This window comes from Nocardia sp. NPDC051570 (assembly GCF_044454005.1).
In the GTDB taxonomy this organism is placed as follows: Bacteria; Actinomycetota; Actinomycetes; order Mycobacteriales; family Mycobacteriaceae; genus Nocardia.
Map to the genome: position 1 here is coordinate 327,880 of NZ_JBITDI010000009.1, position 56,596 is coordinate 384,475.

Genomic DNA, 56,596 nt, shown 5'->3' on the forward strand with positions numbered 1-56,596 from the left:
CGGCGGCATTCGGCCTGATCCGGGAGCGTTCGCTGCATCTGACCTACGGCGAATTCAGCTCGAAGTTCGCCTCGGTGGCCAAGAAGAATCCGTTCATCGGCGATCCCATCGTCGTATCCACCGATCCCGGCACCGCGCCCGAGCCGGTCGCCGATCCCGCCGCCGATGTGATCGCCTGGGCGCATAACGAGACCTCCACCGGCGTCGCGGTGGGCGTGCAGCGCCCGGCCGGTTCCGAGAATGCGCTGATCGCCATCGATGCCACCTCCGGCGCGGGCGGTCTGCCGGTCAACATCTCCGATGCCGATGTGTACTACTTCGCGCCGCAGAAGTCCTTCGCCGCCGACGGCGGCCTGTGGCTCGCGCTGATGAGCCCGAAGGCGCTGGAACGTGTTGCCGAGATCGCGGATTCGGGTCGCTACACCCCCGAATTCCTGTCGCTGCCGATCGCCGTCGACAACAGCACCAAGGATCAGACCTACAACACCCCGGCGCTGGCCACCCTGCTGCTGCTCGCCGATCAGATCGAATGGATGAACGGCAACGGCGGACTGGACTGGGCCGTCAAGCGCACGCTGGATTCGTCCTCGCGGCTGTACTCGTGGGCCGAGTCGAGCGAATTCGCCACGCCGTTCGTCGCCGATCCGGCGCATCGCTCGCAGGTCGTCGGCACCATCGACTTCACCGATTCGGTCGATGCCGCACAGGTGGCGAAGGTGCTGCGCGCCAACGGCATCGTGGACACCGAGCCCTACCGCAAGCTCGGGCGCAACCAGCTGCGCATCGGCATGTTCCCGGCCATCGATCCCGAGGATGTCTCGCAGCTGACCCGCTGCGTCGACTGGGTCGTCGGGGAAATCACCAAGTAGCCCTTAGGGTTCGGAACACAGCAGACTAACGCGCGCGAGAGTCCTCCGTTGGATTCTCGCGCGCGTGTCTTGCCCCACGAATCCCAGAAGTGCACTACTGTTCCATAACGTGGGCGGTGTCGCGAGCCTGGCTGTGATCGACGCAGCGATAAGGAGGTAACGGTGCGTGAACTTCGAGTGATCGGATTGACGCCCGATTCCGCACATATCGTGTGTGCCGATGCCGAGACCGGCCAGAAGTACCGGCTGCCCGCCGACGAGAAACTGCGTGCCGCAGCCCGCGGCGACCTTGCCCGATTCGGCCAGATAGAGATCGAAATGGAAGCAACGATGCGTCCTCGCGATATCCAGGCTCGTATCCGTGCTGGCGCCTCCGTGGAGCAGGTCACCGAGGAATCCGGCATGCCCGCCAGCAGGGTCGAGCGGTTCGCCTATCCGGTGCTGCTGGAGCGGGCGCGCGCGGCCGAGCTGGCGCAGAAGGCGCATCCGGTGCGCAAGGACGGCCCGGCCGTGGAGACCCTCATCGCCGTCGTCTCCGCCGCCTTCGCCGAGCGCGGACACAACATCGATATCGCCGAATGGGACGCCTGGAAGGACGAGAAGAACTACTGGGTGGCCCAATTGCAGTGGCAGGCGGGTCGTTCGGTGATCGCCGCGCATTGGCGCTATCAGCCCGACGCGCACGGCGGTTCGGTGGTGCCGCTCGACGATCCGGCCACCGATCTCATCGATCCCGATTTCGGGCGCGCGCTGCGCGGACTGGCCACCATTCTCCCCGAACCGGTCGCCGAGCCCGCCCCGGTCGACCCGGCCCCTGCCGCACCGGCTCCGCGTGAGGAGCCCGCCGCCCCCGCGCGCGGCGCCGCGCAGGAGAACGTCGTCAACGACTACTACGAGCAGCGCGCGGCCGTCGGCGGCACCGCGGTTCCGGTCGCGGCCAAGACCGCACCGCCGGTCCCCGCTCCCGCCCCCAAGACCACCACCCCGGCCCCGCCCGCGAACCCGCCTGCGCCCCCGGCCAATTCGACCCCGCCCCCGGCTCCCGCCCCGGCGACCGAACCAGCCCCGGCGACTCAGGCCACGAGCGAACCGGCGACCGATCCGGAGCCCTCGGCCAAGCCCGCGGCGCAGAAGGCCAACCGCGCCAAGCGCGGTAAGGCCCCGATGCCGTCCTGGGAGGACGTGCTTCTGGGCGTCCGAAGCTCCGGTCACTAGTCCGCGGACACGCCCGCCCGGTATGCGAAGCGCCACGTTTCGGCGCCTTTGGGGAGTAGGTTTTATATATGCCGTCCGTGCGATTCGGGCAGGCATCGGGCAGATCACGGAGCCGAGGTTAGCTAAGTAGTAACTGCGCTGACTTGCACTAGGACCGGGAGGTGTCGGGAGTGCCGTCAACAGCTTCGTCTCTCTGGTATATCGACGCCCCCGACCCCGCGGCGGTGCTCCGTGACTACCCCGATCCCGATCCCGAGGCCGCATTCGCACTTGCCAAGCAGCTCAACCCGGATCGCGATGTGGTGCCCGCCGCCTCGGGCACGCTGAAGGTCTGGGCGGGACCGGATCCCGGATCGGTGTACATCGGCTGCTATCCGGGGGTGACGGTCGTGTGCACGACCCCGGCGGCCCTCGGCCGTCCCACGCGCCTGCCGGAGTTGCTGGTGCGCCCGCTCGCCTCCGAGCACACCTATCTGGTCTCCTATGACGTCCCGCACGGCTGGGGCGCGTTCGCACATTGGGAGCGTGGCGAATTCCGGCGCGCGTTCAGCGCGACGCGGGTGAACATTCTCGAGGACGAGGGCCTGCCGCTGGTCTGGGAGCGGCCGTTCTGGGCGGGGGAGCATCCGGTCCAGCTCCAGCCCGGCGAGCTGCCCGATCCGCAGATCCTGCCCTTCGACCCGCCGAAGTTCGCCGACGAGGCGAACTTCGAATGGCTCGGCTTCCGCTATCGCGGCGAACTCTCCGAGGATGCGCTGCGGCCCACCGACATCGCGGTCTGCGGTTTCAGCCTGTATCCGAAGGGCGAGGCCCCGGCACCGGCGCTACCAGAGGAGTCGGACTCCCCGGCGCACAACGGAAAAGGCTGGTTCGGCTGGCTGCGCGGGCACGACCGGGTCTCCTGATCGCGTGGTGATCAGCTCGACACGGCGGCGATCAGCAGCACGAACCATCCCAGCAGCACACCGACGGCGACCCCCGCGATCACCCATCTGGTCACCGGCGTTCCCCGCCAGCGCCAGGCGGTCGGCGCCGCGCCGACCGCCGCGATCAGATTCAGCGCGACCGCGAGCGTCCAATGCACCTGGGCCAGTGCGGCTCCGAAGGAGTACACGCCGGCTGCGGTGAGCGCCGCGACGAAGGCCGCGACGGCCACGCCGGGCGCCCAGGGTGTGGGTTCGGGGGCGGGTCGGTAGGGGGAGCCGGTCACGACGTGCGCACCCTTTCGTAGAAGGCCATCGCGGCCGCGGTGGCCACGTTCAGCGAATCGGTGCCCGGCGACATCGGGATGCGGGCGCGAATATCGGTGGCGCACATCGCCTCCTCCGTCAGGCCCGGTCCCTCGGCGCCGAGCAGCAGCGCCACCCGCTCTCCGGTCATGGCGGTGGCCAGATTCGCCGCGGCCGGATTCGGGGTCAGGGCAATGATCCGAAATCCCCTGTCACGCAGCAACCCCAACCCGTCCGGCCAGGTCGGCAGGCGCGCGAACGGCACCCGCAGCACATGTCCCATCGACACCCGCACCGCGCGACGGTAGAGCGGATCCGCGCAACGATCGCCGAACAGCACCGCGTCCACGCCCAGCCCCGCGGCATTGCGGAAGATCGAGCCGATGTTCTCGTGATCGTTCACACCCTCGAGCACCGCGACGGTCCGCGCGGCGGCCAGCACCTCGTCCACGGTCTGCTCGGCCGGGCGCCGCGCGGCGGCCAGCACCCCGCGATTGAGATGGAAGCCGACCACCTCGGCCATCACCTCCGCCGAGGCCCGGTAGTACGGCACCCCGACACCGGCCAGATCGGCGGCCAGTTCCGCATGCCTGCGATCCACGCCGAGCAGCGCCGACGGGGTGTACCGCGAGGTCAGCATGCGCTGCACCACGACCACCCCCTCGGCGATCACCAGACCCTTGCGGCCCGGCAGGTCCGGACGGCGGTCGGCGGAGTTGAGATCCCGGAAGTCGGCGACCCTAGGGTCGGCGGGGTCGTCGATATCGATCACGTCGGCCACGGAATCATCCTGCCCGACCGTGACGGAGGCGAGAGGTGGGGCTCACTTGTGTTTGAACCCGGCCGATATGGTGAACACAACCTGTCGGTTTATCCATCGAACGGAAGAGGACGCATGACCAAGCCGGAAGTCGAGTTTCAGAACGGCCCCGCGCCCACCGAGCTGGTGATCCAGGACCTCACCGTGGGTGACGGCGCCGAAGCGGTGCCCGGCGGCACGGTGGAGGTGCACTACGTGGGCGTCGAATACGACACCGGCGAGCAATTCGACTCCTCCTGGGACCGCGGCGAGTCGATCGTCTTCCCGCTGCGCGGCCTGATCCAGGGCTGGCAGGACGGCATTCCGGGCATGAAGGTCGGCGGCCGCCGCCAGCTCACCATCCCGCCGCAGCTGGCCTACGGCACCGCGGGCTCGGGCCATCAGCTGTCGGGCAAGACGCTGGTCTTCATCATCGATCTGCTGAATGCGAACTAAGACGTTCGGACGATATCGACCGGATTACTGAGATTCGTGGCGATCACCGACTGCTGAGTGCTGCTGTGGACGGGCAGGGCGTTCAACGCCTTGCCCGTCTGCGTATTCAGATTCGCCACGATCTGCTGCAGTTGCGCAACGCCGCCGGTCAAGGCCCGCATGGCCGCGGTCAACTGGCTCGCGCCCTGATCGGCGATCTGCGGGACCTGCTTGGCCAGTTCGGCGCCCTGATTCAGCTGGGCGCCCGCGGCCGACAGCCGACCGGCCGCGTCGCGCAGCAGCGTGCCGACCGGCGTATTCGGATCGGTGCTACTGCCGGTGAGCTGGGCGAATCCTGCCAGCTGCGATCCGGCCTGGCTCGAGATGCCGTGCAGCGCATCGAGTTTGGCGATGACATCGGCCAGGCGCGGATCCGCGGCGAAGGGCAGCGATCGGAGCACCGGCAGCACTTGATCGAGTCCGGTGCTCAGCGCGTTCGAGGTGTCGTTGATCTGCCCGATGGTCACACCCGTGGCATCGAGTGTCCCCGCCAGACTGTTCGCCTGGGTGGTGGCCGCGGTGAGCGCATCGTTCAATTGGCCGATCCCCGAGGTCAATTGGCCCGCCCCGGCCTTGGCCGTATTCAGGAATCCGAGCATCTGATCGGCGCCGCCGCCGAACTGGCTCGACGCATCCGAGGCCATCTGCACCCCAGCGCCGAGCAGCTGTGTGGTGAACGCCGCCTGCTGTACCGAACCCCGAGCCGAGGTCACCGCCGCCAGGGTGTCGTCCACTCCGGCCGCGCTGATCCGCTGGGTGACCTGATTGACCGCGTCGTTGACCAGATTCGGATCGGCGTGGGCATTGGTGGCCACGGCGAGCTGCGCGCGATGCGGCTGTGCGGTGGCCAGCGAATCGACCGAACCGGACAGATCGGCAGGCAGCGTGATCACGGCCGCGTAGTCCGAGGTGCGGGCGTCACCGGGCTTGACGGCCTGCCAGTCGTGCGATCCGCCCGCCTGCAGCGCCTTGACGACCTTCGCGCCCGTCGGGCCGGTGTCGTTGTTCACCAGCGCGATTCCCGTCGGGGCGGCGGTGGGGCTCAGCCACCAGACCAGGCCTCCGGCGATCGCGCCGACGGCCACGACGGCACTCACGAGCAGGGTCCAGCGGGCGCGTTTTCCGATCACCCCACGACTGTAGGGCGCATACCTGCATTACGTGTGGCGCGCGTCTGAGGGTTCGGTAAGGGTGATCGGCCGATTCGGCAGCACCAGGACCAGCCGCACCCCGCCCAGCGTGCCGTCGTCGAAGTAGGCCCGCCCGCCGTGCAATTGGGCCTGCTGCGCGACCAGCGCCAGGCCGAGTCCGGAGCCGCCCCGACCGGCCTGACTGCCACGGAAGAACCGATCGAATACCGCGGTCCGCTCCTCGGGCGGTATGCCGCGGCCGTTGTCGTCGATCGCGATCACGATCGATCCGTCCGGCATCCGGTGTGCCGACACCACCGCCTCGGTGGCCCGCCCGTGCCGGGCGGAATTGGTCAGCGCGTTGTCCAGTGCCAGGCGCAGGCCGGTGGGCAGGCCGCGGATGATCAGCTCCGGATCGGAATCGATGCGCACGCTCAGCGTCGGATAGTGCCGCATGGCATCGTGCGCGGACTGATCGATCAGTTCGGCGATATCGGTCTCGACATGATCGCGTTCGCCGGTCAGCTCACCGGCGGCCAGGCGTTCGAGCGCGGACAGCGTGGCCTCGACCCGGCCCTGGCTGCGCTGCAGATCGGCGAGGATCTCGGTGCGCTGGGCCTCGTCCAGATGGAGGGTGCGCAACACCTCGAGGTCGGTGCGCATGGCGGTCAGCGGGGTGCGCAGCTCATGCGCGGATACGGCCGCGAAATCGCGTGCGGTCTCCAGCGCGGCCGCCGTCGCCGCCTGGGCCCGATGCACGCGGTACAGCAGCGAATTGACCGCCTCGGCAAGCTGTTCGGCCTCGCGCACACCGGCCACGTCCACCGGCGCCTCGGGTTCGCCGGTGCCGCTGCGCGCGCCGACCTGCCTGGTCAGATCCACGATCGGCCGCACCGCGCGCCCGCCGAACACCCAGCCCAGTCCCGCCGCCGCGGCCACCGCGAGCCCGGCCGCGAGCAGCACCCAGCGCCGCTGTTCGTCGGTGTTGCGATAGGCCTGGGTCAGCGGAATGCCCAGGGAGACGGTGCGTCCTGCCGGTTGGTTCTGCGTATTCGTGAGCACCCGCCACTGGGTGCCGTCGACGGTGAGGGTGTGCGAACCCGTGGTCAGCTCCGGAAGCCGCATACTCGTGGTCGCCAGCACCTTGCCGCTGTCGCGCACGGTGACCGCGATGTCCTTGTTGGGCCCGACGAACGACAGCAGGCCGACGGCGAGCACGGGTTGCAGCGAGACCAGTCGCGAGGCGAGGGTCAGCTCCTGATCGGCCTGGGCGAGATTGTTGCGTTCCAGCGCCCGCACCGACACCCAGCTCAGCACGGCCGCGATGATGAACGCACCGAGCGCGGCCGCCGTCGCCACCCGGGTGCGCAGCGAATGGGACCGGCGCCGCCGCAAGGCCCCGGCGCGCCGGATCATTTCGGTGCTCGAAGCACGAATCCCACACCCCGGATCGTGTGCAGCAGGCGCGGGGTGCCGTCGGTCTCCAGTTTGCGGCGTAGATAGCCGACGAAGACGTCGACGACATTGGTATCGGCGGCGAAGTCGTAGCCCCACACCAGTTCCAGCAGGCGTTCTCGGCTCAGCACCACCCCCGCGTTGCGGGCCAGTGTGGACAGCAGCTCGAATTCCCGCTTGGTCAGCTCGATCTCGTGGCCGTGCAGCAGCGCGCGGTAGCCCGCCTCGTCGATCTCCAAGGGGCCCACCGTGATCGCGCCCGGTGCGGTCGTGGTCGCGGTATCGGAGCGGCGGCGCAACAGCGCCTTGATGCGGGCCACCAGTTCCGCCAGCACGAACGGCTTCACCAGATAGTCGTCCGCACCGGATTCGAGCCCCGCGATCCGGTCGTCGACCGAGCTGCGCGCCGACAGCACACAGATCGGCACCTCGTTACCCATCGCCCGCAGCGCCGTCACCACGCCCGCCCCGTCGAGTACGGGCATGTTCATATCGAGCACGACCGCGTCGGGGGACTGCTCGCTCACGCAGCGCAGCGCGGCCGCGCCGTCCCGGGCGATCACCACCCGGAACCCGGACAGGCGCAGGCCGCGCTCGACGGAGGCCAGCAGGTCCTCGTCGTCGTCGACCAGCAGGACCGTCGGGGTGTCACGCTCGGTAGTCACGTGTTCATTCTGCTGGTCGCCGTGCGTTCGCTCAGTAGTTGGCGCAGGTGTCGGCCAGCTTCTGGACCAGCGCCTGGGCCTGGGCGGCGCGCGGATCGTTCTCGGCCTGCTGGACCTGGTCGGGATGCTGGGCGAGGTACTGCTGGGCCTGGGCGCGGCGCTGGTCGATGGGCTGATCGAACATCTGACGGATCTGGCCCTTCACGGCCTGGTTGTTGTCGAGCGCCGCGGCCAGCTGCGGATCCTGATCGTGCAGGGCGGCATCCACCTGGGCGAAGGAGCAGGTCGAATTCAGCAGGGGCGCCAGCTGATCGATGGGATCGGCCGAGGCGGTGCCGGGCAGCAGGACCGACAGCGCGGTGAGGGCGCCGGCGGCGAGGGTGGTAGCGGCGAATCGCGTACGCGAGAGCAATGGACAGCCTTTCGATCGGACGTGGTCCCGAGGCGGCGGGGTCTGCTGACCCCGCCGCATCACGGGCGATTCGACGTTAGGCTCCCCGTTTGATCGGGCTGTGAACCAATCGTGAGAAATGTGTGAGGCCGTCACCGATCGGGACGGCCGCCCGATATCAGTGCGTGCTGCAGTGATCGGCGATCGTCTGGAAGATCTCCTTGGCGGCCGCCACTACCTGCGGGTCGGTCTGTGGGACGTTCTGCTCGACCTCCGCGCGGCGCTCGTTCACCTTCGCCTGGCGCTGATCCGGGGCGACGCTCAGGATGTCGCGCATGTTGTTCCACTTCGTGCCGCCCTGCTGCTGATCGGCATCCAGTTGGTCGGCCAGCGGGGCGTATTCGGCGCGCATGGTGTTCTGGACCTGCTCGAAGGAGCAGTTGGTGTTCAGCAGCGGGTCGATGCTTTCGAGCATGTCCGCGTGCGCGGTGCCGGCGACCAGCAGTGTGGTGGCCGCCAGTCCGCCGAGGGTCACGGCCGTCCGAGTGAATCGAGCACGCAACGAGATCATCAATGGTCCCTTTCGTCCGAAACGTCTGCGGAACTACCTCTTTCGATGCGCCGGAACTCCGGCGGGACCAGACACTACGGCCGCGGATCGATTCGCGTGCGAACCGACACCCGCTAACGCATTGAGAAATCTATGAGGGTGCCGCTCCGGCGTGTTCCTCGCCGGGCGCGTCGGCCCGGGCGACCCGGAGCTGATCCTCGAGCGCGAGCAGCACCGCGGGATCCTCGATCGTGGCTGGCATCTCCCAGACCTCCCCGGAGGCGATCTGACGGATGGTGCGGCGCAGGATCTTTCCCGACCGGGTCTTGGGCAGGGCCTGCAGGACCACCACATCGTGCAGGGTCGCGATGGCGCCGATCTGATCGCGCACCCGGGCGATCAGCTCCTGGCGCAACAGTGCCGGATCCACCTCGACATCCGCCTTGAGCACCACATACGCGATCGGCCGCTGCCCCTTGAGCTCATCGGGGATGCCGATCACCGCGCATTCGGCCACCGCGGCGTGCCCCGCGACCGCGCCCTCGATCCCGCCCGCGGACAACCGGTGTCCGGCCATATTGATCACATCGTCGCTGCGGCCCAGGACGTACAGATATCCGTCCTCGTCGAAGTAGCCGGAGTCGCCGGTCAGATAGTGACCCGGATAGGTGGACAGATAGGAGCGGGCGAACCGCTCGTCGTCGCCCCACAGCCCGGTCAGGGCGCCGGGCGGCATCGGCAGGCCGATCACGATATTGCCCTCGGTGCCGGTCGGGACCGCATCGCCCTCGTAATCGAGCACTCGCAGCCGGAATCCGGGCACCGGCACCGATGCCGAACCCGGCTTGATCGGAAGTTCCTGCAGCCCCAGCGGATCCGCGCAGATGGGCCAGCCGGTCTCGGTCTGCCACCAGTGATCGACGACCGGACATTCCGGCCGATCGCCCAGCAGCGTCTCGCGGGCCCATTCGTAGGTGGCCGGATCCAGGCGCTCACCGGCGCAGAACAGCGCCCGCAGCGAGGACAGATCGTGGCGATGCGCGGCCGCGGCCTCCGGATCGGCCCGGCGAATCGCGCGCAGCGCGGTCGGTGCGGTGAACATCACATGCACGCCGTGCTGTTCGACCAGTCGCCAGTAGGCGCCCGCGTCCGGGGTGCCGACCGGCTTGCCCTCGTAGAGCACGGTCGTCGCGCCGACCAGCAGCGGCGCGTAGACGATATAGGAATGGCCGACCACCCAGCCGATATCGGAGGTGGTCAGCATGACCTGGCCCGGGCCGAGGTCGTAGATGTTGCGCATCGACCAGCTCAGCGCGACCGCATGACCGCCGTTGTCGCGGACCACGCCCTTCGGCTTACCCGTGGTGCCCGAGGTGTAGAGGATGTACAGCGGATCGGTGGCCGCGACCGGGACCGGATCGGCCGGCTCCGCATCGCGGATCATGTCCTCCCAGTCCAGCCATTGCGCCGCAACGGTTTGCGAGGAGCCCGGTAGATGGTCGGTGGGCAGGCTGAATCGGATGGTCGCGAAGCCGGTCCGCTGCTTGACCACCACATGCCGGGTCGTGGTGGTCTCGACCTGGTCCAGCGCGTTCAGCACGATCGGCGGGTATTCGATGCGCTTGCCCGGTTCCAGTCCGCCCGAGGCAGTGATGATCAACACAGGTTCGGCATCGTCGATGCGCGCGGCCAGTTCGTGCGCGGCGAATCCGCCGAACACCACCGAATGCACCGCGCCGATCCGAGCGCAGGCCAGCATGGCGATCACGGCCTCGGGGATCATCGGCATATAGATGACGACGCGATCGCCGGTGCGCACGCCCAGCCGCAGCATCGCACCCGCGAAAGTGGCGACCTCGTCGAGCAATTCGGCGTATGTGTAGACGAGTGTGGCGCCCGTCATAGCGGAGTCATATATTAGGGCGGGTTGGTCAGCGCGGCCGCCGATCGGACCGAGATCATCGCTCGACTCCTCCCCTGTCGAGCCCACTTCCGTTGTGAGATCGCGCACATGGCGATCGAGTGCGTTGTAGGAGGTATTCAGGCGAGCGTCGGGAAACCATCTGGCCGTCGGCCGGGCGGTGCTGTCGAGGATCGTTTCAGGCGGAATATCCCAGGTGATGGCCCGGGAAGCGGTACGCCAGAAGTCGGAGGGATCTACCAGGCTCGTCTGGTACGTAGGCCGGTACTCCTGCTTCGCGTTCAACCGTGTGACTCCCTGCTGCGCATCGATGCCCGCCTCGATAGATCAGCCTGATTGTGGCAGACTTCACGCGACGTCCGGGCGGACGCCGCGACCTTCGATTTTGTCCGAAACAGGCAGGTCACGGACCGGTGGTTGCCAAGAGGTCACACAAGAAGTTATTGATCCGTTAGAATCGCATGTCACATATTTCGGCCGTCATGGACGCAATTTCTCGGCCAGCCGCAGTTCCCGGCCTGCACTGCCTGCCGAGCCGCGCGTGCGATCGCGGAGGCTCGCGGTCGGAGCGCGGGCGGGGCCAGTTTGGAAAGTGAGTGGGAGATGCGTGACGCCGCTAGGTCCGGCAACAAGCGTTGGACGCTTAGCAACTGGGACCTGCGCTGGAAGGTCACGGCGGTGCTCGCCGTGCCCCTCCTCGTCGCGGTTGTCCTCGGTGCCTCCAGGATTGCGGGACAGTTCAGCGACTCGAGCGATCTCGCCGAGGCCGTCAAGCACGTTCAGGCGATTCCGGCCGTCACTCAGCTCAGTGGTGCGCAGGGTCTCGTCGCCACCGAGCAGATGATCATGCTCGGCCCCGATAAGTCTCTTGTCCAGGATCCGGATCTCACCGCGCTGGACAACGCGATCGAGGCCGCCGTGAAGGCCTCCTCCCGACTGGACAACGTGCCCGGCGGCCGGTCCGCGATCGATCAGATGATCGCGGGTGCGCGAGCGATCCGGCAGCAAGGGGCCAAGCCGGCGCCGTCCATCGATGCGGCGATCGTGCAGGAGGAGGCGATCCGTCAGAACAGCGTCCGCACCGCGGAGGCGATCACCTCGACGGTCTCCGACCCCGCCGTGGAGGCGGCCAAACTGCGCCTGGTCGACGCGCTGAACACCCGCGCGGTGCTGGTCCAGGAGAGCGCCGCGATGGCGAAGGCGCTGCGTGTGCCCGATCCCGCCAATCCGAGCAACCCCGCCAACGCGGCCAATGTGAAGGACGCGATTCGCGACTTCCTGATCGCTTCCAACACCGAGCAGCAGATGCTCAACATCATGGGTCATCGCTTCCCCGAGGGCGATCCGACCATCGCCGATCTGCAGCAACTGCTGAAGACGCGAATCCAGACGGTCAGCGACCCGCAGCTCGCGACTGGGCAGCTACCACTACAGGACCTACGTAATTCCGCGGTGGAGAGTCTGGACCGCTATCAGAAGATCGTCGACAAATCCAGCGCCGACACCATCTCCCGGGTGAACACCCTCGCCGACAACGCCCGGTTCGAGGCCATCCGCTACGCGGTGATCGTCGTTCTCACCATCCTCGCGGCACTCATCCTCGCGGTGATCATGGCCCGCTCGATGATCGTGCCGCTGCGCAAGCTGCGCCTGGCCGCGCTGCGCGTCGCCGAGCACGACCTCGGCCACGAGGTATCCCGGCTGCGCGACGGCGCCAGCCCCGAAGACGTTCCGCTGGAACCGATGCCGGTGCATACCGACGAGGAGATCGGCCAGCTGGCCCGCGCGGTCGACGATATCCACGGCCAGGCGCTGCGTCTGGCGGCCGACCAGGCCGCCATGCGTACCCAGGTCAACGATATGTTCGAAACCCTGGCGCGACGCTCCAAATCACTTGTCGACCATCAGCTCTCGCTCATCGAGGCGATGGAGTACGACGAGAAGGATCCGCGCCTGCTGGAAAACCTGTTCCGGCTGGACCATCTCGCGGCCCGCATGCGCCGCAACGGCGACAACCTGCTGATTCTGGCCGGTACCCGGCAGCGGCGCACCAAATCCGCGCCGGTCGAGATCGCCGACGTGTTGCGCGCGGCCATCTCCGAGGTCGAGGACTACGAGCGCGTGAAGCTGGGCGCCACCCCGCGCGGCGCCATCACCGAACCGGCCGCCTCCGATCTGGCGCATCTGTTCGCCGAGCTGCTCGACAACGCGCTGCGCGCCTCGCCGCCGGAGACCGACGTCAAGTTCACCTTCGCCCAGGCGCATGATCAGGGCCTGCTCATCGAGGTCGCCGACCGCGGCATCGGTATGCCGCCGACCGAAATGGCCGAGATCAACCGGCGTTTGGAGCACACCGCCGAGGTCGGCTCCGATACCGCGCGTCATATGGGCCTGTTCGTCGTCGGCCGATTGGCCGAGCGGCACGGACTGACCGTGCGACTGCGCCCGACCTTCGACACCGCACGCGATCCGGGTGTGACCGTGACCGTGCATGTGCCCAAGGCGCTCATCGTGACCCCGGCCGGTGGTTCGCTGACCGTGCCGCCGCAGCCGACCCAGCAGATGCCGAGCCCGCAGGGCCCGCAGTCGCCCAGCACGCCGTCCTCGATGCAGATGCGCGCCGTCACCCGCACGCCCAGCGGCAATGTGATGGTCACCGTCGATCCCGGTGTGAGCGGACCGATTCCGGCCGGTGAGCGCGATCGAGCGGCCGCCGCCAACGGTACGACCACCAACGGCGCCGCGGCCCCGCCGCCCAACGGGCTGCCGCAGCGTCAGGCCGGTACGGCGATTCCGGGTGGACTGCCGCAGCGTCAGCCGGGTGCGAACGGTCCGACCGTGCGGCACGGCCTCGCCGACGCTCGTCCGACCGAGTCCGAGAACGGCAACACCGGTCTGCCGCAACGGGAGCCGGGTGCACACGGCCCGCTGGCCCCCAAGGCCCAGCCGGGCGCCAATCTGCCGCAGCGGCCCAGTAGTTCGGCCCAGCCACAGCCGGGCCTGGCCGCCAACATGCTCAAGCGTCAGCCGGGTGCGGCTGGACAGCCGCCGCGGCCGTCGGCCCCCGGCGGCCTGCCGCAGCGCCAGCCCGGCAGTAACGGCCTTCCGCCGCGTGAACCGGGTGTCGGTGGCCTGCCGCAGCGGGGCGGCTCCGGCCTGCCGCCCGCGGGGGCCCCCAAGCCCGGTGGCCTGCCGGATCGTTCGACCGGTGGTCTGCCGCAGCGCGAGCCGGGCAGCAGCGGGCTGTCCCGCGAATCGTCGGCCAACGGCATGCCGCCGCGCGAGGCGGGTCCGGGCGGACTGCCGCAGCGTCAGCCCGGCGCCAACGGCCTGCCGTCCCGCGAGCCGGGCGCCGGTGGCCTGCCCAGGCGCGGCGTCAACGGCCTGCCGCAACGGGATTCGGAGGCGTCGCCCACGGGTCTGTCGCAGGATCCCGGCAGCACAGGACTGCCGTCACGTGACGCGGGTTCGATCAGCCTGCCACCCCGCGACCCGGGCGCCAACGGACTGCCCAAGCGCGACGCCGGGCCCACGGGCCTGCCGCAGCGTGGTTCGACAGATTCCGGCCTGCCGCCGCGCGATTCGGGTTCCACCGGACTCCCGCAGCGCGGTTCGACCGAATCGGGTCTGCCGCGCCGCGGTTCCAGCGATTCGGGTCTGCCGCAGCGTGGATCGACCGATTCGGGTCTGCCGCAGCGTGGGCCCAGTGAATCGGGTCTGCCGCAGCGCGGTTCGACCGACTCCGGCCTGCCGTCGCGGGATGCGGGCTCGATCGGACTCCCGCAGCGCGGTTCGACCGATTCGGGTCTGCCGCAGCGCGACTCCGGACTTCCCCAGCGTGGTTCGAACGATTCCGGACTTCCGCGGCGCCTGACCGATTCCGGGCTGCCGCAGCGCGGCTCGAGTGAGTCGGGTCTGCCACAGCGTGAATCGGGTGACACCGGACTTCCGCAGCACGGTTCGGCGGATTCCGGACTGTCGGCACGGGATTCGGGTGTGATCGGGCTGCCGCAGCGTGGTCCGACCGATTCGGGCTTGCCGCAGCGCGGTTCGACCGGTTCGGATCCGCTGTCGGCGGATCCGGGCGTGATCGGCCTGCCGCAGCGCGGTCCGAGGGACTCCGGTCTGCCGCGGCGTGGTTCGACCGACTCCGGCCTGCCGCCGCGCGATGCGGGTTCCATCGGACTCCCGCAGCGCGGTTCGAACGATTCCGGGCTGCCGTCGCGCGATGGGGGCGACACCGGACTCCCGCAGCGTGGTGCGAACGGCCTCCCGCAGCGCGGGGCGACCGGGCTGCCGCCGCGCGATCCCGGTGTGACCGGTCTGCCGCAGCGGGACCCCGGCCTGCCGCGCCGCGAGGCGGGTGGCAATGGCCTGCCGCAGCGAGGCAGCGGGAACAACGGCCTGCCGCAACGGGATTCCGGCTCGGCGCCGCGACACTCCGCCGTGGAGGGCCTGCCCCAGCGGCAGCCGGGCGCCGGTCTGCCGCCGCGACCGGCCCCGACGCCGGGCCTGAGCCTGCCGCAGCCGGACGCTCCGGCCGCCGAGAGGCCGTCGGTCGACGCGGGCGACGGTCGCGAGCGCGGCCGCCACAGCTTCCGCGCCAATCCGGAGAAAGCGGCCTCGTTCTTCCAGACCCGATTGCAGCCCACGGTCGACACCGGGGGCTCGATGGACAGCCCGATCTTCGCTGAGATGATGTCCGCGTGGTTATCCGATCCAAATCCGGACCGGTCCCAAGTGGCCGCTGCCTTCGAATCACCGGGTGATGAAGGTTGGCAAGCGGCACGACGGGCCGTAGAGGCACAGCCGGAGAAGCGCACCCCGGCCGGACTGCCGCAGCGCAACCCGGGCAACCGGCTCGTTCCCGGTGGTGTCACCGGAAATGCCGACAACGCACCGCGTCGTGACCCAGAATCCATCAGGTCAAGTCTGAGTCGTCACCAGCAGGGCGTCCGGGATGGCCGCGCAGTCAGAGCAATGAACCTAACCGGAGATAAAGGAGACCGATGAACCCCGATCTAGGTGGTACGAACCGTCAGCTGGATTGGCTGGTTTCGAACTTCGCCAACGAGGTTCCGGGCGTCGCTCATGCCGTGCTGGTTTCGGCGGACGGTCTGTTGATGGCCGCGAGCGCTCAGTTGCCCGTCGACCGTGCCGAGCAGCTGTCGGCTGTGACCGCAGGACTGGCCAGCCTCTCGGTTGGCGTATCGAACCTGTTCGAAGGCGGCACCGTGCTGCAGTCGGTAGTCGAGATGGAACACGGCTACCTACTGCTGATGGCGGTCGGCGACGGCTCCTATCTCGCGGTGCTGACGAATACTTCCTGCGATATCGGGCAGGTGGGATACGAGATGGCATTGTTGGTCGAGCGAGTGGGCCAGACCGTTCAGGCCACACCTCGCGTCACGATGGGTTCCTGATGGTGGGATGGAAATAGACAACCAGCGCGTGGGGAGCGAGCCAAGCCTCGTACGCCCGTATTCGCTCACCTCCGGTCGCACGCGGCCGAAGGTGGATCTGGCGTTGGAGGCGCTCGTCGCATCGCATCCGGTCGCCCTCGAGCGGCAGTTCGAACTCACCAACATCGAGACGTCAATCGTGGAGTTGTGCAGAGAATCGCCGTCTGTCGCGGAAGTGGCTGCCCGGCTGGGTATTCCGATCGGTGTGGCCCGAGTACTCGTGGCCGACCTCATCGAGGCCGGCCACGTACGAGTTTCGGCGACTTTGAAAGACGATTCGAGCGACGATGAACGTCGCGAGCTGATCGAAAGGGTTCTCAGTGGACTCCGGCGTATTTGATTCGACGGCCCAGGTCGATACGCGCACCAGCAAGCCCACCTCGGCGAAGATCGTGGTCGCGGGTGGCTTCGGTGTGGGTAAGACGACTCTGGTCGGTGCGGTTTCGGAGATCGTTCCGCTGCGCACCGAGGCATTGGTGACCAATGCCAGCGTCGGTGTCGACAGCCTGGCAGCGGTGCCGACGAAGGCCACCACCACGGTGGCCATGGACTTCGGCAGGATCAGCCTCGCCGATGATCTGGTGCTCTACCTGTTCGGCACGCCCGGACAGTATCGCTTCTGGTTCATGTGGGACGACCTGATCCGCGGCGCCATCGGCGCGGTGGTGCTGGTCGACACCCGTCGGCTGGAGGACAGCTTCGCCGCGGTCGATTACTTCGAGGCGCGGAGCCTACCCTTCCTGGTGGCCATCAACGAGTTCGACGATGCGCCCCGGTACCCGCTCGAGGACATCCGCCAGGCGCTGGCGGTCCCGGCGGACGTGCCGATCCTGTCGATGGACGCGCGCCGTCGCGAGCCGGTGAAGCAGGCGCTGGTCGCGGTCACCGAATACGCACTGCGCAAGGTCGTCCAGGGCTACTGACCAGGCCGACACCGCGGCGGATTCCAGGGCCGCGGTGTGGGCCGGGTTAGGCTTCGCCCGTGACGATCTCGGCGCGTGAGCTGCTGGACGGGCTGCTCGACCCCGGCTCGTTCGAGAGCTGGGATCGGCCCCCGCTCGCGATCTCGACCTCACCCGAATACGACACCGAACTGCGCGCGGCGCGGCGTCGAGCCGGTACCGACGAATCGGTACTGACCGGTGCGGGCCGACTGCGCGGACGACCGGTGGCCGTGATCGCCTGCGAATTCGGCTTTCTCGCCGGATCCATCGGGGTCGCGGCGGCCGAGCGAATCGTGGCGGCCGTGGAGCGGGCGACCGAATCAGGCCTCCCGCTACTGGCCTCACCGGCCTCGGGCGGCACCCGCATGCAAGAGGGCACGGTGGCCTTCGTGCAGATGGTCAAGGTCGCGGGCGCGGTGGCCGCGCACAAATCGGCCGGACATCCCTATCTGGTGTACCTCCGCCACCCCACGATGGGCGGTGTCTTCGCCTCCTGGGGATCGTTGGGACATATGACCTTCGCCGAACCAGGCGCACTGATCGGATTCCTCGGCCCCCGGGTCTATGCGGCACTGTACGGCCGGCAATTCCCCGACGGCATACAAACCGCCGAAAACCTTTACCGCAGCGGCGTTATCGACGGTGTGGTCCCGGTATCGGTATTCCGCCGAATCGTGCACAGGGTATTGAACACCGTCGACAGCGCAATCGCCCCCGCCGAACCGATTGCCGCCCAGGGAGATTCGGAACGGGTGGATTCCGTGCGGCGCTCGGCGGCGCTCGCGTCGTCCGGGCTCACTGGACCGAGTGCTGCCCAGGATGATTCGGAACGGGTGGATTCGGTGCGGCGCTCAGTCCCTGCGTTGTCCGAACTCGCCGAACCAAGTGCTGCCCGCGGAGATTCGACGTCGGCGTATTCGGCCTGGCAGTCGGTGCTCGCTTCGCGCCGCCCCGATCGCCCCGGCATCCGGGCCCTGCTGCGCCGCGCGACGGATCGAGTCCCGTTGAGCGGCACCGGACAAGGCGAATCCGATCGCACCGTGGTGCACGCCATGGCCCGCTTCCGCGGTCAGCCCTGCGTGATCTTCGGACACGACCGCGCCGGCCAAACCGGCGAAAACACCATGAGCCCAGCCGCATTACGCGAGGCCCGACGCAGCATGCACCTGGCCGCGGAGCTACGCCTACCCCTGGTGCTGGTGATCGACACCGCGGGCGCGGCCCTGTCCCGCGAGGCCGAGGAGCGCGGCCTCGCCCCCGAAATCGCCCGCTGCCTGGCCGATCTCGTCACCCTGGACACGCCGACGATCTCGGTCCTACTCGGCCAGGGCAGCGGCGGCGGCGCACTGGCCCTACTCCCGGCCGACCGAGTCCTAGCCGCCACCCACGCCTGGCTGGCACCACTCCCACCGGAGGGCGCCAGCGCCATCATCCACCGCGACACCCACCACGCCCCGGAACTAGCAGCAGCCCAACGCATCTCCGCCTCAGACCTCCTGGCCGACGGCATAGTGGACCGCATCGTCCCCGAACACCCCGACGCCGCCGACGAACCAACCGAATTCACCCACCGCATGATCACAACCATCGCCGCCGAACTATCCGCCTTACGCCACCACCCCACCTCCGCCCTCCGCACCACCCGCCAATCCCGCTACCGCCGCCTCGGCACCCACCGCTAACCCCAACGTCGCACCCTTTCCCGCACTCCGCACCCTTTGCGGGCGCCTGGAACGGGTGCGAAGCATCAGAAAGGGTGCGAAGGTTTCGTCACCGGCAGGTCCCGGCGGCACCGCAAAGCCGCACCCTTTCTGATGCTTCGCACCCCCTGTGGGCGGTTATAGCGGGTGCGAACCGCGAGAAATGGTGCGACGTGCGAGTGACCCCAACCCCGCAGCCCTCCCAGGCCTCCGGCCTTATGCCGATCGAGCGGACCGATGCTCGCGGATGTCATGGCCCTCCCTTCTCTACTTGCTCCGCCGATCGCGGCCGGGCATAGACCTCGGCCGACGACGGGGTGAATTCGGCGCGGGAGAAAACCGCCTCGATCGGCAGCTCGAACACCGCGCAGATCCGCATGGCCAGATCCAGACTCGGATAGTGATCGCCGCGCTCGAGCGCGCCGATCGTCTGCGGATTGACGTTCACCGCCTCCGCCAGCGCCGCCCGGGTCATGCGATGTTCGGCACGTAGGACGGCGATGCGGTTGTAGATCGGTAGGGTTTCACCTCTTCTTACCGGACTCACACAACAGAGCGTTGTAAAAACACAACAATATGTCAAGCGCGGGCTAACACACAGTCCGCGTTGTTTGACCGCTCGGCGTGGCGCTTCTACGGTCGGATTGTGACCTTCAAAAGCGAGAGCAGTGCAGCCCCGTCGGCCGTCCTGAACGATGGACACGTGATTCCGAAGCTCGGCTTCGGTGTTTTCCAGGTCTCGACAGATGATGCGGTCGCGGCCGTGACCACGGCATTGGAAGCCGGTTATCGCAGCATCGATACGGCCACGATCTACGGTAACGAGGCCGAAGTCGGCCGTGCCATCGCCGAATTCGGGCTGCCGCGCGACGAGGTCTACGTCACCACCAAGCTGTGGAATTCCGACCAGGGCTACGACAGCACGCTGCGCGCCTTCGACTCGAGCATGACCAAACTCGGCCTGGACTATCTGGATCTGTACCTGATCCACTGGCCCACACCCCGCAACAACCGCTACGTCGACACCTTCCGGGCCTTCCAGAAGCTGAAGTCACAGGGCCGGATCGGCTCGATCGGCGTATCCAACTTCAACATCGACCACCTCGACCGCCTGATCGCCGAGACCGGCGAGATCCCCGTGGTCAATCAGATCGAGCTGCACCCCACCTTCGCCCAGGCCGAGCTGCGGGCCTATCACGCCGAACGCGGCATCGCGACCGAGGCGTGGAGCCCGCTGGGGCAGGGTGCGGAGCTGAAGGATCCGACGATCGCCGGGATCGCGCAGCAGATCGGCCGCACCCCGGCGCAGGTGATCCTGCGCTGGCATCTGCAGCTGGGCAATATCGTGATCCCGAAGTCCGTGACGCCCGCGCGGATCAAGGAGAACTTCGACGTATTCTCCTTCGACCTCAGTCCCGAACAGGTGCAACGCATTTCGGCCCTGGACTCCGGCAATCGCATCGGCCTCGACCCGGTGGAGTTCAACTAGAGCCCGAGGTATTCGGTCAGCTCCGCGGCCGCCGCGCGCCCGGCCCGGTTGGCGCCGATGGTGCTGGCCGACGGTCCGTAACCGATCAGATGGATGCGCGGATCGGCGGCGACCTGGGTGGCGAGCCGGCCGGTCATGGTGATCCCGCCGCCCGGCCCGCGCAGCCGCAGCGGCGCCAGATGATCCAGCGCGCTGCGAAATCCGGTGGCCCACAGGATGATCTGCGCGGGCTGGAGCGTGCCGTCGGCGAAGCGCACCCCGTCGGGTTCGATCCGCAGGAACATCGGATGCCACTGGAGAACGCCGCGGGCGCGGGCGGCGCGCACCCGCTCGTCGACCGGAAGTCCGGTCACCGACACCACCGACCGCGGCGGCAGCCCGCGGCGCACGCGCTCCTCCACCATCGCCACCGCTTGACGCCCCACCTCGGGCGTGAAAGGCCCGTCCCGCCAACGAGGTTCGGTGCGCGACACCCAGGTGGTGGTCGTCACCCGTGAGATCTCGTCGAGCAACTGGATCGCGGAGATACCCGCCCCCACCACGACCACATGCTTACCCGCGAACTCGGCCGCGTCGTGATAGTCGTGGGCATGCAATTGGCGTCCCGCGAAGGTTTCCGCACCGGGGTAATAAGGGATGAAGGGCTTATCCCAGGTGCCGGTGGCGTTGATGATTCCGCGCACGCGAATGCCCGCATCGATGTCGCCGGAATGCACTGGGGCATAAGGGGATTCGGGCTCACCCGGAGCACCGACCGCCCCGGGCGCGGTCTCGGCGTGCAGCAGACCGTCCACCTCCGCCTGCGGACAAGTGCCCGCCGTCGCCCGGTCGCACACCACCCGCACCGAGACCGGTCGGCGCACCCGCAGATCGAAGCGCTTCTCGTACAGCTCGAAGTACTGCGGCACGGCCGTGGCGGCGGGCGCGTTCTCCGAACCCTCCGGCAACGTCTCGGCGAACGTCATACCGGGCAGATCGTGCACCCCGTTGACCGTGCTCAGCGTCAGCGAGGGCCAGCGGAACTGCCAGGCGCCGCCCGCGCCCGGGGCATGATCGACGACGAGAAAGTCCCGCGCGGGCCGCAATCCGAGGCGTCGCAGGTGATAGGCGACCGATAATCCGGCCTGGCCGGCACCGATCACCAGGATCTCGAAATCGGGAACGGTCACCGACGTCACCCTACGCGGGGTGCGTCGGGTACGAGGAAGCAACCTTACGCCGCATAGAGTGAGGGCAACCGACGCCGCATGACTGGGGAGGCCAGATGCTGGGAGTGAGCTGGGATGGTGACGTGGTCACCATCGAACTGCAGCGCCCGGAGCGCCGCAACGCACTCAACGAGGAGCTGGTGGCACGGCTGCGCGAGGCCGTGAGCGAGGCCGCCGAGACGGCCCGCGTCATCGTGCTCACCGGTCAGGGGCCGATCTTCAGCGCGGGTGCGGATCTGAACGGGGTGTATTCGCAGGACTTCCTCGGCGGCCTGATGGACATGCTGGAGACCGTCGAATCCGTGCCGGTCCCGGTGATCGCCGCGATCAACGGCGGCGCGCTCGGCGCGGGTGTGCAGCTGACCCTGGCCGCGGATCTGCGCGTGATGAGCCCGGATTCGTTCCTCGCGATCCCCGCCGCGAAACTGGGCCTGTCCGTGGACGGTTGGACCGTCCGGCGGCTGGCGGCGCTCATCGGCGGCGGCCCGGCGCGCACCATCCTGCTGGGCGCCGAACAGGTATCCGCCTCCGACGCCTACGCTTTCGGCTACGCCAATCGAATCGGCACGCTCGAGGACGCGCAGGCCTGGGCCAAGTCGATCGCCGAACTGGCCCCGCTGTCGCTGCGACATCTGAAACTGGTCCTCAACGACGACGGCACCCGCGGCGACGCCACCCCGGAGCAGTCGGCCGCCCTGGCGGCCGCATGGTCCAGCGCCGACGCCCAGGAGGCGCGGGCGGCCCGGGAACAGAAGCGCGCGGCCAGGTTCGAGGGACGATGATGGGCGCCACCACCGTGCTCGGCCTCGCGCGCCGGGCGGCCGTCGGAGTTGCCGGGGCCATGGGTTTGACCTGGGTCGTGCGGGCGGCCTGGGGGATTCCCTCGGCCATGGGCGCTTCGGTCTCGGCGATCGCGCCCGTCGCGGTCGCCTCGGCCCGCTATCGCAACCGGCAGTTCCACAACACCGAGCCGAGCACCCAGGTTGCGCCGGGATCGGCTGTGTCGCTGCTACTTTCGGCCCTGACCCGGCAGGGCGTCGGGCGGCCGCTGGGCGCGATCCCGCTCGCCACACCGGAAGTTCCCGAGCGGGCCGGTGCGCTGGCGGTCACCTGGTATGGCCATGCCTCGGTGCTGGTGGAGGTCGACGGATACCGCATTCTCACCGATCCCGTATGGAGCGAACGGGTTTCGCCGTCCCCGGTCGTCGGTCCGGCCCGGCTGCATCCGGCGCCCGCGCCGCTGTCGGAGCTGCCGCCGGTGCACGCGATCGTCATCTCGCACGATCACTACGACCATCTCGACCGGGAAACCGTGCGGGAGTTGGTGCGTTCGCAGGATGCGCCGTTCGTGGTGCCGATCGGCATCGGCGCACATCTGCGCAAATGGCGGGTGCCCGAGCGGCGGATCGTCGAATTGGATTGGGGCGCTTCGTATTGCCTGACCGGCACCGGTCCCGGCGCGGACGATCTGGTCATCACCTGCACCGAGGCCCGGCACTTCTCCGGCCGCGGCCTGATCCGTAACACCACGCTGTGGGCGTCGTGGGTGATCGCCGGGCCGACGCGGCGGGTCTACTTCGGCGGCGATACCGGCTACACCACGGCCTTCGCTGCGATCGGCGCGACATCGGGCCCGTTCGATCTCACGCTGTTGCCGATCGGCGCCTACGACGTGCACTGGCCGGATGTGCATATGAATCCGGAGGAGGCGGTCCGGGCGCATGCCGATGTCTGCGGCGGCGAACCCGGCTACGGACTGCTGGTGCCGATCCACTGGGCGACCTTCAACCTGGCCTTCCACGGCTGGTCGGAGCCCGTGCAGCGGCTGGTGACCGCGGCGAAGGCAGCCGGAACCACGGTCGCGGTGCCGCTGCCGGGCCAGCGTATCGATGTCAATGCGCTATCGCCGCAGGTCCCGTGGTGGGAGGATGTCCGGAGGCAGTGACGAAGACCGATAAGTGAGGAGTTGGACTGATGAGTCTGATGGAAACTCTCAAGGGCTTGGTCGGGAAGGGTCGCGAGGCGGCCTCCGAAAACGCCGAGAAGATCCACGAAGCCGTGGACAAGGCCGGGGGGTTCATCGATGAGAAGACCGGGGGCAAGTACTCCGACCAGATCGGAAAGGGCGCGGACGCCCTCAAGAACGCGATCCCCGAACGGGACCAGCCGGAGACGCCGCCCGCCCCGGAACCGCCCGCACAATAAGGCTGATTCCCCGCCCTGACAGGCCGTTCGCCTCGCGAGCGGCCTGTCTTGTCGGTGCCGCCCTCTAAACTTCGAATATGGTGTCCCACCGGGATTTCGGGGGTGTCGAGGTTGAGCTGAACAACCTCGACAAGGTGCTGTATCCAGCGACAGGCACCACAAAGGGCGAGGTCATCGACTACTTCACCACCATCGCGCCCGCGCTGCTGCCGCATATCGCCGGTCGGGCGGTCACCCGCAAACGCTGGCCCAACGGGGTCGACGAGCCGTCGTTCTTCGAGAAGAATCTCGCCGCGCACGCGCCCAGCTGGATCCACCGGCAGCAGGTCGAACATTCCGATCGCCGGGTGGTCTATCCGCTCATCGACTCGGTGGCCGGGCTGGCCTGGCTGGGGCAGCAGGCCGCGCTGGAAATCCATGTGCCGCAATGGCGTTTCGCCGACGACGAGCGGGGCCCGGTCACCCGGCTGGTCTTCGATCTGGATCCGGGCCCCGAGACGGGCCTGGCCGAATGCGCGCAGGTGGCGCTGTGGATCCGCGAGACGGTCGCCGATATGGGCCTGCGGGCCTATCCGGTGACCAGCGGTAGCAAGGGCATCCATGTCTATGTGCCGCTGGACCGGGAGCTCAGCCCGGGCGGCGCGTCCACCGTCGCCAAACAACTCGCGACCGGACTCGAACGCCTGCATCCCGAGCTGGTCACCGCGACCATGGCCAAATCGGCCCGCCCCGGCAAGATCTTCCTGGACTGGAGCCAGAACAATCCGTCCAAGACCACCATCGCGCCGTATTCACTGCGCGGCCGCACTCATCCGACGGTCGCCGCGCCGCGCACCTGGGCCGAGATCGAGCGCCGTAAACGCCTGCGGCACTTGACCTTCGACGAGGTACTGGCCCGCTGGCACGAGCGCGGCGATCTGCTCGACGGACTGGATTCGCCACTGGGACAACAGGTGTCCGATCCGCTGCACACCTATCGCTCGATGCGTGATCCGGCCCGCACACCCGAGCCGGTCCCGTCCGAGCCGCCGGGCGAGAGCACGGGCAATCGGTTCGTCATCCAGGAACATCATGCGCGGCGGCTACATTGGGATCTGCGGCTGGAGCGCGGCGGAGTCCTGGTGTCCTGGGCCGTGCCCAAGGGCCCGCCCACCGCCAGCGACCAGAACCGGCTGGCCGTGCACACCGAGGACCATCCGCTCGAGTATCTGGACTTCCACGGCGCCATCCCCCGGGGCGAATACGGCGCGGGGGAGATGACGGTCTGGGACAGCGGCACCTACGACACCGAGAAGTGGCGCGAGGACGAGGTCATCGTCCGGCTGCACGGCACCCGCCTCGACGGCCGCTATGCCCTCATCCAGACCAACGGCAATCAGTGGCTCATGCATCTGATGAAGCCCGCGCCCACGGCGGACAACGGCGAGAATGCGGGCCGTAAGGCCGGGCCGGTCGAGCTGCCGCGCGGGCTGACCCCGATGCTGGCCACGCCCGGCGACGTATCGAATCTCGACGGCGACGAATGGGCGTTCGAGACCAAATGGGACGGCTTCCGGCTGATCGCCGAGATCGACGACGGCGCGGTCACGCTGCGCAGCCGCAAGGGCCTGATCGTCACCGGCCGCTATCCCCGCCTGGCCGCGCTCGGCCGCGAATTGGCCGGGCACAGCGTGGTTCTCGACGGTGAGGCCGTGGTGTTCGACGACCATGGCATCGCCAATCTCGGTCTGTTGCAGGCGGATGCGGCACAGGCCGGATTCGTCGCCTTCGACGTGCTGTACCTGGACGGGACATCGCTACTGCGCAAACGCTATTCGGATCGCCGAAGGGTGCTCGAGGCGCTGGCCGGACGCGCGCCGTCGCTGGTGGTGCCGCCGCGCCTGGACGGTCCGGGCGCGAATGCGCTGCGGTACAGCCAGGAACACGGTATGGAGGGCGTGATCGCCAAGCGCAGGGATTCGGTATACCTGCCGGGCAAACGCGGCCACTCCTGGGTCAAGACCCGCAACTGGCGCACCCAGCAGGTCGTGGTCGGCGGCTATCGACGCAGCGGCGCACGGCAATTCGCCTCACTGCTGGTCGGCGTCCCGCACGAGGGACGGCTCTACTACGTCGGCCGCGTCGGCACCGGATTCAGCGAGCAGGAGATGGCCGAACTGGCCACCCGGCTACACCGCCTGGAACGCAAGACCATCCCGTTCGACAACGACCTCACCCCCGACGAACGCAAGGACGCGGTCTGGGTAACCCCCACCCTCACAGGCACCGTCCGCTACATGAACTGGACCGAATCCGGCCGCCTGTGGCACCCGGCCTGGATCCCGGCCTCGGATTAGGGCCTCTCCAACAGCGGCACAATGTTTTCCACATCGGTACGCACCACATTCCCCTGGAAATCGAAGTCGTCCAACGCCCGGGCCATGGCCGCCTTGTCCTTACCGCCGCACGCATCCTCGACAACCACCGGAATGAACCCCAGATCGGTGGAGTGCGCGACGGTCGGCGCGATACCGATCTCCAGCGCTACCCCCGCAATCGCATAGGAAACGATCCCGAGATCGCGCAACGTCGAAGCCAATGGCGTCCCCTCGAACGCCGACATGCTCGTCTTGTCGAAAACGATCTCATCCGGCCCGGGCCGCAACTGCGGAATCAGCTGGAAACCGGAACTGTCCCGCTGCAGAATCGGTGTCACCGCCTCCACCGAATCGACGCCCTGCCAGGCCATCGCCATCCGCAGCGCGAACCGACCGCTGAGCCGCTTGGGCAGAAACATATGCCGCAGGAAGATAACCGGATATCCGCCACGCCGCGCGGCCTCGACCAGCCGCACCACCCGCCCGACGGTCTCATCGCCGTCGTCGAGCTGCGACAGCACGCCGACCTGCATGTCGTAGACGATCACCGCCATCCGGTCCGGCGAACAGAGATCGCCGAGACCCTCCGGAATGTCGAGCCCGTTACCGTGGCGCATACCGCCTCCGTTCGCCGCAGTGGTCATCGCCAATCTACCTGTAGGCGGTGATATTTCGCGGAGATGACGACGCCGGGAGTTCGGTTACGGAAGGGGAGCAATCTTCGCAATCGTGCGAAATCCCGTTGGCGGTCGTTGACCTGCCCGTTTCGCGGAGATACCGTGATTTCCCGATGGTGGGATGCGGTCGGTTGGGCCGGCGCATGAGGTGCCTGCGCGTCGGTGGGAACGGACGTGGGAGGCGCGATGAGATCCGGGCATCCTCTATTGGCGTATCTGAGGAGTCGTTGGCGCGCAGCTATTTTCGATCAACTATCGGGTGAGCGGGGTCGTCGTGTGCGGGTCGGTGCGGTGATGGCGGTGCGGCGAGCGTGGTCGGCCGCGCTGGTGGGCACGGCGGTGGCGCTGCTGACCACGCTGTCGATACCCGTTGCCCGGGCCGATATTCCGTTCCCCGACGACGATCCCTTCTACGCGGCGCCCGCGGATCTGGCATCCCATCCCAATGGCGCGGTGCTCGGCTCGCGCTCGATCGCGTTGTTCGGCCTGCCGATTCCGGTCTCGGCATGGCAGGTGCGGTATCGCACAACCGATTCCAGGGGACATGCCGCCGCAGACGTGGCGACCGTACTGGTTTCGCCGGTGCCGTTCGCGGGCCCGCGCCCGCTGCTGTCCTATCAGATTCCCGAGGACAGCCTCGGCACCCGCTGCGCCCCGTCCTACGCGCTGGGCGGCGGGCGCGACAGCGGCGTGATCAACACCATGATCGATGTGCCGTTCCTGACCGATACGCTCAGCCGTGGATGGGCCGTCGTGGTCAGCGATTACGAGGGTCCGAACTCACGCTTCTTCGACGGCGTGAACGCCGGGCACGGCGTGCTGGACGGCATCCGCGCCGCGCGCTCCTTCGGCCCGGCTGGCATCACTCCGGCGAGTCCCGTTGGGGCATACGGCTATTCAGGCGCGGCCTTCGCCACGCTGTGGGCCGCGCAACTGCGCCCCAGCTATGCGCCGGATGTGGTCTTCGCCGGAATCACCGCGGGCGGCATACCGGCCGATATCCCCGCGCTCGCCCAGCGAGTCGACGGCGGACCGCAGGCGGGCCTGGCCATGCTGATTCTGCTCACCTTCGCCCGCAACGAACCCGAAACGGGCCTCGCCGATCTGCTCAACGATCGCGGCCGCGCCGCGCTGGCGGAGAACGCCTCCGCCTGCGGATCGGATCTGGTGCCCAAGTACATCGGCGCACACGTCGACGACTTCGCCAACGTGCCGAATGTGTTGGCAAGCCCGGCCTTTCGTGCCGCGACAGGCGCCAACGAACTCGGCGCGATCACCCCGGATTCGCCGCTGTACCTCTATCACAGCATCACCGACGACGTGATTCCCGTGCGCGGCTTCTCGCAGCTCGTCGATCGCTATTGCGCGGGCGGCGCCACACTCACCGCCATCCATTCGCCGTTCCCGACCCATAACGGCGGCGCGGCCGGTGAATTCCTGGGCGGCATGAACTATCTGTCCGACCGCTTCGCGGGGATCCCGCCCGCGCCCGGCTGTCGGGTGAATTGAGCCGGGCGCGGGCGAGTCGTGCGCTCAGCGCCCGGTGGTATCCATCCACTTGGTGGTACCCGGCGGCGCGACGAGCGTATTGATCAGGTCGATACCGGCGATGATCAGCGTCGGGCCGCCCACGACCAGCGTGCCGACGATGCCGCCGATCGCGGCGCCGGTCACGATGGCGGCCAGATCGAGCGGTCCGCCCGCGAGGCCGATGACGGCCCCGGCCACCGCGCCGACCGCGGTGCCGATGAATCCGCCGATCGCGGTGCCGATGCCGAACTGGGTGGCGAACGCGTCCATCGCGCGCTGATTCTCGGCCGGTGAGGCCACCGGGGTCGCCGTCGGCGCCGGGCGGGCCGCGGCCGCATTCTTGACAACGGTCAGATCCAGGACGCGGCCGGAGTCGCGAACCTGTTGGCCGAGAGGATATTCCAGGCCATCCTGCCGGAACGACAGCGGCAGGATCACCAGCGTGTTGCCGGTGGTGTCCTTGACCGCCACGGTCTGCTGATCGTCGGCCACTTGGAAGAACCCACCGTCCAGGGTGGTCTCGACGACATTGCCCACCAACTTGGCTTCATAGCGCACCTCGGGCGCACCTGCATCCGCATGGACCGTACCCGCCCCGAGGGTCACGGCCACGACCGCCGGGACCACGGCGGCAGTGAGCTTGTGCAGATTCATTCCGGTATTCCAATCTTCATCAGGTGTCCGGCGAACGATCGAACCGCCGCGAGAGAACGCGCGCAGAAAGGACTCGGATAACCCCCGTAATACGTCTCACCACCCCGATGCGCGCGCGGCCGCGCTGCGGCCTACTCTCGATGTAACCGTACCTTCACTGCGGGCGTCCAGACCATGAAATTCCGGTTATCACAGCGTGTTTCGCGGACCGAGCAGTTTGCCCTACCGAATCAAAGCGATTGCGACCGAACCCGCGCAGACGACGAACACCACCGCGAGCGCGGCCACGTCCCGGCGTCCGGGCGCGCTCGGAGTGGCGGTGAGTTGTCCGATGCCGCCGCGCGCGGTGATCGCCTCGCCCAATTCCCCCGCGCGACGGGTGGATACGGCCATGGCCGCGGTGAGGATATCGACCAGCGGATTATCGGTGGCGCGCTGCAGCAGACCGCTCTTGGGCCGCAGTCGCCGCGCGGCGCGCAACAGCCGCATCTCCTCCAGCAGCAGCGGCAGTCCGCGCAGCGTCAGCGCCACCACCACGGCCCATTCGTCCACCGGAATCCGCAGGCGGCGCAGCGGCGCGCCCAATGTGGCCAGGGCGGGGGCGATCTCGCCCATGGGCGTGGTCCAGGCGATCAGGAACGAGACCGTCAACAGGATCAGCCCGAACAGAGTGACCTGCGCGAAGCGCACCAGCGCGACGCCACCACCGGGGATGGTCAACAGCGCGCCCACACCCATCAGCGCCCAGAACCACCACGGCAACCGCGGCAGCGTGCCCAGCGGCAGCCGGGCCGCCACGATGACCGCGATCAGGAAGGCCACCATCACACCCAGCACCGGCCACGCGGGCAGGAACATCAGCACCACACTCACGGCGAAGGCGGCGATCATCTTGGTCCCCGCCCACAGCCGGTGCACCGGACTGTCGACCGGGACCTGGCGCAGCAGCACCATACTCATCGCGAATCTCCCGTCGCGTACCGAATCGGATCATGGGCGAGCGGCGCGGCGGCCGCGGCGAGCGGATCGACGAGGCGTCCGGACCGCAAGTGCACCGTCCGATCGCACACACCCGCCAGATCATCGACATCATGCGAGATGATGATCAGCGTCAGGCCCGAATCGCGAAGTCGCGCAAGCAGTTCCACCATCTCGGCGCGGCCCTGCGGATCGAGCCCGGCCAGCGGTTCATCCAGCACCACCACCTGCGGCCGGCTCGCGACGATGGCCGCCAGCACCACCCGCTTGGCCTGTCCGCCGGACAGCTCCTCGATCGAGCGCGACGCGAAGGAGCGATCCAGACCGACCGCGTCCAGCGCGCGCCCGACCGCGCCCGAACCGGTCCCGTGCTCACCCCAGTCCTGGATCTCCTCGCCCACGGTCTCGCGCTGCAGCTGCAGGCGGGAATGCTGGAAGGCCAACGCCACCCCGCCGATTCGCCGGTGCACCGGCCGCGCGGCGGCGGAATCGCGCAGTTCGCAGCGGCCCGCGGTGGGCACGATCAGCCCGGCCATGATCCACGCCAGGGTGGACTTGCCCGATCCGTTACCGCCGACGATGAGCAGCGCCTCGCCGCGGCGGACCGTCAGATCCACGCCGTGCAGGGCGGGCGCGGCCCACGGGGTGCGACGGTTGTAGGTGTGGCGGACCTCGCGCAGCTCCAGCACCGCATCACCCATCGGCCGCCGGCGCGGATCCCGCACGGGGCGTGGCCAACTGGGCAGTCGGTCCACCGCCCGGCCCTCGGCCAGATGCACCACGCGGTCGGCCGCCGCGGCATCGGCCTCATGATGGGTGACCAGCACGACCGCCATCGGATGCCGTCTCGGCAGATCGGCCAGCAACGCGACGAGTTCGCGGCGGCCGTCCGGATCGATCATCGAGGTGGCCTCGTCGGCGATGAGCAGCGCGGGGCGGCGGGCCAGCGCGGCGGCGACGGCCAGGCGCTGCTGCTGCCCGCCGGACAGCGTCGCGGTCTCCGCGCGCCCCAATTCGCCCAGGCCGACCTCGCGCAGCAGCGCGCCCACATCGACCTGTGCGGCGAGTTCCGGCGGCAGACCCCAGACCACATCGTCGGCGACCAGCACGCCGAGGGTCTGACTCTCCGGGCGCTGCAACACCAATGCGGTCCCGCCGAGCAGGCCGAGCCCCGCCGAACCGGGCCGCTCGACCGTGCCGCCGGTCGGCGGCAGTCCGGCCAGCACCCGGGTCAGCGTCGACTTGCCGGATCCGTTGTGGCCGACGATCGCGACGAATTCGCCGACCCGCACCGTGAGATCGATATCGCGCAGCGCCTCGGCGCGGGCGCCCGGATAGCGAAAACCGACCTGCCGCAGGGTGACCGGAAGCGGTTCGATCGGTCGATCGTCGCGCGGCGCGTCGAGCCGATCCCGGCCTGGCAGCCAGGTCAACCGGTCCAGCACCGAGCCGAGGAAGTACCAGGACAGCAGCGCGGTGACGATGACCCCGACGAATGCGCCGCCGCCGATATACAGCCACCACCAGCGCAGTGCCAGATCGGCGATGTGGATCACGGCCCGGCCGATCGATTCCAGCTGCGGCTGCCGCTCGAGGATCTTCGCGACGCCGTTCGCGGTGTTGCGCACGTTGTCGAACAGCAGCCGGCGCGTCTCCCCGAACACCAGCAGCAGGCCGATCGGAATGGCTCCCCACACCACGCCCGCGGCGATCGACAGGCCGAGGACCGTGGGCAGGCCGCCGCCGCGACGCTTGACCGTGCCGATGATGCCGCCGATCGTCGCCGCGGCCAGCAGCGCCCCGGCCGGGAGCAGTCCGGCGGCGACGAAGGTGACCAGCATCGCGGCCGCGGTCGCGGCGACCGTCGCGCGCAGTCGGTAGCGATGTGCCAGCAGACCGAGTGGCACGGCCGCGATGAGATTGAGCCCCGCCGCGGCCGGGACCACCGAACCGAGCGTCACCAGACCGATGGTCACACCGCCCAGCACCGCCCCGGTGGCGAGCTCGATCGGTCGCAACGGGCCATGGCTGGGCGAGGCAACGTCGCCGACGTCGGATGGAGCGGTCACGAAATCAAGTCTGCCAGCTCGATCCCGCCGCGGGTTCCGGCCCGGGCAATGCCGGAGAATCGGCATTTCCGGCCATAATCGGAGGATGGCGACCGTACAGCAGCCGGTGATCCGGAACTGGGACTTCCCGCGTGGCGTGGCGAGTGCGGCCCTCATGGTCGGCTACGCGCGCGAGCACGGCGTCCCGACCGCGCGCATGCTGCGCGGCACCGGACTGACCGAACGCGCGCTCGCCGATCCCGACGCCCAGATCGACGCGCACACCGAATTGGCGGTGATCCGCAATCTGGTTCGCGCGCTCGCCGCCGAGCGACCGGCGCTGGGCATGGAGGTCGGCCGCCGCTACCGCATCACCACCTTCGGCATCTTCGGCTTCGCCTGCGTCTCCAGTCCCACACTGGGCGAGGCGATTTCGCTCGCCATGCGCTATCTGGAACTGAGCTTCACCTTCTGCATCCCGGTGACTCGTTGGGAGCCCGGCGAATTCACCGCATGGATCCACGACGAGCAGGTGCCGCCCGATGTGCGCCGCTTTCTCGTCGAGCGCGACGTGCTGGCCATGCATCAGGTGATGAGCGATCTGCTCGGGCGGCCGCTGCGGCTGAAGCGAGCCGAATTCGACTTCGCCGAACCGGAATACGCCGATCGACTCGCCGAGATCATCGGGGTGCGGCCGAATTTCGGGGGACCGTACAACCTGTTCGCTCTCGACCCGGAGATGCTGACCAAGCCGCTACCCCAGGCCAACGAGCACACGTGGGCCATGTGTCTGGCTCAGTGCCGCGATCTGGTGCACCGCCGCCGCGCCCGCACCGGTATCGCCGCCGAGGTGCGCGAGCGCCTGGTCCCGCGCGGCGGAGTCGACGGCTATGCCGCACCGCCCGGAATCGACTTCGTCGCAAAGGATCTCAACATGAGCACGCGCACCCTGCGCCGCCATCTGGATTCGGCCGGTACCAGCTACCGCGCGCTGCTGGACGAGGTGCGCCGAGCGCTGGCGGAGGAAATGCTCACCGCCACACCACTTTCGGTGAGCGATGTCGCAATTCGGCTGGGCTATGCCGAGGCGTCGACGTTCATCTACGCGTTCAAACGCTGGACGGGGACGACGCCCTCGGCTTACCGGAGGGAGGTTCCGGCGAAAAGCGCGCCGGGAACGTAGGGGGACTCGGATGCAGTGTGTGTTTATCAGCATAGTCACGGTCAAGGGAAAACACTTTGACCGACCAACCACTGCTGTCATGGTTGGGGCCACTCCAGAGCACGTTCGAGTGGTCTCGGCATTGGGCTATCGCTCGGGACGTCCGAGGTCGACCTGGGTTCAGAGGTCTTCGTCGTCGTCTTTATTGTGCTTCCTGATTACTGTCAGATACATCTCCATTTTCTTGTCATAGAGTGCGCGAATCGACTCGTCGTCTTCGTAGCCTTTCTTCATCTTCTTGCCGTACTTCTCCTCATAGCTCCTGAGTTCCGCCAGGTATGTTCGACGGTATTCATCTACGTTGCACAGCGCCCACTGTGCGATGCGAAGCTCATCTGCCAGATTTTGCTTACCCGGTATCTTTATTCCTACTATGCCTAAGGCGTCGCGTCGGGCGGCTCGATAGGGATCATACGCGCCGAAATCCAGCGGACTCAGCTTGTATGCCTCGTAAAGCGCGGCCACCTCATCGTCTGTCATATCTTCCTGCGATTTCTTCAGTTTGTTCCCTCGGGGGTCTTTGATGCTGCAGATGAAATTCGCAATCCTCGACCACGACCCATCGTTCTTGGCCGCTTGCTCCTGCTGCAACTGCTCGGCGTTCCCGGTCGGATCCGCATGCGCCACGGGGAGCGATGAACCCAGCCCGCCGAGTGTCACCCCGATCGCGAGGGTCGCCATTGAAAGAACACGTTTAGCCATCGTGAATGCCATCGAATGTCCTCCTTGTAGTACCGCCCGCAGCATCGAATCACTATGGAGCAGTAGAGGATTCGACCGCGCGAAGATGGTGGGGATGGGTGTCGTGCAACCAGCGAGCCGTCATGTGGCCGGATGAATCGGCCGACGTACTCCAAGTATTCGGTACTGCACGGTGTTCGGATCGGTCACAGTTCTGGCGCTGCTGCCGATCTATTCGGGCTGTACGCCGATCCAGCCGCCCATGGGCACCGCGCGCAGGATCGAGGTGAGGCGGCGGTCGTCGATGGTGTGCAGGATCAGTGCCGGATTGGGTGCGTAATCGATCGGGACCTGGCCCGGTGCGCCGACCTCCCAGATGCCGCCGATCTGCGAGGCGATGCTCGGTGCGACGATCAGCTGGCGTCCGCCGAACAGCGTGGCGCCCATGGAATGCATATGGCCGGTCAGCACGCCGATGATGCGGTCGTCGGCGGCCACGATCCGTTCCAGCCGATCCGGATTGGCCAGCCGGATCGGATCGACGACCGTGCTGTACATCGGCAGCGGCGGATGATGCATGGTCACCAGAACCGAAGTGTCGGCAGGGGTTTCGCGCAGCAGATCGGTCAGCCAGGTGTAGGTCTGTTCGGCCAGTTCGCCGCCGCCCTCGCCGGGGATGGTCGAATCCAGCAGTGCCACGGTCAGCCCGTCCAGCCGCAGTGCCCGGTTGATCGGCGCGTAGGAGGCCGGCTCGCCCAGCAGCACTTCGCGCAGGTTGCCACGGTCGTCGTGATTGCCCGGCAGCACCCACAGCGGCACATCGGCCCGCAGCGCGGCGCGGGCCTGCTCGTACTCCTCGACCTTGCCGGAGTCGGCGATATCCCCGGTCACGAGGATGGCGTCGGGTCGTCGGGGTAGCTCGGCCAGATATCCCATGACCCGCTCGACGCGCTCGGTATTGTGCGCGCGCAGGTCGAAGTGGGTGTCGCTGAGCTGTGCCAGCAGGATCATCGGCGTCTGCTTTCTCGTGGGAACGCCTCGTTGCGCCCGAAATGCCCGAGGGCACAGTCCCAGGTTAAATGACCGCTAGCCATGGCGTCTGCATGAGGATCGCCACCGAATATAGCCAACAGGTATGGGTATGCCCGTCATCCCGCGCCCTCGGCCCACGCGGAGAATTCCGCCTCGATGGCCTCCCATAGCGGCGACCATTCGGCGGGCAGATGCCGCCGCAGGTAATCGAGCGACGGCTCGTGTTCGCAGGGAAAGGCGATCATGCCGCGCGGCAGCCCCGCACTCGGTGTCGGCTGCGCCCACAGCACCCCCGGCACCACCGACCAGCTGTTGCGGATGCGCTGGACCCTGATGGAGTCCGGGGAATCGGCGGTCCCCGTCCACACCGCCCAGCGCCCCGCGGAGATCTCGGTCTGGAACAGTCGGCGCGTGCCGTTCCCCGCGGAGATGATCATCGCCCCGCCTCCACGACGTAGTCCAGCGCCGCGAGCACGGTCTCCATGGCCGGGCGAAACATGTCCCGAGGCTTGAGGATCCAGCGCATCCGCCGCGCGGCCTCATCGTCCGGTCCGGGCAGCAATACGGTCGCCCCGCACGGGACGAGGTGCGCGTTGATCGCGTGCAGCCGAGCGGCCAGCATCATGTCGCCATCCAGCCGATGCGGACGTGTGAGCAGAGTCCAGCGATCGTTATCGTGCCCGATCACCGGCCCCGGAGTATTCGCGGCGACCAAATGCTCATGCACGCCCTCGCCCAGCGGCATCGGCAGCGTGATGGCGCCGATATCCCAGGTGCGCAGGATGATTCGCCCCGAATTGGCGTGCGGACCGCAGGGGAGTCCGCAGATCGTCCGGTAATAGCGGACTCGTTCGGTGATGCCGTCGGGTGCTTCGGCGGTCATTCGGAACACCTCCCTGTGGGCAGGTTCGAATTCACGCAGCGGGCTGCGTGTTGTCTTGGTGTACAAGCGATTTGAAATGGCTATAGCGCGGTCGGTGATGCTTGTGATGGCCGTCTTGGCGGGTGTATGTTCCAGCTCACACCTAATGGGTGGATTCCGCAATCGTTGCCCGGAAATCTCTTCGCTTCGAAAAAACGATGCACTCCAACGATTTCCGACGTATTCGCTGATCAGAACAAGGGGGCCAGCCATGCCAGCACAGCCAGCCGTACCTTCGGTTCCTCGTCGTCAGGTGGCGAACATCCTGGCCAGACTGCATCAGGATTCGGGGTTGTACATCAAGGACGTTGCGGAGCAGGTGAACCTGCACCACACGACCGTGTCGAAGATGCTCAAAGGGCAACCTTGCAAGTTGAAACCGATCTATATAGACAAGCTGTGCGATATCTACCGGGCTGCGGCGGATGTCAGGGCGAACCTGCAAACGCTTGCGGCAGAGGCAGAGTTGGCGCGTGGCTGGTGGTACGACTTCGGCGATGTCGTGTCGGCCAACAAGCTGGATGTCTACATCACTCTGGAAGGTGCGGCGACCTCTCTCACGATGTATCAAGGGGCTCGCATCCCGGGATTGCTGCAAACGGCGGACTATGCTCGCGCGCTGCTCAGTACGAGTCCCAATCTGACTCCCGAAGAGGTTGAGCGCCACGTCGAGATGCGCATGCGTCGGCAAGCCGCCGTTCTAACCGAATCCAAGCCGAAGTTGGACGTGATTCTCGACGAGAACGTCATCCGTCGCCTGCTCGACGACCCCCGTCTTGCCGAGGGCCAGATTCGTCGAATACTCGAAGTATCTGCCTTGCCCAACGTCCGAATCCGCCTCGTACCCTTCGGATCCGGGATATATCGCGGTACCGAGAGCGGGTCCTTCATCATCCTTGAATTCGCCGGGGCCTCAGACCTCAGACCGGCACCTCCGGTCGCATACGTCGATGCCGGAGCGGGTAGCGCTCTTTACTTTGAGTCACGTGACCAAGTTCAGCGGTATCGTCGATCTTGGGCCGACATCGAGCGGTCCGCGTTGAGCGACACCAAGACTCGGGCGTATCTGTCCAAGATCATGAAGGAGTTGCCTCGGTGAATACTTCGGATACCGAGTGGTTCAAGAGCAGCTACAGCAGCCAAGGTACGGAGTGTGTCGAAGTCGCCTTCCTCGAACGCGGGATGGTCGGGGTGCGTGACAGCAAGGATCCCGCTTGTCCGGCGCTGATCTTCGCTCCGAGCGAGTGGGACGCGTTCGCCGCTGGTCTGAGGGACGACAGGCTCGGCCGCGCATAGATCACCCTCGCTAGCCTCCTTCGTTCTAGATTGCCGCGATGTGGCAATCTAGAACGTTGGAACCACCCGCGGACTCGATGCGTCTAAACGCATAGGCGGGGCGACCAGCAGGGAGGGCAGCGATGGCACAGGGGCGTGAGGCGGCAGCCGAGCTGGGGCAGGCCGTCGCCGAGGGGCGATTCAAGCTCACCGCAGAGGCAGCTCACGAGCTGGCGGGGCACTACCAGTGGCTTGTGGACATGCTGGTCGAACGACAGCATGAGCTTTCGTACCTATACAGAATCGACGGATTTGGCGGGTTCGAGTCGGCCCAGCATCTGCAACAGGGCTTCGAGGGTAAGGCCGTGCAGGCATTCCATGTATTGAGGGCCGCCGAAGAATCAGCCTATCGAATGAAGGCTGCGGTGCTCCAGGCCGCTGGACTGACTCAGGAAGTCGAGGCCGCTAACGCTGCAGCGATCACCGCCGCGAAGAGGGAGAGTCCTAATGCAAAGACTTAGTGTGGGAACTCGTTTCGCTGCGGCAGGTGCGGCGGCCCTCACTCTGGCCGCCTGTGGCTCTGGTAGCGACTCGCCGCCCAATTCGTCGGCGACTGATGCTGCCTCAACAACCACCACCACTACGTCGTCTGCTCGACCGACGTTGACGGATCCCAAGTTGCAACCGCCATCGCAAGACAACCAGTACACGAGAGGAAGCGGCAGGCCGAAGGTCGTCTTCGACCCGTGTACCTGGATACCCGATGACGCCCTAGCCAAGCTCGGATATGACCCGTCCACTCGGAAACGTATGCCAGATGTCGTTGCCGAGTACACCTTCTTCGGCTGCCAGGTCACAAACCCAGACGGTGCGCTTCAGCTCGTTTCCGGAAACATCTCTCTGGAAGAAGACAAGCAGAAGTTCGCCGGACGAACTCAGGACGTCACCATCAACGGCCGAGAGACGGTCATCGTCAACAAGTTGACCGCAGAAGAATGTGACCTGGATATGCGCACCAAGGCCGGATACTTCGAAGTGGCGGTAATCATCGATACCCCCGGACTAGCGAAGGGCCTCAAGCCTTGCGACCACATAGTTGAGGTCGCGACCGCGCTCGAACCGTTTGTCGGCAAGGACAACTGATCATGGGCGACGACACCTCCAAGCCGAATCTGCCATCTCCGTTCAAGACGGTGTTGGATGCGCTTCAGCTACAAAACGCGGCTACCACCACGCAAGATGGGATCCATAGCGCGGATCGTTTGATCCGGACCGGGCACGATCCGGACTACATCCCGCGCGTGGAGGAGTTTATGACGATGTCGCATCAGACGATCCTCGACAACCTCAAAACCATGCTGCCCGGTGTGATGCACGGCGTCGCCCAGGAATGGCAGAAGGTCGGCGATGCCGTGATGTGGAACAGCGCTGCGTTGAGTGGCAAGGTGCAGCGGACCGTTGCACAGGGGTGGGAAGGCGCGACTGCTGACGCGATTGTTGCTGCGACCCGGCGGTTTACCGATGATCTCGCCGATGTGCACAACGTGATGCAAAGCGTGCACCTGCGGATCCAGAGCGCCGCCTACGGCGCCGAAGCGGTCAAGGCCGCGGTTCCGAAGGTGACGGCCGCGCAGGCGCAGGCGCTCATACCGGGACTGGTGCTGCCGAACGAGGCCATCGGGGCGCAGGGCGCGAACTCGGAGGCCGAGCAGGCCGCGCGGATGGCGATGGTCAATCACTACGTGCCGACGTATCAGCCTGCGGGACAACAGGTCCCGACCTTCGTCGCACCGCAGGGTCCGGGTGGTACGAGCAACGATGGTGGCGGCGGGCTGAATCCCGGTTGGTCGGGCGGTGCGGGCGGTCCCGGCGGCGATACGCCCGGCTCGAAGTCGCCCGGCGACGGCGCACAGAACAACGAGCAGCAGCAGCCCGGCACGAATCCGGCGAACCAGTCACCGGATTCGGCTGGGCAGCAAGGCAATCCGATGGGCAATGCGAGCGATCGACCGGGCGGATCGGATGCGACGCGCCCGGCGGGCTTCGATTCGACGTCGACGACACCGGCCGGATTCACCCCGGGCAGCGGCGGCGGATCGACCGGGGGCGGCTACCCGGGTGGCGGTTACGCGGGCGGCGGCTCGGGCATCCCCGGAATCGGCGGATTCGGTAGCGGCGGTGGCGGTTCGGTCGCGGGCGGCGGCCCGGGCCGCAGCATTCCCGGCGGACCGGGCGCGGTCAATCCGGCGGGTGGAGTCCTCGGCGGCGCGGGTCGCCCCGCGGCGGCGGGTGCCGCGGGTATGCCCGGTATGGCGCCGCCCGGCGGCAAGGGTAAGGGCGAGGACGATAAGGAACATAAGCGTCCGGATTGGCTTACGCACGAACGCAATACGATCGAACTGCTCGGCGAGTACGAACCCACCGTCCCGCCCGTACTCGGCGCCGACGCCCAGTCGACCGAGACCGAACCGCGCGAGAATCGGGAGAGGTAGTCGCGCGCGATGAGGTTCGAATTCACCGCCGACGAGATGATCTACGCCTTCGGCCAATTGGGCCTGGACCGCTGGCCGAACCCCCTGGACCTACGCCCCTCGGTGAACTGGCATGACGAATGGGAGGCGATCGAGCGCGACCTACGCCTGCGCTTCCCGGTCCTCGACGACCCCGACCTACTCCCGGTCCTCCGAATCATCGCCGACCCGGAAACATCCCTGATCATGATCGGCGAACGCAAGAAACCCCTCCGAGCCTGCGGTGCGATAACCGCGAACGTAGGCGTCACCATGGTCCAACGCCCCGACCCGACCCCCGAAACCTGCGGCAACGTCGTCATCGAGGTAGGCACCCCCGACCTCGTCCCCAAGGTCTTCACCGCCGTCGCGGGCAACCAGCCACCCGGCCGCAACCCCGCCATGGTCGAAACCTGGGACCGAGTAATCGAGCCCGCCCCCATAACAGGCCTGATCCACCACGCCCCCACCCAGGCCGACCGCATGCGCGACCTACTGGCCGCCCCCCGAACAGCCCACGGCCACATCGAGATCCGCGTCGATCGCCGCTCCGCCCGCCCGCACCTCCCGCGCTACATCAGCTGGTTCGACGTAACCAACGACGGCCGCTACACCTACACCCGCCGCCACGGCGACCTCCACATAGACCCCTGCACCCCCGACCACTTCCGCACCCACCTCACCCGCCTGACAACCCCCTGACCCATCCCCGCAGAGAGTCCCTGCCCTCGCGCCCCGCCTCAGACGCAGAGCCGAATAGCGACCAATCTCCCGTCGCAGAAATCGCGGCCGGGCGGCGTCTCCCGAGGAGGACCCTGCCGCGTCGAGGCCGACGAAATGATCTCGGCACATTGATCTTTCGAGCGTGCCGCATAGCCGCGTCGAACCGCGCGCCATACGACGCGACAGGGCATTCGCAAGACCCCGGCCGACCCCCAGCGTGCCGACCGGGGCACGGAAAGCGAGTGCGTTCGGGACTCAGTCGAACTCGACGCTGACTCGGTTACCGAGCAGCGAGATCTCCTCGACAGCGATCTCATTGGAGCTCGCATCGAAGTTGGGTGCGGTCAACTTGACCGGGAAAGCGTCGCTGACTTTCCAAGTGACAAGGGGCGTCCCGCCGGACTCATCCGTCAGGCTGATCGTGCAGTCGCGCTTGTCCACTGCGTTCGAACTGACGGACATGAGCCACGAGTACAGCGGGCCGTCCTTGGGGAGCAGACCGCGGCGGAGGGTGACATTGACGGCCTGCCGCTGGCCGGGCATCTGGAACCAGTTCCCCATTCCGTCCTTGTACTCGATCGTGTCGACCCCCAGTTCGAGGCCGCTCACGCCCGAGAAGGTCGCATCGGTCTTACCGTCGCCGTCGATGTCGATCGTGTACCGATAGGTGGGAACGGGGTAAGCGTCGTTCACATACTCGACCATGGAACTCTCCTGATGTATCGAGATCGTTTGGGACACTGCCATTTTCGCTACCGATATGGCCCTGCCACCCGGAAATCGCGAAACTCGCCGCGGGCCGAGCACCCGCGCAGCGCATGACAGGGCCTCTGCAGTACTCACCACCGTGGACTGTCGAGGTGGTGGGTTGGAAATCCGGTTGCGGCCGTGTGCGTCGGGGCGTGACATTGGGAGCATGACTAAGGGGCCTTTCCCGGTTCGACCCCGGCCCGATGGCGGCAGCGGCAGTAGCGATCCGGCTATCGACCGTCTCTATCGCGATGGCCGGTTGGTGTCGATGCCGACGATGAAGGCCCGCAATCGCGCGTTGCGGGAGATGCTGCTCAGCCATATCGCCCGAACACGTTTCGAGCCGGATGTCATCTACACCGAGGGGCAGGTCAACCGGCGTCTGGCAGCCATCTTCGATGATCACGTCGCGTTGCGGCGCTATCTGGTCGAGACGGGCCGCCTCGATCGCACCCGCGACGGAGCCCGCTATTGGCTGCCTGGCACCGAGCAGTCCGCTGAGGCGAGGCATTTCGGGAAGTCCGGAGACGAGCAAACGTTGCCGAATCCAGCTCTGACGCAGAAATTATGTCAGTACGGGTACAACGAATAATTATGCGCCCCTTGATAATACTGCACGGTGCCTGGTTGCGACCGGCCCACTACGACGAGGTCACCGAGGGTCTGCGGCGCGAGGGCATCGCTGTCACGGTGCCTGATCTGGCGGGGCATTCCCTCGCCGAGGGCACCCGACTCGTCCAGGACCTCGCCGATCAGGCGGCCGAGGCGCCGGTGGTACTGGCTCATTCCTTCGGCGGGGTCACCGCGACCGGCCTGAAGGGAATCTCGCATCTGCTGTATCTGTCGAGCTTCGTCTTCGATGTCGGCGAGAACGCCCAACAGTGGATCGCGCGGATCGAACGGGAGACCGGCCGCCAAGGTGCCCCGCTGCCACTCACCATCGATGACACGGGCATGACCCGGCTGGATCCGGATGGTGCCCGCGAAGGCCTATTCGCCGACTGCGCAACCCAAGTCGCGGACCGAGCGATCGATCTCCTGCGCCCCGAACCCGCGTCGATCTTCACCGCCTCACCCGCACAGGCGGCATGGAAGGACACCCCGTCGACCTACATCGCGACGACCGAGGACCGGGCGATCCTGCCCGAAATGGTCGCCCACTTCAGCCAACGCTGCGACAGCACCGTGACCTGGCCGGGCGGTCACTGCCCGTTCCTGAGCCGACCCGCCGACGTCGTGGCCATAGTCCGCGACCACCTCTGACCTATACCCGCAACAGCGTCCGGTAGAAGTCATGGCCCGACCACATCGTCGCGAAATCAAGCGCTGACCGACGTGTGCGCCTGATCGAACGCGCGGTCGCGGCTGCCCGCGCGTTCGAGGAACGTGCGCTCACGCACTTACCGAAGCTGTTCGATCACTTTCGCGAAGGTGGTCATGTGGGTGTTGGAGACGGAGTAGTGGGTGACGGAGTAGGCGTCGCGGTAGTGCCGCAGGGTATCGGCGATGCTTCGTGCCGACCCGTGCAGCACTCCGGGCAGATAGCGCAGCTGCGCCTCGGACAGCTCCGGATTGAACCTGCGGGCCAGCGACAGATCGGCAGCGCCCTGGCCCTGAACGTCCACTGCCTGCATTGTCAGCCCCAGCTCGAGATCCGCGAAACGCTCTCCGGCGGCGGAGCGGACGAACTCGACGCGGCGGGCGAGAGCGGCTGTGCCGGCGTCCTCGGAGTCGATGTCGGCACCGACGGGCACCCCGGCAAGCGCCACCGTGTCGGCATGTTCGGCGGCCACTCGCACCAGGCGGTCCCCGCGTCCGGCCACCAGCAGCGGAATCCGGCGGTGGACCGGTGGTTGATGACCGTTCGCGAACAGCGACCGAATCTCGCCGATGGTGTCGCGCATGTAGTCGATACGTTGCCGCCCGCCCGGGAACGGAAGCCCTGCTGCCTCGAACTCGGGCTTCGCGAAATCCGGTCCGGCACCGAGCCCGAACTCGAACCGGCCATCGGTGAGCTGGTCCACGGTGGCGACGTCACGAGCCAGCAGAGCGGGCCGGTAGAAGCCCGCGTTCAATACCATGGTGCCGACGTGCACATGATTCGTTGCCTCCGCCATGACAATCACGGTGGGAAACGGTGAAGTCATACCCAGATGGTCGGGAACCTGGATCACGTCGTAACCCAGGTCTTCGGCTTGCTGTGCCTTGTCCCGCCACTCGGCACGCGAGCCAGCGGCGGAGAAGCCGACCGCGAACCGAAAAGCGCTCGGCGTCATCTTGTTTCGAACTTCTTCCATACCTTGCACGTTAACCGATCGAACGCTCTCAGCGTCCGCATCTACCCTCGCTGTTACTGCCGCCGCATCCGGCCACGTGCCCTTGGCAACCGAATCCCTAAAGCCGCCTATGTCAGACCGATGACCCGAAAACGCCCGCGCAGAGGCAGACGCGGACGTTCCAGAGACGTTGGTGGCCAACCGATCAGCGGCTGGCCACCATGTGTGCTCGAACCGCGCGCTCCGCGGCATTATCGTGCGTTCATCGGCGCGATGCTGGGCCCCCGGCCACGCCGGGCCACATCCGGGCGCGCGCCGCAGAGATCGGTCCGTAGGGTGAGCTCTCGTGGAATCAGGTACCAAGCTCGAGGACTTACGGTCCGCGCTCTCGTGCGTATACGAAAAGCTCGCCGCCGAGAGCCTCACCGAGCCCGACAGAGTCGAGCTGGTGGCCCGCGCCGAGGTTGTCCAGGACCACATCGACGCGATCCAGGATGTCATCGACACCGACGAGCTCGCACGCACGCGGACTCGGCCCGCGCCGCCACATTCGAGCGATCGGCTGTTCTGAATTACCAGTGGCCGCCCACGATTCCGTCGTTGAGGCCGCGTTATCGTTCTCGTCCGCAAGTTCCCCGGGCCGGGTGGGGCAGAAGGTCGCCGTCGCTATCGACCAACGGCCGAAAGCCCTCCCCCGCCCCCGCCCATCGGTTCGCATCCGGCCGATCGGCACAGCGGTTCAGCGCCGGGTGATGTACTGGGTCCAGGGGAAGGCCTGAACGTCCTTCGGTCCAGATCCCCCGTCGGGAACGGCGGGTCGCTACACGCTCGGCGGGACTACTGCCTGGTCGCCGTCGGCGGTGCCGAGAACCTGGGACCTGAACAGCTGTACGTAGTCGTCGACATCGACGACCAGGAAGCCCATGGGATCGTCTTTGGGGAGAACGTCGTAGTCGAGGACTTGAAAGCGGGCCCCGGTCGCGTTCACGATGGGGAGCCTGCGGGGGATGCGGCGGCCTCCGGTCACCACCACCACGGGACCACTGTCGGTGTATCGGATCGAGAGCGTCCCCACATCCTCCGATGTTGTCGTCGGCGGAATAGACACCGGCGCGGGGCCTTTGGCCTCGGGTTGCGACTCGGGCATCGTTCGGTACTCCTCAGGTCGTGGGCCATCGACGGGGTACATGACCATCCGCCACACAACAGTCTGAGGCCCAACCCTGCGATCCACCCACAGAACCGACACATCTGCCCTCAGCAGCAGCCCGAAAGTCGCTGGGCCGCTGCGGGAAACGCCATGCCACACGAACACATGAACGCACGGTCTTCGGCTGGTTGCGGACGTTCACGAACGCGCGGGTCGCGGCAATATAGGACGTTCTCAACACCGGCCCTGCCGATCTTCTGAGTGTCGCCGTGCGGACGCGTGCGGGCGTCATCGAGTGTTGTAGGTTCTTGCCGTTCATGGCATTTCAGGCAAGCGTGAGCTGCGTATCTACCGCCTGTCTCAGGCGTGGCGTCTGCACCGGGTCTCACACGGTGCGGCATTTCCCAGCGGTCGCGCGCGCGGTGCGTCAGGCTGAGACAGGCCGACCGGCCAGCAGTGCGTCGTGCGAACAGGCGGAGTGGCAATGTCTTTGGCGATCGTTTTTCCAGTCTCCGGAACAACCTGGACTCGGGGCGGATCCGGCCGAGTTGCCTGGAGTGCGACGGGGAGCTCCGTCGGGGGCACGATGGAGGTCGCGCTCTGCGACGCCACCGACCCCGATAATGTGCTGCCCGTGGCCGATCTCGCAGCTGGAGTGCGAACCGATCGAGGCTCCCTGACAGTCGATGTCTCGCCGACTTGGCCCCCGTCTCAGTCCTATGCAATTCGTGTTGTCGTCGACAACGATGCCGAACCCCCGGTGTACAGCCCCCGCTTCTCGGTTATCTAGGAGGCGGTGTCCCCGAGTACTTCTGAGTCGCGGGCATCTGTTCATGAAGTTCGCCGCGTGGCCGATTCGAACCGCGCGGCATACGGCTGCGCATTGAGCGGCCCTGTCGACCAACCCAATCTGGGCGATTGACCGACGCGCGGCCAGCGGCAATATAGGACGTTCGCAGGATCTGGCCGACTGACGCTCTGGTCTGATCAACCGGGCGTTGGGTGGTGGCTGATGCGGACGTTCAGTGTGCGCGATTGCGGCAGGCGATGTGTTCGGGACTCGTCGGCTTCGGCAGGCAGCAGCCGGCGCTCACACCGTATGCGCCCGGTGGGTGTGGTTGGTCAGTGACTGCGGGGCGAGGGCTGGGTACTCCCGTGGGGTGCCAGTTGGTCTGGGGTTCGGCCGCCCGGGAGGGTGACGTGCTGGGTCGAGGTGTACTCGGCCTGGACCTTGTAGTACCGGTCGTTCGGGCCGTAGGCGGTGTAGAAGGTGAAGCCGCGCGGTCCGGTTCCGGCGTAGGGTGCGCCGGAAACGAAGCGGTCCAGGACGGGATCGAGGTGGCGCGGGAAGCTGGTGGCGTCATACCGTACGGGGAAGCAGATGCGTTGCATCCGTGGGGAAGTCCAGGAGAAGGTGCGGTACAGGTCGAAGGTCTGGCCGAGCAGCGCGAGCTCCTGGTCGGTGGCCGCGACGAAGTCGAGGTCGGCGAGGATCGTGCTGATGTCGGTGTCGGTGAGTTGGCCGGGGGCGAATGGCTGTGAGTAGAGGTTCATGGTGCGGCTGGCGAAATCCAGTGCCAGTATCGCGATGTGGCCGCCGTAGCGGTTCAGGTGTGCGGCGTGCGCACGCGCCGCGTCGGGCATGCCCGCGAATCCGAGGATGCGTTCCACGCTGAGCAATTCGGGAAACAGCAGCCAGATCTTCTCGACTCCGCGAGCGACTCCGACGTCGACACCGAAGGACGCCGGCACGGCCGCGGGAATGTCGGTGAGCAGCTGTTCCATCGGATGTCCGGTGAACTCCAGCAGTCCGGTCTCGCGTAGCGTCGTCACCGGGTCGACGCCCGGACCGGAGTTCATCAACCGCACGTTCAGCTGCCGCTGCGCTACCGGATGCGTGGTCGTGCGAACACCGATCACCGAGGTGGTCCACAAATCCTCGAGCGCCTCGAGTACCGGATCCATCACCGCCGGGTCGTATCGGACCTCGGCCAGGCGTGCGAATTCCTGCAGATCTTGTCGGATCCGATCGAGCGTCACGACAACGGACATGCCCCAGGTCACCTCGAATTTCCAACTGCGATCGACACCGAGCCACCGAGGGCCCTGTGTATTTCGCTCAGGATAGCCCGGTCCTCGCGGGTTGATCGCTGAACTCGACAGGGGACCGCATTCTCGCGCCAAGTCCGCCACCATCCAGCGCTCAGCGGACGCGGCGTCACCCGTTGCGGGTGCCGTCGGGGTTCGCGGCCCACCCCGGCCACGATCTTCAAATCGGTGACCGGCAGGTTGCCGCCGAGCCAGTCCCGAACGAGCATCACACTGGGATCTAAACTCTCCCGCTCATCGGAGCCATGTGCGGATGTCCTGAGCGGCAACTGATCTCATCCCGTCAGACGCCCGCCCCGCGGCATGACAGCGCGTCCGATTCGGCCGCCCAGCGGCTGGTTCGAGCAACACGGCATACTGCACGGCAGCGTGTTACCTGATCGACGGTGGCCGGGCATGGCTACGCCGCCCTGGTAAGACATCGGCCGGGCAACACACCCCTTGGCCTCACCATCCGTTCCCCTCTGCGGCTACGAAGATCGAATAGCGGTCGCCGTGAGCGATCATCGACCAAGGAGAGGCCGGATCTCGATGCGCGTATCCCGTTTCAGTCGGACTGTTCTGACCGCCGCACTCGTATCGTCCGCCGCGGCGACCGCCACCATCGCCGCAGCCACCCAACCGGCCCACGCCGACTGGCCGCGCACAACCATGCAAATCGCCAGCCTCGACCCCGACCACGCCGGCCGATGCCTCAACATGCAATCCAACAACACCCTGCACACCGTCTCGTGTGCCGACGGCGTAGCGCGGCAACAATGGCAGCAGGTCCCGGTCGGAAACGCAGGCAAGCTGAAGAACGTCCAGACCGGGCTCTGCGCGGACACCGGCACACCCGTAGAGAAAGTCGTCGGCAACAGATGCAAAGACACCCAGGCCCTGTGGAGCTACGACTCGGGCAGCAACCGTATCGTCACGAAAACCGGCACCGGGGCCGAGTTCTGCTTGGGGGCGGCATCGAAGGTCAACGACCCCGTTGAGGTTTCCTCGTGTAACTCCACCAGGACATCGAGCTTGAAGTGGGAGGTCCGCTCCGTCGGCTGATCCCCTCTGCCACGGGGTCGTGACCGACATAGACGCGCGCGAATCCCGGTTCAGTCAACAGAATCCGGTCAACAGGGGTGCTCGATGAGCATTGCGAGCACCCCGGGGCCGCGGCGGTTTGGCTCGATCTGGAACGGTGTCGCCCCTACTTCTTCACCGGCGAGTATGAGGACCTTCGCGAGTACTTCGTGGTGGACGAAGACTGCGTCGATGAGCTCGCCTGGGAGCCATCCGAAATCATCGACCTTGGAACCGATCCCACGACAGCCAGGGCTTGACGCTGTAAGCCTTTACCGTGCGTCTGGAGTCGCGTGTTGTCAGTGGTAGATATGAGTGTTCGCAGCTGTATATGGGCGAGGGACGGAGGTAGGGCGGGGTCGCGGAGCGGGCACCCGACTACGGTCGGCACACCGCAGCGTTCGCGTCAGCCAGGGTGAAAGCGTCTGCGTAGAGTGCGCGGCCGATCAGGGCGCCGGTGATGCCGTCGGTGGTGAGTGCGGCCACAGCGCACAGGTCGTCGAGGGTGGCGATGCCTCCGGCGGCCAGGATCTGTGCGTCGGTGCGGGCACACACTTGCCGGAGCAGATCGAGGTTGGGGCCGGACAGGGTGCCTTCGCGGCCGATGTCGGTGACCGCGTAGCGGGCACAGCCCATGCGGTCGAAGCGTTCCAGCACGTCCCACAGGTCGCCGCCGTCGTCGGCGCGTCCGTGCATGGCCAGTCGCGGTCCGTGCGGTGCGATCCACACCGGCAGGGTGATACCGATGCGGTCGCCGTGTTCGGCGATGACTGTGCGGCACCAGTTTTCGTCGGCGAATGCGGCAGTGCCCAGGTTCACTCGCGTACATCCGGTCGACAGCGCGCGATCCAGAGAGTCGTCGTCAACGACCGCACCGGTCATCAGCTGGATGTCGATCGCGACGGTGTCGACGATGCGGCGGACGTCGTCGGGATCGAAGTGGTAGTCCTCGCGTTCGAGCGCCAGCAGATGGATCCACTTCGCGCCCTGCTCCTGGAACCACAATGCAGTCTTGATCGGATCGCTACGCACAGGTTCGGCGACCACCTCCCCTCGGACGAGGTGAACCAGTCGCCCCCCGGCCAGATGTATCGACGGAAACAGTGTGAACGACATCGGCTTTCACTCCATTCGCTCGCGCAGGCGCCGAGACGCAATGTCGCCCAGGGTAGTTGGTAGTGCGGGCCCCGCGCAGATACCCAAGGTGATCTCGGGCAGTTGATCTTCGGGCATGGCTTGTGGCTGTTCACGTCGCGCGTCATGCGGCATAGGATGTTGGACCACGACTGTCCCGCCGCGGTGAATCCGGTGCATTCGTCGGCTCTGGTGGCTCTGCTGAATGATTCGGCTGCCGTTACTGTTTCGGAGGGGTAGCGGATTACGCGGAGGGAGTCGACGATGTCGGATCGAGCGGTGAACGGCCGCGTCGAGTCGCCGCTCCCTCCGGTGCAGGTGCTGATGCGGGAGGGGTGGTCGCCCGCGCGCACCGTGTCCGGGAGGCTGCAGGTAATGGCGGCGGACGGGAGTGTGATAACGCCGGATCGGATCCGTCGGTGGTATCCCGACGACGAGGTCGATGTTGTCCAGGTCGATCCGATCCTGGTGCAGGAGTGGTTGTTACGGACCCGACGCAGCGAGATCGCCGACCTGATGGCGAACGAATTCGCCCGGCAACATCCAGACGTGGCCGCAAGGTTCGGTTTAGCGAAGTGGCAGAAGGCTTTCGGGGTGATGGTGGCCGCGATCATCGCCGTGTTGCTGGTGGTGGCGCCGGCGATTCTGCTGGCCGTCCTGACGGCGGTGTTCGTGGTGTTCAGTCTCGTCAACGTAGGGGTTTCGGCAGTTTCGTTGTTTCCGCAACGACGTCGGTCGGTCGAAGACCGTGGCGAGCCCATGCTTGCCGAGGAGGACCTGCCCCGTTACACGGTGCTGGTGCCGGCCTATCGGGAGGAGACGGTGGTCGGGAATCTCGTGCGGCATCTGGCGGCGTTGGATTACCCGCCGGACCTGCTCGAAGTCCTCATCCTTGTCGAGGAACACGACCCTGGTACGAAACAGGCTGTGCTGGAGGCGGATCCGCCCAGTTTTATCCGGATCGTCGAGTTGCCGCCGGGGTCACCGCAAACCAAGCCACGCGGATGCAATCTGGGCCTGATGCTGGCCCGCGGCGAGATCGTGGTGATCTTCGACGCGGAAGACCGCCCCGAGCCCGACCAGCTACGCAGGGTGGCAGCGCGATTCGCCGCCTCCGATGCCCGATTGGGCTGCGTCCAGGCGAAGCTGATGTTCGACAACGCTGAATGCAATCTACTGACTGGGCAGTTCGCGATGGAGTATGCGCTGAAGTTCGATTTGACGATCGTCGGGCTGGCCAGCGCCCGGCTGCCGATCTCGCTGGGCGGCACCAGCAATCACTTCCGCACCGAGTTCCTCCGTACCGTCGGTGGCTGGGACGCGTGGAATGTCACCGAGGACGCTGATCTCGGGATGCGCTGTGCCTCAATGGGTTATCGCACGGAGGTGGTTGATTCGATCACCTGGGAGGAGGCGACGGCTCAGCTCGCGCCCTACATTCGCCAACGCACCCGCTGGATGAAGGGCTGGTTGATGACCAGCGTGGTGCACACCCGACGACCGCTGGCCAGTGTCCGCCGTTTCGGGTTGTTCGGGCTCGTGAGCCTGCTCGGCATCGTCGCCGCGACCCCGTTCATCGCTCTGGTCCAGCCGATGCTGGTCGTGCTGGCCGTCCTCACGCTGACCGGACCCCACTGGTCATCGATCGGCGCAGGCATCGCCGGACCGAGCACGATCATGGTGGGTGTGGCGGTCGCCGCATGGATCATCGTGACCGCCGTTGCCGCTCACCGTCGGCGGATCGCTCCCGCATGGATCGCGATCCTGCTGCCGGTATATTGGCTGGCGCTGTGTGTGGCTACGTGGCGAGCCCTGTTCCAGCTGATCCGATCACCGTTTACCTGGGAGAAGACACCACACGGTGTCACCAGTGCGCGCGTGTTCGCCGACCACCGCGACCGCGCTCCGGTCGGCGCGACACCGACACCTGACTGACCGCCTCACCCACCCTGCCACCCAGGATCTGGCGCATCCAGCTCCGGTGAGCAGAACCATCCACCGAGATACGTGTCGAACTGTCCGCTGCCGGTGGGGATTTCGTGTGCATGGCGTTCGGAGTCGTCACGCGGGTGATATCCGAGCGAGCGTGCCTCATGCAGTGACCACCAGCGGCGTGTGTTCGCCGAAATACCCCACACCACACGGAATCCCGGCGACGGCGCCGACAGCGCGGCTTCGACGAGGCGAGCAGCATCGTCCGGGGAAAGCCACGACGCCAGCATGTCGGTGTCGAGCGGGCGCGGGAAGCACCCGCCGATCCGCAGGCATATCACATCGAGGCCGTAACGATCGTGGTAGAGGCTGCCCAACGCCTCCCCCGTCGCCTTGCTGAGTCCGTAGAACGTGTCCGGCCGGGGCGAAAGATAGTCCGGGGCCTGCTTTCCGTCGTTGGGGTGGAAGCCGACCGCATGAGCGCTGCTGGCAAACACCACCCGCGACACCCCCGCGCGCCGCGCTGCTTCGAACACCACATAACTGCCATGGATGTTGTGCAGCAGGACTTCGGCCCACGGATGCTCGGTACTCAACGCGGCGAGGTGCACTACCGCATCGACACCCACACATGCCGATGTCATTTCCTCGAGATCGGTCACCGACCCACGCAAGATCTCGACACGCTCGCCCGGCCCAGCTGCGGAGATCTCCGCGATGTCTACCAAGCGCAGCAGCCGATCCGCGCGAATCATGCGGGACCGCAGCAGCGTAGCGACATTGCCAGCGGCACCGGTAATCAGCACAGTCTGAGTCAACGAGGCTCCTGGATTGAAAGTCGGGCACCATCACAACATCACAAGAGCCAAGCCTGCGGCAATAACATGCATCGGGGAACAGCCGAGCGGGTTCACCCGGACGTCCGCTCGTCGGCTCGTTGCGGACGTTCACGAGATCGACTGGCCACCAACGACTACAGCTCAGCTGAACGCCCGCGCAGCGGCATAGAGTGCGTTCCTACAGGGCCCGCGACGGCGGCGTCGGCCAACCGGCGCCGATACCGAGAATGCACACGCACCGAAACCGTTTCACATCCCGGACAGCGGGCCGTATTCGGCGGCACCGGCTGTCTCCAGACCACGGCATCCCCTCCGGAACAGACGTCGCGGATCACCAAATTCCCATAGTGTGGCAACAACTTTCGAACCAGATCAACGCACGCCCACCGCCATCACCCATGCAGAACCAGATCGGACGCCAACACGCCGAGCAGTGCAATCACACTGTTTTGCGCCAGAACCCTTCCCCTTGGCAGCCGACACCCAGGCGCCGCGTTCGTATCCCGACAGTCCCGCTACCGACTTGTGCCAAATCTTCAGGACCAGAATGTATTACGGTCATAGTGACACGGTAAGACCGCGGAATCCGCGCCTATACTGGGGCAATACCCGTCGTGAAGTCTCGATCGGCGACGAGGTAGGGGAGATCCGGATGCGGCGTCGAAAATCGGACGTATTCAACGACCCTCCTGTGGAGTTGACCCGCGGGCAATTGGAACGTGGCGTGGTGAAGGCGTGAAGGGCGGCACGGGAAGCACAGGGGTCGCTGCGCCTGACGAAGCGGTCGCAGTATCGACGATATCGGGCCACCGCGGGAAACGTGTATGTCGACTGGCCTCGCTGGAAAGCCGCATACCTGCGTGAACAGGGAGGTGCAAGACCTCTCCGCTGGGAGCTGCGGCGCGTCGAGGAGGACGAGGTCGTCGAGACTGATGTATTCGTGCGTCCTACTGCTCATCGTGCTAGGTCCGTGCATTTTTCGGCCAGGTTGTCGATGTAGCGCAGGGTTCGAAGCATAGGCCCCGAACGGGAGGCACCGACTGCACCAGTCCCTTTGGAGGTACGACGATGCGCCGATTGTCGATTACGGCCGTGACGGCCGCCGCCGCGGCAACGCTGCTGGTCAACATGGTGTCGATCGGTGCCGCTGCGGCGGACACCGGTCCAGGGACATGGCAGGCCCGCCCTGCGGGCTACGACGTGGTCATCGATCATGACGTCCCGATCCGGATGAGTGACGGGGTGCGGTTGGCCGCCGATATCCGGCGACCCGGCCACGGTGGGCAGCCAGCCGAGGGCAGGTTCCCGGTGCTGGTCACCCAGACCCCGTACAACAAGAACACCCCTGGGCTCAACTTCGCCGACGACTACCTGGTGCAACACGGATATGTGCAGGTCGTGGTGGACGTGCGGGGCACCGGTGCCTCCGAAGGCGACTGGGGGGTGTGGTCGGATCGCGAGCAGCGTGACGGCAAGGAGATCGTGGAATGGGCGGCCTCGCCCGACCAGCCGTGGAGTGATGGCCGGATCGGCCTGACCGGCGCCTCCTACGGTGCGGTGAACCAGTTCTTCACCGCGGCCCTGCATCCGCGAGGGCTGAAGGCACTGTTTCCGGCGGTCCCGGTGGGCGATCTCTACCGCGACGTGGTGATGACTGGCGGGCAGTTCGCCGCCGGTCTGAGCTCCGGGCTGGTTATCGGCCTGATTGCGATCCCGAGCGCGTTGCCCCCCGGCGATGCGCTCGAGGATCCGGTCCGCGCCGCCAGGGTGGTGCTCGAACATCTCGCCAACACCTCGTCGTTCAAGATTCCGCTGCTGGCCAGCGCACTCTCGGGTGGGCAACGTGCGTTCGACGGCCCGTTCTTCGCCGAGCGTTCGGCGAACAACGTGATCGACCAGGTGCAGGTGCCGACCTTCCTGGTCGGCGGCCACTTCGAATTCTCCCAGCGCAGCGGACCTCTGCTGTATCAGCAGCTGGTCGCCAACCACGTCCCGTCGCGGCTGCTGCTCGGGCCGTGGTACCACCTCGACGCGGCCTTCGCCGACGGCGGTAACACCGCGCCCGGACTCCTCCCGCCGTGGCAGGGACCGTCACTGCCGGAGTTGCAGCTGCGCTGGTTCGACCACTACGTGCGCGGCGACGCCGACCCCGACCTCGAAGCCGAGCAACAGACCCCGATCACCTACCAGGAACTCGGTTCCCAGCAATGGAAGACCGCCACCCAGTGGCCGCCCGCCGACACCCGGTCACGCAAGCTGACGCTGGCGGGACCGGCGACCCCCGGTCGGCCAGGCCGCCTGTCCACCGGCGAGGAATCCGGCGGCCCCGACCTGCTGCCCTGGAATCCCTTGGCCGGTGCGTGCTCGATGACGACCGCCGTGTGGTCAGCCGGAACCCTGGGCCGGGGCATCTGTGACGGTGATCAGCGGAACAACGACGCCACCGGTCTCACCTACGACCTGCCGGTCACCGAACCACTGACACTGACCGGCCCGATCAACGCACACCTGTCGGTCGCCACCCCCGGGCGAGATGGCCAGCTCACCGTGCGAGTGGAGGACCTCGCCCCGGACGGGAACGTCACGTTCCTCACTGCAGGGTGGCAGAGCCTGTCCCTGCGGAAGCTGGACGAGTCACGCTCGGAGATCCGTGACGGCCTGATCGTGCGACCCTGGCACCCCTACACCGAGGACTCCGTCGAACCGGTGCCCGCGAACATCCCGGTCCCGGTGGACATCGAGGTGCTTCCCACCGCCGCGGTCATCGCGCCAGGACACACACTCCGCGTCGCCATACAGACCGAGGACTTCCCGCACCTGACCCCACCGATCCCGCAAGAGCTCGCCAGCATCGGAGCGGGCATCACCATCTCCCACGACACCGCGGCACCGTCCTGGATCACCCTGTCCACCGTCAACTGAAATGCCCACGCCATCGGCTTCGTTTGACGGTGCCGAACACCGTCAGTGGTGAACCGACCGTCGATGGAATCGCTCATAACCCGGTGATTCCGTGCCCTGCGTGACAGGAGTCGATGGAGACAACCCGGCCTTCCCCACGCTTATCTGCGGAACACACGTATATCCGACCACGAACCATCACCGAAGTCGTTGCACTGAACACGAATGCCCTGCTCCAGAGCCGCCATGTACTCGACCGGTACTTGCTGTTCCGATACGGCGCAAAGCAATCCGGTCTCACCGGGCTGGTGCGGCGGTTCGAAGTCGGCGTCGATGGCGATAAAGAGACCACCACAGCCGCCCGTGTTCGTTGCAATCACGACGTGCACTTGGCGAACAGCAACCGGAAGGTCGACGACCCCAGCACGATAACGACACAACGACCAAGCGCTCCACAGGATTTCGATAAGACACGCAATCCGAGGTTCCGTGGCGGGTAAACCATCACGACATCGCGGTTCAGGAGCACGAGGACGGTCGCTCATCGGCTGATTTCCGGATGTCCTGAACCGCAGTGCATTTCACCTCACCAGCCGCGCGCTCAGCGGTCATGTCAGGACGTTCAGATGACGGCTGCCGGCGAGCGGGGTCTACTCAGGGGCAGACATTCCGACTTGTGGGCGTATACCGAATGCCTCGGGGCGGTTGATGTTGGGGTGCAACTGATCTCGAGCCGTGACGGGCTTCGGCGTGGGAGCATCAGTATCGGTCAGCGACCGGCTGACCGGAAGGAGGCAACGCCATGTCTGACGAGCAAGCCGCACCAGAAGCCACAGACCTGGGCGAGATCCCGTCGACAATCACCGTGAGCGAGACACCTGCTGCGACAGATGCCCGCGACATGCTGTTGCAGGCCATCGGCCAGGAAGCGCGACATATCGCCGAGAAGTCCGCCGGACAGGCATCCACAGCGTTGGAGGTGCTCGCCCGTGCCTATGCGCTGGTGGTTTCAAGCCCGGTGACTGTGGCACTGCCAGGCACCTCAACACCTACGGGGCGACTCACTCAGGTCAATCTCGATACCGACTATTGGCTGTCGAAGTAAGTATTGAGCTTCGCTCTCTATGAGCCTCCAAGGAGTAATGCCCCCATGCACCGTTCCGATGAGGTACCCCTTGAAGCTCTTGTCCCGGGGCTTGACCAGTTCCGTTTCGTCCCACTCGACGTGGCGCACCACTGCGTCGATCTCGCTTCTGCCGCTGGCCAATTGCGTACCCTGCCGGAGCATGTCGCCGCGCTGGTCGTGCGGGGGCTTCCGTGTGGGACGGACCCTGAGCGGGGTCTGCTGTTCGACCCCGCCGACCTGATGAACCTCGGGCGCGCCTCTCGCACTGGGCGCACGCATTCGGAAGTGGTCTGGAGATACCTGATGGGTTTTTCCGCCGGGTCTTCCAGGGAATGGTTGGCTGCGAAGGACTGGATGATCACGCTGCGGCTGCCTGATCATGGGTCCGGCTGTTTCCGGGTTCGTGTCCCTGACTGGACAGCTGCGGGCATCACTCGGTTGCCGGCGCCCGGTCTGCGCCTGCCCGCACCGGATGTCGAGTTCAGTACCGACGGATACCAGGTGGCGGTACGAGTGGCCGGTGAGTTCGATGAGGTCCGTGACCCGCGCGCCCGGGATGTCTACCGGGACATGCTCGACGAGTTGGAGGCCGGCAGGGTCGGCTACCAATGCGTGGCCGAGCCGCTGCGGCTGGACCATCACCGTGCGTGGGAGCTGGGCATGGCCGACTGCATCGTGGTCAGCCGGGTGATCGCCGACCGGTTCCGCGAACTGGGCTTGACCGCACGTGCCCGCCGGGGGTTCCTGCCTGGACCGGTGGGCAGTGAGCACGCATGGTGCGAGATCTATGAGGACAGCCGGTGGAAGACGGTCGATGTGGGTTTCGCCTTCCGCTTCCATGTGTTGCCGTCTGGTCAACGCCCCCCTCAAACCGATGAGTTCGTCGCCGCCTGTTTCGGCAGTCGGTTCAACCGCCTCGTGCCGTGTGCGGCGCCGGACGCGACCTCGATCTTGTATGAGAACTCTGAGCCCCGCACCATG

57 protein-coding genes (2 of these 57 running past the window's edge) are annotated in these 56,596 nt (G+C 66.7%); 32 read left to right on the forward strand and 25 right to left on the reverse strand.

The features are described 5' to 3' along the window. From serC to ACIA76_RS24375, 3 genes are all read left to right on the forward strand, one after another. Nucleotides 1–869, forward strand: partial view of a phosphoserine transaminase gene (serC, locus tag ACIA76_RS24365; RefSeq protein WP_397154365.1) — the 3' portion only. The gene continues 259 nt to the left of window position 1, outside the view; 869 of the gene's 1,128 nt are visible here — the last part of the coding sequence; its start codon lies beyond the left edge, outside the window; the stop codon is at nt 867–869. A gap of 162 nt (nt 870–1,031) precedes the next feature. Next, a complete protein-coding gene (sepH, locus tag ACIA76_RS24370; RefSeq protein ID WP_397154367.1) occupies nt 1,032–2,084 on the forward strand; it encodes a septation protein SepH in 1,053 nt (350 codons plus the stop codon). A 170-nt stretch (nt 2,085–2,254) separates the two neighbouring features. Then, nucleotides 2,255–2,989, forward strand: a complete 735-nt coding sequence (locus ACIA76_RS24375) for a DUF6928 family protein (RefSeq protein WP_397154370.1) — start codon at nt 2,255–2,257, stop codon at nt 2,987–2,989. 11 nt (nt 2,990–3,000) lie between these two features. On the opposite strand, the gene ACIA76_RS24380 is transcribed toward ACIA76_RS24375, so the two are convergent. Continuing rightward, a complete protein-coding gene (locus tag ACIA76_RS24380; RefSeq protein ID WP_397154372.1) occupies nt 3,001–3,294 on the reverse strand; it encodes a DUF2537 domain-containing protein in 294 nt (97 codons plus the stop codon). Beyond that, entirely contained in the window at nt 3,291–4,094 is an 804-nt protein-coding gene (locus ACIA76_RS24385; protein WP_397154374.1) for a TrmH family RNA methyltransferase, read from the reverse strand. Before ACIA76_RS24385 ends, ACIA76_RS24380 begins: the two co-directional genes overlap by 4 nt. 114 nt (nt 4,095–4,208) lie before the next feature. On the opposite strand from ACIA76_RS24385, the gene ACIA76_RS24390 reads away from it, so the two are divergent. Then, complete coding sequence (locus tag ACIA76_RS24390; RefSeq protein WP_397154377.1) at nt 4,209–4,568, forward strand: FKBP-type peptidyl-prolyl cis-trans isomerase; 360 nt, start codon at nt 4,209–4,211, stop codon at nt 4,566–4,568. On the opposite strand, the gene ACIA76_RS24395 is transcribed toward ACIA76_RS24390, so the two are convergent. From ACIA76_RS24395 to ACIA76_RS24420, 6 genes are all read right to left on the reverse strand, one after another. Further along, on the reverse strand, nt 4,565–5,737 hold the full coding sequence (locus ACIA76_RS24395; protein ID WP_397154380.1) for a hypothetical protein: 1,173 nt from the start codon (nt 5,735–5,737) through the stop codon (nt 4,565–4,567). The two genes, ACIA76_RS24390 and ACIA76_RS24395, sit on opposite strands and share 4 nt — an antisense overlap. Nucleotides 5,738–5,764: 27 nt before the next feature. Continuing rightward, a complete protein-coding gene (locus ACIA76_RS24400; protein WP_397154382.1) occupies nt 5,765–7,153 on the reverse strand; it encodes a sensor histidine kinase in 1,389 nt (462 codons plus the stop codon). Then, nucleotides 7,150–7,857 carry a response regulator transcription factor gene (locus ACIA76_RS24405; protein WP_397154385.1) on the reverse strand — a complete coding sequence of 236 codons (708 nt, stop codon included), beginning with the start codon at nt 7,855–7,857 and terminating at the stop codon, nt 7,150–7,152. Before ACIA76_RS24405 ends, ACIA76_RS24400 begins: the two co-directional genes overlap by 4 nt. 31 nt (nt 7,858–7,888) lie before the next feature. Further along, nucleotides 7,889–8,269, reverse strand: coding sequence for a hemophore-related protein (locus ACIA76_RS24410; RefSeq protein WP_397154390.1), 381 nt, complete (start codon nt 8,267–8,269; stop codon nt 7,889–7,891). A 157-nt stretch (nt 8,270–8,426) separates the two neighbouring features. Further along, nucleotides 8,427–8,819, reverse strand: coding sequence for a hypothetical protein (locus ACIA76_RS24415; RefSeq protein WP_397154392.1), 393 nt, complete (start codon nt 8,817–8,819; stop codon nt 8,427–8,429). A gap of 130 nt (nt 8,820–8,949) precedes the next feature. Then, nucleotides 8,950–11,004, reverse strand: a complete 2,055-nt coding sequence (locus tag ACIA76_RS24420; protein ID WP_397154394.1) for an AMP-binding protein — start codon at nt 11,002–11,004, stop codon at nt 8,950–8,952. A 318-nt stretch (nt 11,005–11,322) separates the two neighbouring features. Here ACIA76_RS24420 and ACIA76_RS24425 point away from each other — a divergent pair, with 318 nt between their 5' ends. Genes ACIA76_RS24425 through ACIA76_RS24445 form a run of 5 tightly spaced genes read left to right on the forward strand, consistent with a single transcriptional unit; the run spans nt 11,323 to nt 18,807 of the window. Then, nucleotides 11,323–15,732, forward strand: a complete 4,410-nt coding sequence (locus ACIA76_RS24425; protein WP_397154396.1) for an ATP-binding protein — start codon at nt 11,323–11,325, stop codon at nt 15,730–15,732. Further along, nucleotides 15,729–16,142, forward strand: coding sequence for a roadblock/LC7 domain-containing protein (locus tag ACIA76_RS24430; protein ID WP_011207200.1), 414 nt, complete (start codon nt 15,729–15,731; stop codon nt 16,140–16,142). Before ACIA76_RS24425 ends, ACIA76_RS24430 begins: the two co-directional genes overlap by 4 nt. A gap of 7 nt (nt 16,143–16,149) precedes the next feature. After that, on the forward strand, nt 16,150–16,521 hold the full coding sequence (locus tag ACIA76_RS24435; RefSeq protein ID WP_387367872.1) for a DUF742 domain-containing protein: 372 nt from the start codon (nt 16,150–16,152) through the stop codon (nt 16,519–16,521). Next, on the forward strand, nt 16,502–17,104 hold the full coding sequence (locus ACIA76_RS24440; RefSeq protein WP_397154399.1) for a GTP-binding protein: 603 nt from the start codon (nt 16,502–16,504) through the stop codon (nt 17,102–17,104). Before ACIA76_RS24435 ends, ACIA76_RS24440 begins: the two co-directional genes overlap by 20 nt. 59 nt (nt 17,105–17,163) lie before the next feature. Then, nucleotides 17,164–18,807 carry a carboxyl transferase domain-containing protein gene (locus ACIA76_RS24445; RefSeq protein ID WP_397154401.1) on the forward strand — a complete coding sequence of 548 codons (1,644 nt, stop codon included), beginning with the start codon at nt 17,164–17,166 and terminating at the stop codon, nt 18,805–18,807. A gap of 268 nt (nt 18,808–19,075) precedes the next feature. Here the strand turns inward: ACIA76_RS24445 and ACIA76_RS24450 are convergent, their stop codons facing one another. After that, nucleotides 19,076–19,372: a helix-turn-helix transcriptional regulator gene (locus tag ACIA76_RS24450; RefSeq protein ID WP_397154403.1), complete on the reverse strand. Its 297-nt coding sequence runs from the start codon at nt 19,370–19,372 to the stop codon at nt 19,076–19,078. 99 nt (nt 19,373–19,471) lie between these two features. Here ACIA76_RS24450 and ACIA76_RS24455 point away from each other — a divergent pair, with 99 nt between their 5' ends. Continuing rightward, the gene (locus ACIA76_RS24455) at nt 19,472–20,314 is read left to right on the forward strand and encodes an aldo/keto reductase (RefSeq protein ID WP_397154405.1); all 843 of its coding nucleotides are present in this window, start codon (nt 19,472–19,474) and stop codon (nt 20,312–20,314) included. Here the strand turns inward: ACIA76_RS24455 and ACIA76_RS24460 are convergent. Further along, the gene (locus ACIA76_RS24460; RefSeq protein ID WP_397154407.1) at nt 20,311–21,492 is read right to left on the reverse strand and encodes an NAD(P)-binding domain-containing protein; all 1,182 of its coding nucleotides are present in this window, start codon (nt 21,490–21,492) and stop codon (nt 20,311–20,313) included. The genes ACIA76_RS24455 and ACIA76_RS24460 overlap by 4 nt on opposite strands. An 86-nt stretch (nt 21,493–21,578) precedes the next feature. On the opposite strand from ACIA76_RS24460, the gene ACIA76_RS24465 reads away from it, so the two are divergent. The 4 genes from ACIA76_RS24465 to ACIA76_RS24480 all read left to right on the forward strand — a co-directional run bounded on the left by ACIA76_RS24465 (nt 21,579) and on the right by ACIA76_RS24480 (nt 26,063). Then, a complete protein-coding gene (locus tag ACIA76_RS24465) occupies nt 21,579–22,304 on the forward strand; it encodes an enoyl-CoA hydratase (protein WP_397154409.1) in 726 nt (241 codons plus the stop codon). Then, complete coding sequence (locus ACIA76_RS24470; protein WP_397154537.1) at nt 22,304–23,467, forward strand: MBL fold metallo-hydrolase; 1,164 nt, start codon at nt 22,304–22,306, stop codon at nt 23,465–23,467. The genes ACIA76_RS24465 and ACIA76_RS24470 overlap by 1 nt, the downstream gene beginning before the upstream one ends. 29 nt (nt 23,468–23,496) lie before the next feature. Then, a complete protein-coding gene (locus ACIA76_RS24475; protein WP_397154411.1) occupies nt 23,497–23,727 on the forward strand; it encodes an antitoxin in 231 nt (76 codons plus the stop codon). 77 nt (nt 23,728–23,804) lie between these two features. After that, a complete protein-coding gene (locus tag ACIA76_RS24480) occupies nt 23,805–26,063 on the forward strand; it encodes an ATP-dependent DNA ligase (RefSeq protein ID WP_397154413.1) in 2,259 nt (752 codons plus the stop codon). On the opposite strand, the gene ACIA76_RS24485 is transcribed toward ACIA76_RS24480, so the two are convergent. Further along, nucleotides 26,060–26,728 (reverse strand): cysteine hydrolase family protein, encoded by a 669-nt coding sequence (locus tag ACIA76_RS24485; protein ID WP_397154415.1) that lies wholly within the window; start codon nt 26,726–26,728, stop codon nt 26,060–26,062. The two genes, ACIA76_RS24480 and ACIA76_RS24485, sit on opposite strands and share 4 nt — an antisense overlap. A gap of 327 nt (nt 26,729–27,055) precedes the next feature. Between ACIA76_RS24485 and ACIA76_RS24490 the strand changes: the two genes are divergently transcribed. Next, complete coding sequence (locus ACIA76_RS24490) at nt 27,056–28,270, forward strand: lipase family protein (protein WP_397154417.1); 1,215 nt, start codon at nt 27,056–27,058, stop codon at nt 28,268–28,270. A gap of 24 nt (nt 28,271–28,294) precedes the next feature. Here the strand turns inward: ACIA76_RS24490 and ACIA76_RS24495 are convergent, their stop codons facing one another. The 3 genes from ACIA76_RS24495 to ACIA76_RS24505 form a co-directional block, all read right to left on the reverse strand. Beyond that, nucleotides 28,295–28,945 carry an ammonium transporter gene (locus ACIA76_RS24495; RefSeq protein ID WP_397154419.1) on the reverse strand — a complete coding sequence of 217 codons (651 nt, stop codon included), beginning with the start codon at nt 28,943–28,945 and terminating at the stop codon, nt 28,295–28,297. A gap of 222 nt (nt 28,946–29,167) precedes the next feature. Beyond that, nucleotides 29,168–29,905, reverse strand: a complete 738-nt coding sequence (locus ACIA76_RS24500; protein ID WP_397154421.1) for a CbiQ family ECF transporter T component — start codon at nt 29,903–29,905, stop codon at nt 29,168–29,170. Further along, nucleotides 29,902–31,992 (reverse strand): ATP-binding cassette domain-containing protein, encoded by a 2,091-nt coding sequence (locus ACIA76_RS24505; RefSeq protein WP_397154423.1) that lies wholly within the window; start codon nt 31,990–31,992, stop codon nt 29,902–29,904. Before ACIA76_RS24505 ends, ACIA76_RS24500 begins: the two co-directional genes overlap by 4 nt. An 85-nt stretch (nt 31,993–32,077) precedes the next feature. Between ACIA76_RS24505 and ACIA76_RS24510 the strand changes: the two genes are divergently transcribed. After that, entirely contained in the window at nt 32,078–33,154 is a 1,077-nt protein-coding gene (locus ACIA76_RS24510) for an AraC family transcriptional regulator (protein ID WP_397154425.1), read from the forward strand. Between the two features lie 159 nt (nt 33,155–33,313). Here ACIA76_RS24510 and ACIA76_RS24515 read toward each other — a convergent pair whose 3' ends face one another. The 4 genes from ACIA76_RS24515 to ACIA76_RS24530 form a co-directional block, all read right to left on the reverse strand. Then, nucleotides 33,314–33,907 (reverse strand): hypothetical protein, encoded by a 594-nt coding sequence (locus ACIA76_RS24515; RefSeq protein WP_397154427.1) that lies wholly within the window; start codon nt 33,905–33,907, stop codon nt 33,314–33,316. 198 nt (nt 33,908–34,105) lie between these two features. Beyond that, nucleotides 34,106–34,885, reverse strand: a complete 780-nt coding sequence (locus ACIA76_RS24520; protein ID WP_397154429.1) for a metallophosphoesterase — start codon at nt 34,883–34,885, stop codon at nt 34,106–34,108. Between the two features lie 137 nt (nt 34,886–35,022). Beyond that, complete coding sequence (locus tag ACIA76_RS24525; RefSeq protein ID WP_397154431.1) at nt 35,023–35,343, reverse strand: hypothetical protein; 321 nt, start codon at nt 35,341–35,343, stop codon at nt 35,023–35,025. Then, nucleotides 35,340–35,789: a hypothetical protein gene (locus tag ACIA76_RS24530; protein WP_397154433.1), complete on the reverse strand. Its 450-nt coding sequence runs from the start codon at nt 35,787–35,789 to the stop codon at nt 35,340–35,342. Before ACIA76_RS24530 ends, ACIA76_RS24525 begins: the two co-directional genes overlap by 4 nt. A gap of 292 nt (nt 35,790–36,081) precedes the next feature. On the opposite strand from ACIA76_RS24530, the gene ACIA76_RS24535 reads away from it, so the two are divergent. The 6 genes from ACIA76_RS24535 (at nt 36,082) to ACIA76_RS24560 (ending at nt 40,315) form a co-directional block, all read left to right on the forward strand. Next, the gene (locus tag ACIA76_RS24535; RefSeq protein WP_397154435.1) at nt 36,082–36,927 is read left to right on the forward strand and encodes a helix-turn-helix domain-containing protein; all 846 of its coding nucleotides are present in this window, start codon (nt 36,082–36,084) and stop codon (nt 36,925–36,927) included. Further along, nucleotides 36,924–37,124 (forward strand): DUF397 domain-containing protein, encoded by a 201-nt coding sequence (locus tag ACIA76_RS24540; RefSeq protein WP_397154437.1) that lies wholly within the window; start codon nt 36,924–36,926, stop codon nt 37,122–37,124. Before ACIA76_RS24535 ends, ACIA76_RS24540 begins: the two co-directional genes overlap by 4 nt. Before the next feature lie 122 nt (nt 37,125–37,246). Continuing rightward, nucleotides 37,247–37,624 (forward strand): hypothetical protein, encoded by a 378-nt coding sequence (locus ACIA76_RS24545; RefSeq protein ID WP_397154439.1) that lies wholly within the window; start codon nt 37,247–37,249, stop codon nt 37,622–37,624. Continuing rightward, on the forward strand, nt 37,611–38,246 hold the full coding sequence (locus ACIA76_RS24550) for a DUF3558 domain-containing protein (protein ID WP_397154441.1): 636 nt from the start codon (nt 37,611–37,613) through the stop codon (nt 38,244–38,246). Before ACIA76_RS24545 ends, ACIA76_RS24550 begins: the two co-directional genes overlap by 14 nt. Before the next feature lie 176 nt (nt 38,247–38,422). Continuing rightward, nucleotides 38,423–39,595, forward strand: coding sequence for a WXG100 family type VII secretion target (locus ACIA76_RS24555; RefSeq protein ID WP_397154443.1), 1,173 nt, complete (start codon nt 38,423–38,425; stop codon nt 39,593–39,595). Between the two features lie 9 nt (nt 39,596–39,604). Continuing rightward, complete coding sequence (locus tag ACIA76_RS24560) at nt 39,605–40,315, forward strand: ESX secretion-associated protein EspG (RefSeq protein ID WP_397154445.1); 711 nt, start codon at nt 39,605–39,607, stop codon at nt 40,313–40,315. A gap of 276 nt (nt 40,316–40,591) precedes the next feature. Here ACIA76_RS24560 and ACIA76_RS24565 read toward each other — a convergent pair whose 3' ends face one another. After that, nucleotides 40,592–41,041, reverse strand: a complete 450-nt coding sequence (locus ACIA76_RS24565; RefSeq protein ID WP_397154447.1) for a phage tail protein — start codon at nt 41,039–41,041, stop codon at nt 40,592–40,594. A gap of 211 nt (nt 41,042–41,252) precedes the next feature. Between ACIA76_RS24565 and ACIA76_RS24570 the strand changes: the two genes are divergently transcribed. Further along, nucleotides 41,253–41,678, forward strand: coding sequence for a DUF2087 domain-containing protein (locus tag ACIA76_RS24570; RefSeq protein WP_397154449.1), 426 nt, complete (start codon nt 41,253–41,255; stop codon nt 41,676–41,678). 2 nt (nt 41,679–41,680) lie between these two features. Then, the gene (locus ACIA76_RS24575; protein WP_397154451.1) at nt 41,681–42,349 is read left to right on the forward strand and encodes an alpha/beta hydrolase; all 669 of its coding nucleotides are present in this window, start codon (nt 41,681–41,683) and stop codon (nt 42,347–42,349) included. A 137-nt stretch (nt 42,350–42,486) separates the two neighbouring features. On the opposite strand, the gene ACIA76_RS24580 is transcribed toward ACIA76_RS24575, so the two are convergent. Continuing rightward, nucleotides 42,487–43,563, reverse strand: coding sequence for a TIGR03621 family F420-dependent LLM class oxidoreductase (locus tag ACIA76_RS24580; protein ID WP_397154453.1), 1,077 nt, complete (start codon nt 43,561–43,563; stop codon nt 42,487–42,489). A 145-nt stretch (nt 43,564–43,708) separates the two neighbouring features. Here ACIA76_RS24580 and ACIA76_RS24585 point away from each other — a divergent pair, with 145 nt between their 5' ends. Beyond that, on the forward strand, nt 43,709–43,933 hold the full coding sequence (locus tag ACIA76_RS24585; protein ID WP_397154455.1) for a hypothetical protein: 225 nt from the start codon (nt 43,709–43,711) through the stop codon (nt 43,931–43,933). A gap of 249 nt (nt 43,934–44,182) precedes the next feature. Here ACIA76_RS24585 and ACIA76_RS24590 read toward each other — a convergent pair whose 3' ends face one another. Continuing rightward, nucleotides 44,183–44,509 (reverse strand): hypothetical protein, encoded by a 327-nt coding sequence (locus ACIA76_RS24590; RefSeq protein ID WP_397154457.1) that lies wholly within the window; start codon nt 44,507–44,509, stop codon nt 44,183–44,185. Between the two features lie 487 nt (nt 44,510–44,996). Between ACIA76_RS24590 and ACIA76_RS24595 the strand changes: the two genes are divergently transcribed. Then, entirely contained in the window at nt 44,997–45,302 is a 306-nt protein-coding gene (locus tag ACIA76_RS24595; RefSeq protein ID WP_397154459.1) for a Ser-Thr-rich GPI-anchored membrane family protein, read from the forward strand. A 332-nt stretch (nt 45,303–45,634) separates the two neighbouring features. On the opposite strand, the gene ACIA76_RS24600 is transcribed toward ACIA76_RS24595, so the two are convergent. After that, nucleotides 45,635–46,564, reverse strand: coding sequence for an aromatic prenyltransferase (locus tag ACIA76_RS24600; RefSeq protein ID WP_397154460.1), 930 nt, complete (start codon nt 46,562–46,564; stop codon nt 45,635–45,637). A gap of 588 nt (nt 46,565–47,152) precedes the next feature. Between ACIA76_RS24600 and ACIA76_RS24605 the strand changes: the two genes are divergently transcribed. Then, the gene (locus ACIA76_RS24605; RefSeq protein ID WP_397154462.1) at nt 47,153–47,665 is read left to right on the forward strand and encodes a ricin-type beta-trefoil lectin domain protein; all 513 of its coding nucleotides are present in this window, start codon (nt 47,153–47,155) and stop codon (nt 47,663–47,665) included. Between the two features lie 77 nt (nt 47,666–47,742). Further along, on the forward strand, nt 47,743–47,943 hold the full coding sequence (locus ACIA76_RS24610; RefSeq protein ID WP_397154464.1) for a hypothetical protein: 201 nt from the start codon (nt 47,743–47,745) through the stop codon (nt 47,941–47,943). 118 nt (nt 47,944–48,061) lie between these two features. On the opposite strand, the gene ACIA76_RS24615 is transcribed toward ACIA76_RS24610, so the two are convergent. Continuing rightward, the gene (locus tag ACIA76_RS24615) at nt 48,062–48,799 is read right to left on the reverse strand and encodes a HisA/HisF-related TIM barrel protein (RefSeq protein ID WP_397154466.1); all 738 of its coding nucleotides are present in this window, start codon (nt 48,797–48,799) and stop codon (nt 48,062–48,064) included. 282 nt (nt 48,800–49,081) lie between these two features. Between ACIA76_RS24615 and ACIA76_RS24620 the strand changes: the two genes are divergently transcribed. Then, on the forward strand, nt 49,082–50,752 hold the full coding sequence (locus tag ACIA76_RS24620; protein ID WP_397154468.1) for a glycosyltransferase: 1,671 nt from the start codon (nt 49,082–49,084) through the stop codon (nt 50,750–50,752). A gap of 5 nt (nt 50,753–50,757) precedes the next feature. Here ACIA76_RS24620 and ACIA76_RS24625 read toward each other — a convergent pair whose 3' ends face one another. Beyond that, nucleotides 50,758–51,555, reverse strand: a complete 798-nt coding sequence (locus ACIA76_RS24625) for an NAD-dependent epimerase/dehydratase family protein (protein WP_397154539.1) — start codon at nt 51,553–51,555, stop codon at nt 50,758–50,760. A gap of 1,101 nt (nt 51,556–52,656) precedes the next feature. Here ACIA76_RS24625 and ACIA76_RS24630 point away from each other — a divergent pair. After that, a complete protein-coding gene (locus ACIA76_RS24630; protein WP_397154470.1) occupies nt 52,657–54,510 on the forward strand; it encodes a CocE/NonD family hydrolase in 1,854 nt (617 codons plus the stop codon). A 140-nt stretch (nt 54,511–54,650) separates the two neighbouring features. On the opposite strand, the gene ACIA76_RS24635 is transcribed toward ACIA76_RS24630, so the two are convergent. Next, the gene (locus tag ACIA76_RS24635; RefSeq protein WP_397154472.1) at nt 54,651–54,878 is read right to left on the reverse strand and encodes a hypothetical protein; all 228 of its coding nucleotides are present in this window, start codon (nt 54,876–54,878) and stop codon (nt 54,651–54,653) included. Between the two features lie 413 nt (nt 54,879–55,291). Here ACIA76_RS24635 and ACIA76_RS24640 point away from each other — a divergent pair, with 413 nt between their 5' ends. After that, entirely contained in the window at nt 55,292–55,594 is a 303-nt protein-coding gene (locus ACIA76_RS24640; protein ID WP_397154474.1) for a hypothetical protein, read from the forward strand. A 45-nt stretch (nt 55,595–55,639) separates the two neighbouring features. Beyond that, nucleotides 55,640–56,596 carry the 5' portion of a transglutaminase domain-containing protein gene (locus ACIA76_RS24645; RefSeq protein ID WP_397154476.1) on the forward strand. The gene runs 42 nt beyond the window's last position, so the window shows 957 of its 999 coding nt (coding positions 1–957); it begins with the start codon at nt 55,640–55,642; the stop codon falls past the right edge of the window.

Excerpts from the sequence above, each read along its gene's own strand:
- ACIA76_RS24390 (WP_397154377.1), top strand. The coding sequence starts at position 4,209 with ATGACCAAGCCGGAAGTCGAGTTTCAGAACGGCCCCGCGCCCACCGAG.
- ACIA76_RS24400 (WP_397154382.1), bottom strand. The coding sequence starts at position 7,153 with ATGATCCGGCGCGCCGGGGCCTTGCGGCGGCGCCGGTCCCATTCGCTG.
- ACIA76_RS24415 (WP_397154392.1), bottom strand. The coding sequence starts at position 8,819 with ATGATCTCGTTGCGTGCTCGATTCACTCGGACGGCCGTGACCCTCGGC.
- ACIA76_RS24425 (WP_397154396.1), top strand. The coding sequence starts at position 11,323 with ATGCGTGACGCCGCTAGGTCCGGCAACAAGCGTTGGACGCTTAGCAAC.
- ACIA76_RS24430 (WP_011207200.1), top strand. The coding sequence starts at position 15,729 with ATGAACCCCGATCTAGGTGGTACGAACCGTCAGCTGGATTGGCTGGTT.
- ACIA76_RS24435 (WP_387367872.1), top strand. The coding sequence starts at position 16,150 with ATGGAAATAGACAACCAGCGCGTGGGGAGCGAGCCAAGCCTCGTACGC.
- ACIA76_RS24465 (WP_397154409.1), top strand. The coding sequence starts at position 21,579 with ATGCTGGGAGTGAGCTGGGATGGTGACGTGGTCACCATCGAACTGCAG.
- ACIA76_RS24470 (WP_397154537.1), top strand. The coding sequence starts at position 22,304 with ATGGGCGCCACCACCGTGCTCGGCCTCGCGCGCCGGGCGGCCGTCGGA.
- ACIA76_RS24475 (WP_397154411.1), top strand. The coding sequence starts at position 23,497 with ATGAGTCTGATGGAAACTCTCAAGGGCTTGGTCGGGAAGGGTCGCGAG.
- ACIA76_RS24480 (WP_397154413.1), top strand. The coding sequence starts at position 23,805 with ATGGTGTCCCACCGGGATTTCGGGGGTGTCGAGGTTGAGCTGAACAAC.
- ACIA76_RS24485 (WP_397154415.1), bottom strand. The coding sequence starts at position 26,728 with ATGACCACTGCGGCGAACGGAGGCGGTATGCGCCACGGTAACGGGCTC.
- ACIA76_RS24490 (WP_397154417.1), top strand. The coding sequence starts at position 27,056 with ATGGCGGTGCGGCGAGCGTGGTCGGCCGCGCTGGTGGGCACGGCGGTG.
- ACIA76_RS24495 (WP_397154419.1), bottom strand. The coding sequence starts at position 28,945 with ATGAATCTGCACAAGCTCACTGCCGCCGTGGTCCCGGCGGTCGTGGCC.
- ACIA76_RS24500 (WP_397154421.1), bottom strand. The coding sequence starts at position 29,905 with ATGAGTATGGTGCTGCTGCGCCAGGTCCCGGTCGACAGTCCGGTGCAC.
- ACIA76_RS24510 (WP_397154425.1), top strand. The coding sequence starts at position 32,078 with ATGGCGACCGTACAGCAGCCGGTGATCCGGAACTGGGACTTCCCGCGT.
- ACIA76_RS24515 (WP_397154427.1), bottom strand. The coding sequence starts at position 33,907 with ATGGCATTCACGATGGCTAAACGTGTTCTTTCAATGGCGACCCTCGCG.
- ACIA76_RS24520 (WP_397154429.1), bottom strand. The coding sequence starts at position 34,885 with ATGATCCTGCTGGCACAGCTCAGCGACACCCACTTCGACCTGCGCGCG.
- ACIA76_RS24525 (WP_397154431.1), bottom strand. The coding sequence starts at position 35,343 with ATGATCATCTCCGCGGGGAACGGCACGCGCCGACTGTTCCAGACCGAG.
- ACIA76_RS24530 (WP_397154433.1), bottom strand. The coding sequence starts at position 35,789 with ATGACCGCCGAAGCACCCGACGGCATCACCGAACGAGTCCGCTATTAC.
- ACIA76_RS24545 (WP_397154439.1), top strand. The coding sequence starts at position 37,247 with ATGGCACAGGGGCGTGAGGCGGCAGCCGAGCTGGGGCAGGCCGTCGCC.
- ACIA76_RS24550 (WP_397154441.1), top strand. The coding sequence starts at position 37,611 with ATGCAAAGACTTAGTGTGGGAACTCGTTTCGCTGCGGCAGGTGCGGCG.
- ACIA76_RS24555 (WP_397154443.1), top strand. The coding sequence starts at position 38,423 with ATGTCGCATCAGACGATCCTCGACAACCTCAAAACCATGCTGCCCGGT.
- ACIA76_RS24560 (WP_397154445.1), top strand. The coding sequence starts at position 39,605 with ATGAGGTTCGAATTCACCGCCGACGAGATGATCTACGCCTTCGGCCAA.
- ACIA76_RS24565 (WP_397154447.1), bottom strand. The coding sequence starts at position 41,041 with ATGGTCGAGTATGTGAACGACGCTTACCCCGTTCCCACCTATCGGTAC.
- ACIA76_RS24570 (WP_397154449.1), top strand. The coding sequence starts at position 41,253 with ATGACTAAGGGGCCTTTCCCGGTTCGACCCCGGCCCGATGGCGGCAGC.
- ACIA76_RS24575 (WP_397154451.1), top strand. The coding sequence starts at position 41,681 with ATGCGCCCCTTGATAATACTGCACGGTGCCTGGTTGCGACCGGCCCAC.
- ACIA76_RS24590 (WP_397154457.1), bottom strand. The coding sequence starts at position 44,509 with ATGCCCGAGTCGCAACCCGAGGCCAAAGGCCCCGCGCCGGTGTCTATT.
- ACIA76_RS24595 (WP_397154459.1), top strand. The coding sequence starts at position 44,997 with ATGTCTTTGGCGATCGTTTTTCCAGTCTCCGGAACAACCTGGACTCGG.
- ACIA76_RS24600 (WP_397154460.1), bottom strand. The coding sequence starts at position 46,564 with ATGTCCGTTGTCGTGACGCTCGATCGGATCCGACAAGATCTGCAGGAA.
- ACIA76_RS24605 (WP_397154462.1), top strand. The coding sequence starts at position 47,153 with ATGCGCGTATCCCGTTTCAGTCGGACTGTTCTGACCGCCGCACTCGTA.
- ACIA76_RS24615 (WP_397154466.1), bottom strand. The coding sequence starts at position 48,799 with ATGTCGTTCACACTGTTTCCGTCGATACATCTGGCCGGGGGGCGACTG.
- ACIA76_RS24620 (WP_397154468.1), top strand. The coding sequence starts at position 49,082 with ATGTCGGATCGAGCGGTGAACGGCCGCGTCGAGTCGCCGCTCCCTCCG.
- ACIA76_RS24630 (WP_397154470.1), top strand. The coding sequence starts at position 52,657 with ATGCGCCGATTGTCGATTACGGCCGTGACGGCCGCCGCCGCGGCAACG.
- ACIA76_RS24640 (WP_397154474.1), top strand. The coding sequence starts at position 55,292 with ATGTCTGACGAGCAAGCCGCACCAGAAGCCACAGACCTGGGCGAGATC.